60 protein-coding genes and 1 pseudogene (1 of these 61 only partly in view) are annotated in these 57,671 nt (G+C 44.0%); 20 read left to right on the top strand and 41 right to left on the bottom strand.

What is annotated here, in order from left to right; translation table 11 throughout:
• A protein-coding gene (locus FFM64_RS03430) for an NAD(P)/FAD-dependent oxidoreductase (RefSeq protein ID WP_137606600.1) crosses the window boundary here: on the bottom strand, positions 1 to 130 show its start. The gene continues 872 nt to the left of window position 1, outside the view; 130 of the gene's 1,002 nt are visible here — the first part of the coding sequence; the start codon lies at positions 128 to 130; its stop codon lies beyond the left edge, outside the window.
• Positions 131 to 261: 131 nt separating this feature from the next.
• Between FFM64_RS03430 and FFM64_RS03435 the strand changes: the two genes are divergently transcribed.
• Entirely contained in the window at positions 262 to 1,023 is a 762-nt protein-coding gene (locus FFM64_RS03435; RefSeq protein ID WP_137606601.1) for an alpha/beta hydrolase, read from the top strand.
• Here FFM64_RS03435 and FFM64_RS03440 read toward each other — a convergent pair.
• From FFM64_RS03440 to FFM64_RS03455, 4 genes are all read right to left on the bottom strand, one after another.
• Positions 1,020 to 1,697, bottom strand: coding sequence for an ATP-binding cassette domain-containing protein (locus tag FFM64_RS03440; RefSeq protein WP_137606602.1), 678 nt, complete (start codon positions 1,695 to 1,697; stop codon positions 1,020 to 1,022). The two genes, FFM64_RS03435 and FFM64_RS03440, sit on opposite strands and share 4 nt — an antisense overlap.
• Positions 1,698 to 2,450 carry a hypothetical protein gene (locus tag FFM64_RS03445; RefSeq protein ID WP_137606603.1) on the bottom strand — a complete coding sequence of 251 codons (753 nt, stop codon included), beginning with the start codon at positions 2,448 to 2,450 and terminating at the stop codon, positions 1,698 to 1,700.
• 269 nt (positions 2,451 to 2,719) lie between these two features.
• Positions 2,720 to 3,604 (bottom strand): polyphosphate kinase 2 family protein, encoded by an 885-nt coding sequence (locus FFM64_RS03450; protein ID WP_137606604.1) that lies wholly within the window; start codon positions 3,602 to 3,604, stop codon positions 2,720 to 2,722.
• Positions 3,605 to 3,622: 18 nt separating this feature from the next.
• A complete protein-coding gene (locus tag FFM64_RS03455) occupies positions 3,623 to 4,180 on the bottom strand; it encodes a nitroreductase family protein (protein WP_137606605.1) in 558 nt (185 codons plus the stop codon).
• 199 nt (positions 4,181 to 4,379) lie between these two features.
• On the opposite strand from FFM64_RS03455, the gene FFM64_RS03460 reads away from it, so the two are divergent.
• Positions 4,380 to 5,339, top strand: a complete 960-nt coding sequence (locus FFM64_RS03460) for a nucleoside hydrolase (protein ID WP_137606606.1) — start codon at positions 4,380 to 4,382, stop codon at positions 5,337 to 5,339.
• 537 nt (positions 5,340 to 5,876) lie between these two features.
• On the opposite strand, the gene FFM64_RS03465 is transcribed toward FFM64_RS03460, so the two are convergent.
• On the bottom strand, positions 5,877 to 6,341 hold the full coding sequence (locus tag FFM64_RS03465; protein ID WP_137606607.1) for a hypothetical protein: 465 nt from the start codon (positions 6,339 to 6,341) through the stop codon (positions 5,877 to 5,879).
• A 103-nt stretch (positions 6,342 to 6,444) separates the two neighbouring features.
• Here FFM64_RS03465 and FFM64_RS03470 point away from each other — a divergent pair, with 103 nt between their 5' ends.
• Positions 6,445 to 6,870 (top strand): MarR family winged helix-turn-helix transcriptional regulator, encoded by a 426-nt coding sequence (locus FFM64_RS03470; protein ID WP_137606608.1) that lies wholly within the window; start codon positions 6,445 to 6,447, stop codon positions 6,868 to 6,870.
• A 90-nt stretch (positions 6,871 to 6,960) separates the two neighbouring features.
• On the opposite strand, the gene FFM64_RS03475 is transcribed toward FFM64_RS03470, so the two are convergent.
• The gene (locus FFM64_RS03475; protein WP_137606609.1) at positions 6,961 to 7,731 is read right to left on the bottom strand and encodes an HAD family hydrolase; all 771 of its coding nucleotides are present in this window, start codon (positions 7,729 to 7,731) and stop codon (positions 6,961 to 6,963) included.
• Positions 7,732 to 7,746: 15 nt separating this feature from the next.
• Complete coding sequence (locus FFM64_RS03480) at positions 7,747 to 8,685, bottom strand: LacI family DNA-binding transcriptional regulator (RefSeq protein ID WP_137606610.1); 939 nt, start codon at positions 8,683 to 8,685, stop codon at positions 7,747 to 7,749.
• A 193-nt stretch (positions 8,686 to 8,878) separates the two neighbouring features.
• Between FFM64_RS03480 and FFM64_RS03485 the strand changes: the two genes are divergently transcribed.
• Positions 8,879 to 9,742, top strand: a complete 864-nt coding sequence (locus tag FFM64_RS03485) for a MurR/RpiR family transcriptional regulator (protein ID WP_137606611.1) — start codon at positions 8,879 to 8,881, stop codon at positions 9,740 to 9,742.
• A 407-nt stretch (positions 9,743 to 10,149) separates the two neighbouring features.
• Here FFM64_RS03485 and FFM64_RS03490 read toward each other — a convergent pair whose 3' ends face one another.
• Positions 10,150 to 11,127: a Gfo/Idh/MocA family protein gene (locus FFM64_RS03490; RefSeq protein ID WP_137606612.1), complete on the bottom strand. Its 978-nt coding sequence runs from the start codon at positions 11,125 to 11,127 to the stop codon at positions 10,150 to 10,152.
• Positions 11,128 to 11,137: 10 nt separating this feature from the next.
• Entirely contained in the window at positions 11,138 to 12,157 is a 1,020-nt protein-coding gene (locus FFM64_RS03495) for a Gfo/Idh/MocA family oxidoreductase (protein ID WP_137606613.1), read from the bottom strand.
• Positions 12,158 to 12,365: 208 nt separating this feature from the next.
• Between FFM64_RS03495 and FFM64_RS03500 the strand changes: the two genes are divergently transcribed.
• From FFM64_RS03500 to FFM64_RS03525, 6 genes are all read left to right on the top strand, one after another.
• Positions 12,366 to 14,366, top strand: a complete 2,001-nt coding sequence (locus tag FFM64_RS03500) for a Na+/H+ antiporter (protein ID WP_137606614.1) — start codon at positions 12,366 to 12,368, stop codon at positions 14,364 to 14,366.
• A 134-nt stretch (positions 14,367 to 14,500) separates the two neighbouring features.
• Positions 14,501 to 15,415, top strand: a complete 915-nt coding sequence (gene pyrB / locus FFM64_RS03505) for an aspartate carbamoyltransferase (RefSeq protein ID WP_137606615.1) — start codon at positions 14,501 to 14,503, stop codon at positions 15,413 to 15,415.
• A 93-nt stretch (positions 15,416 to 15,508) separates the two neighbouring features.
• Positions 15,509 to 16,114, top strand: a complete 606-nt coding sequence (locus FFM64_RS03510; protein WP_171000264.1) for a TMEM175 family protein — start codon at positions 15,509 to 15,511, stop codon at positions 16,112 to 16,114.
• A 148-nt stretch (positions 16,115 to 16,262) separates the two neighbouring features.
• A complete protein-coding gene (locus tag FFM64_RS03515) occupies positions 16,263 to 18,008 on the top strand; it encodes a 1-deoxy-D-xylulose-5-phosphate synthase (protein ID WP_137606617.1) in 1,746 nt (581 codons plus the stop codon).
• Between the two features lie 132 nt (positions 18,009 to 18,140).
• On the top strand, positions 18,141 to 18,695 hold the full coding sequence (locus FFM64_RS03520) for a cysteine hydrolase family protein (protein ID WP_137606618.1): 555 nt from the start codon (positions 18,141 to 18,143) through the stop codon (positions 18,693 to 18,695).
• Between the two features lie 67 nt (positions 18,696 to 18,762).
• Positions 18,763 to 19,056, top strand: coding sequence for a bacteriocin immunity protein (locus FFM64_RS03525; RefSeq protein WP_137606619.1), 294 nt, complete (start codon positions 18,763 to 18,765; stop codon positions 19,054 to 19,056).
• A gap of 83 nt (positions 19,057 to 19,139) precedes the next feature.
• On the opposite strand, the gene FFM64_RS03530 is transcribed toward FFM64_RS03525, so the two are convergent.
• From FFM64_RS03530 to FFM64_RS03550, 5 genes are all read right to left on the bottom strand, one after another.
• Positions 19,140 to 19,916 (bottom strand): ABC transporter permease, encoded by a 777-nt coding sequence (locus FFM64_RS03530; RefSeq protein ID WP_137606620.1) that lies wholly within the window; start codon positions 19,914 to 19,916, stop codon positions 19,140 to 19,142.
• The gene (locus FFM64_RS03535) at positions 19,903 to 20,619 is read right to left on the bottom strand and encodes an ATP-binding cassette domain-containing protein (protein WP_137606621.1); all 717 of its coding nucleotides are present in this window, start codon (positions 20,617 to 20,619) and stop codon (positions 19,903 to 19,905) included. Before FFM64_RS03535 ends, FFM64_RS03530 begins: the two co-directional genes overlap by 14 nt.
• A complete protein-coding gene (locus tag FFM64_RS03540; RefSeq protein WP_137606622.1) occupies positions 20,597 to 20,989 on the bottom strand; it encodes a GntR family transcriptional regulator in 393 nt (130 codons plus the stop codon). Before FFM64_RS03540 ends, FFM64_RS03535 begins: the two co-directional genes overlap by 23 nt.
• 87 nt (positions 20,990 to 21,076) lie before the next feature.
• The gene (locus FFM64_RS03545; protein WP_137606623.1) at positions 21,077 to 21,988 is read right to left on the bottom strand and encodes a DMT family transporter; all 912 of its coding nucleotides are present in this window, start codon (positions 21,986 to 21,988) and stop codon (positions 21,077 to 21,079) included.
• A gap of 607 nt (positions 21,989 to 22,595) precedes the next feature.
• On the bottom strand, positions 22,596 to 23,519 hold the full coding sequence (locus tag FFM64_RS03550) for an alpha/beta hydrolase (RefSeq protein ID WP_137606624.1): 924 nt from the start codon (positions 23,517 to 23,519) through the stop codon (positions 22,596 to 22,598).
• A gap of 97 nt (positions 23,520 to 23,616) precedes the next feature.
• Between FFM64_RS03550 and FFM64_RS03555 the strand changes: the two genes are divergently transcribed.
• The 3 genes from FFM64_RS03555 to FFM64_RS03565 are packed head-to-tail and all read left to right on the top strand — an operon-like array spanning position 23,617 to position 26,717.
• Entirely contained in the window at positions 23,617 to 25,419 is a 1,803-nt protein-coding gene (locus FFM64_RS03555) for a M3 family oligoendopeptidase (protein ID WP_137606625.1), read from the top strand.
• A 17-nt stretch (positions 25,420 to 25,436) separates the two neighbouring features.
• Positions 25,437 to 25,850 carry a helix-turn-helix domain-containing protein gene (locus tag FFM64_RS03560; protein WP_137606783.1) on the top strand — a complete coding sequence of 138 codons (414 nt, stop codon included), beginning with the start codon at positions 25,437 to 25,439 and terminating at the stop codon, positions 25,848 to 25,850.
• A gap of 9 nt (positions 25,851 to 25,859) precedes the next feature.
• The gene (locus FFM64_RS03565) at positions 25,860 to 26,717 is read left to right on the top strand and encodes an SAM-dependent methyltransferase (RefSeq protein WP_137606626.1); all 858 of its coding nucleotides are present in this window, start codon (positions 25,860 to 25,862) and stop codon (positions 26,715 to 26,717) included.
• 661 nt (positions 26,718 to 27,378) lie between these two features.
• Here FFM64_RS03565 and FFM64_RS03570 read toward each other — a convergent pair.
• The gene (locus FFM64_RS03570) at positions 27,379 to 27,870 is read right to left on the bottom strand and encodes a hypothetical protein (RefSeq protein ID WP_137606627.1); all 492 of its coding nucleotides are present in this window, start codon (positions 27,868 to 27,870) and stop codon (positions 27,379 to 27,381) included.
• Positions 27,871 to 27,990: 120 nt separating this feature from the next.
• Positions 27,991 to 28,269, bottom strand: coding sequence for a LasU family protein (locus FFM64_RS03575; RefSeq protein ID WP_137606628.1), 279 nt, complete (start codon positions 28,267 to 28,269; stop codon positions 27,991 to 27,993).
• A 197-nt stretch (positions 28,270 to 28,466) separates the two neighbouring features.
• On the opposite strand from FFM64_RS03575, the gene FFM64_RS03580 reads away from it, so the two are divergent.
• Positions 28,467 to 28,892, top strand: a complete 426-nt coding sequence (locus FFM64_RS03580; protein ID WP_137606629.1) for a hypothetical protein — start codon at positions 28,467 to 28,469, stop codon at positions 28,890 to 28,892.
• Positions 28,893 to 28,936: 44 nt separating this feature from the next.
• On the opposite strand, the gene FFM64_RS03585 is transcribed toward FFM64_RS03580, so the two are convergent.
• The 3 genes from FFM64_RS03585 to FFM64_RS03595 all read right to left on the bottom strand — a co-directional run bounded on the left by FFM64_RS03585 (position 28,937) and on the right by FFM64_RS03595 (position 31,100).
• Complete coding sequence (locus FFM64_RS03585) at positions 28,937 to 29,722, bottom strand: alpha/beta fold hydrolase (protein ID WP_137606784.1); 786 nt, start codon at positions 29,720 to 29,722, stop codon at positions 28,937 to 28,939.
• A gap of 65 nt (positions 29,723 to 29,787) precedes the next feature.
• Positions 29,788 to 30,129, bottom strand: a complete 342-nt coding sequence (locus tag FFM64_RS03590; RefSeq protein WP_171000265.1) for an MmcQ/YjbR family DNA-binding protein — start codon at positions 30,127 to 30,129, stop codon at positions 29,788 to 29,790.
• 26 nt (positions 30,130 to 30,155) lie between these two features.
• Positions 30,156 to 31,100: a zinc-binding dehydrogenase gene (locus tag FFM64_RS03595; RefSeq protein ID WP_137606631.1), complete on the bottom strand. Its 945-nt coding sequence runs from the start codon at positions 31,098 to 31,100 to the stop codon at positions 30,156 to 30,158.
• Between the two features lie 98 nt (positions 31,101 to 31,198).
• Between FFM64_RS03595 and FFM64_RS03600 the strand changes: the two genes are divergently transcribed.
• The 3 genes from FFM64_RS03600 to FFM64_RS03610 all read left to right on the top strand — a co-directional run bounded on the left by FFM64_RS03600 (position 31,199) and on the right by FFM64_RS03610 (position 33,737).
• A complete protein-coding gene (locus FFM64_RS03600) occupies positions 31,199 to 32,005 on the top strand; it encodes a MerR family transcriptional regulator (protein ID WP_137606632.1) in 807 nt (268 codons plus the stop codon).
• Positions 32,006 to 32,157: 152 nt separating this feature from the next.
• Positions 32,158 to 32,583 carry a MarR family winged helix-turn-helix transcriptional regulator gene (locus FFM64_RS03605; RefSeq protein ID WP_137606633.1) on the top strand — a complete coding sequence of 142 codons (426 nt, stop codon included), beginning with the start codon at positions 32,158 to 32,160 and terminating at the stop codon, positions 32,581 to 32,583.
• Positions 32,584 to 32,588: 5 nt separating this feature from the next.
• A complete protein-coding gene (locus tag FFM64_RS03610) occupies positions 32,589 to 33,737 on the top strand; it encodes an MFS transporter (protein ID WP_137606634.1) in 1,149 nt (382 codons plus the stop codon).
• 419 nt (positions 33,738 to 34,156) lie between these two features.
• Here FFM64_RS03610 and FFM64_RS03615 read toward each other — a convergent pair whose 3' ends face one another.
• The 5 genes from FFM64_RS03615 to FFM64_RS03635 form a co-directional block, all read right to left on the bottom strand.
• Complete coding sequence (locus FFM64_RS03615; protein ID WP_137606635.1) at positions 34,157 to 34,477, bottom strand: thioredoxin family protein; 321 nt, start codon at positions 34,475 to 34,477, stop codon at positions 34,157 to 34,159.
• Positions 34,478 to 34,558: 81 nt separating this feature from the next.
• Positions 34,559 to 35,680 carry an aminotransferase class I/II-fold pyridoxal phosphate-dependent enzyme gene (locus FFM64_RS03620; protein ID WP_137606636.1) on the bottom strand — a complete coding sequence of 374 codons (1,122 nt, stop codon included), beginning with the start codon at positions 35,678 to 35,680 and terminating at the stop codon, positions 34,559 to 34,561.
• A 1,014-nt stretch (positions 35,681 to 36,694) separates the two neighbouring features.
• Positions 36,695 to 36,925, bottom strand: a complete 231-nt coding sequence (locus FFM64_RS03625) for a hypothetical protein (protein WP_137606637.1) — start codon at positions 36,923 to 36,925, stop codon at positions 36,695 to 36,697.
• A 76-nt stretch (positions 36,926 to 37,001) separates the two neighbouring features.
• Positions 37,002 to 38,258 carry an APC family permease gene (locus FFM64_RS03630; RefSeq protein ID WP_137606785.1) on the bottom strand — a complete coding sequence of 419 codons (1,257 nt, stop codon included), beginning with the start codon at positions 38,256 to 38,258 and terminating at the stop codon, positions 37,002 to 37,004.
• A gap of 60 nt (positions 38,259 to 38,318) precedes the next feature.
• Complete coding sequence (locus FFM64_RS03635) at positions 38,319 to 39,020, bottom strand: hypothetical protein (RefSeq protein ID WP_137606638.1); 702 nt, start codon at positions 39,018 to 39,020, stop codon at positions 38,319 to 38,321.
• 208 nt (positions 39,021 to 39,228) lie between these two features.
• Here FFM64_RS03635 and FFM64_RS03640 point away from each other — a divergent pair, with 208 nt between their 5' ends.
• Positions 39,229 to 39,663, top strand: a complete 435-nt coding sequence (locus tag FFM64_RS03640) for a MerR family transcriptional regulator (protein ID WP_137606639.1) — start codon at positions 39,229 to 39,231, stop codon at positions 39,661 to 39,663.
• A 50-nt stretch (positions 39,664 to 39,713) separates the two neighbouring features.
• On the opposite strand, the gene FFM64_RS03645 is transcribed toward FFM64_RS03640, so the two are convergent.
• From FFM64_RS03645 to FFM64_RS12310, 13 genes and pseudogenes are all read right to left on the bottom strand, one after another.
• Positions 39,714 to 41,291: a cation:proton antiporter gene (locus FFM64_RS03645; protein WP_137606640.1), complete on the bottom strand. Its 1,578-nt coding sequence runs from the start codon at positions 41,289 to 41,291 to the stop codon at positions 39,714 to 39,716.
• A gap of 119 nt (positions 41,292 to 41,410) precedes the next feature.
• Positions 41,411 to 42,010, bottom strand: coding sequence for an NAD(P)H-binding protein (locus tag FFM64_RS03650; RefSeq protein WP_137606641.1), 600 nt, complete (start codon positions 42,008 to 42,010; stop codon positions 41,411 to 41,413).
• Positions 42,011 to 42,081: 71 nt separating this feature from the next.
• A complete protein-coding gene (locus FFM64_RS03655; protein WP_137606642.1) occupies positions 42,082 to 42,444 on the bottom strand; it encodes a nuclear transport factor 2 family protein in 363 nt (120 codons plus the stop codon).
• A gap of 76 nt (positions 42,445 to 42,520) precedes the next feature.
• Complete coding sequence (locus FFM64_RS03660; RefSeq protein WP_137606643.1) at positions 42,521 to 43,858, bottom strand: MFS transporter; 1,338 nt, start codon at positions 43,856 to 43,858, stop codon at positions 42,521 to 42,523.
• Positions 43,859 to 44,210: 352 nt separating this feature from the next.
• Complete coding sequence (locus FFM64_RS03665; protein WP_137606644.1) at positions 44,211 to 44,885, bottom strand: putative quinol monooxygenase; 675 nt, start codon at positions 44,883 to 44,885, stop codon at positions 44,211 to 44,213.
• A 33-nt stretch (positions 44,886 to 44,918) separates the two neighbouring features.
• Positions 44,919 to 45,503, bottom strand: a complete 585-nt coding sequence (locus FFM64_RS03670) for a DapH/DapD/GlmU-related protein (RefSeq protein WP_137606645.1) — start codon at positions 45,501 to 45,503, stop codon at positions 44,919 to 44,921.
• Between the two features lie 24 nt (positions 45,504 to 45,527).
• Positions 45,528 to 46,436, bottom strand: a complete 909-nt coding sequence (locus FFM64_RS03675; protein ID WP_137606646.1) for an amidohydrolase family protein — start codon at positions 46,434 to 46,436, stop codon at positions 45,528 to 45,530.
• A gap of 338 nt (positions 46,437 to 46,774) precedes the next feature.
• The gene (locus FFM64_RS03680) at positions 46,775 to 47,122 is read right to left on the bottom strand and encodes a hypothetical protein (protein WP_137606647.1); all 348 of its coding nucleotides are present in this window, start codon (positions 47,120 to 47,122) and stop codon (positions 46,775 to 46,777) included.
• Positions 47,123 to 47,134: 12 nt separating this feature from the next.
• A complete protein-coding gene (locus FFM64_RS03685) occupies positions 47,135 to 48,427 on the bottom strand; it encodes a Y-family DNA polymerase (RefSeq protein WP_137606786.1) in 1,293 nt (430 codons plus the stop codon).
• 194 nt (positions 48,428 to 48,621) lie between these two features.
• Positions 48,622 to 49,476 carry an alpha/beta hydrolase gene (locus FFM64_RS03690; protein WP_137606648.1) on the bottom strand — a complete coding sequence of 285 codons (855 nt, stop codon included), beginning with the start codon at positions 49,474 to 49,476 and terminating at the stop codon, positions 48,622 to 48,624.
• Between the two features lie 29 nt (positions 49,477 to 49,505).
• Positions 49,506 to 49,904: a DNA-directed RNA polymerase subunit beta gene (locus FFM64_RS03695; protein WP_137606649.1), complete on the bottom strand. Its 399-nt coding sequence runs from the start codon at positions 49,902 to 49,904 to the stop codon at positions 49,506 to 49,508.
• 208 nt (positions 49,905 to 50,112) lie between these two features.
• Positions 50,113 to 50,436: an LPXTG cell wall anchor domain-containing protein gene (locus FFM64_RS03700; RefSeq protein WP_137606650.1), complete on the bottom strand. Its 324-nt coding sequence runs from the start codon at positions 50,434 to 50,436 to the stop codon at positions 50,113 to 50,115.
• A gap of 39 nt (positions 50,437 to 50,475) precedes the next feature.
• Positions 50,476 to 52,733 (bottom strand): annotated as a pseudogene (locus FFM64_RS12310) (mucin-binding protein); the annotation flags it as partial.
• A gap of 415 nt (positions 52,734 to 53,148) precedes the next feature.
• Between FFM64_RS12310 and FFM64_RS03710 the strand changes: the two are divergent.
• On the top strand, positions 53,149 to 54,324 hold the full coding sequence (locus FFM64_RS03710) for an MFS transporter (protein ID WP_137606651.1): 1,176 nt from the start codon (positions 53,149 to 53,151) through the stop codon (positions 54,322 to 54,324).
• A 354-nt stretch (positions 54,325 to 54,678) separates the two neighbouring features.
• Here FFM64_RS03710 and FFM64_RS03715 read toward each other — a convergent pair whose 3' ends face one another.
• From FFM64_RS03715 to FFM64_RS03725, 3 genes are all read right to left on the bottom strand, one after another.
• On the bottom strand, positions 54,679 to 55,317 hold the full coding sequence (locus FFM64_RS03715) for an NAD(P)H-binding protein (protein ID WP_137606652.1): 639 nt from the start codon (positions 55,315 to 55,317) through the stop codon (positions 54,679 to 54,681).
• Positions 55,318 to 55,422: 105 nt separating this feature from the next.
• Positions 55,423 to 56,424: an alpha/beta hydrolase gene (locus FFM64_RS03720; RefSeq protein WP_137606653.1), complete on the bottom strand. Its 1,002-nt coding sequence runs from the start codon at positions 56,422 to 56,424 to the stop codon at positions 55,423 to 55,425.
• A 19-nt stretch (positions 56,425 to 56,443) separates the two neighbouring features.
• Complete coding sequence (locus FFM64_RS03725; RefSeq protein WP_137606654.1) at positions 56,444 to 56,665, bottom strand: hypothetical protein; 222 nt, start codon at positions 56,663 to 56,665, stop codon at positions 56,444 to 56,446.
• Positions 56,666 to 56,785: 120 nt separating this feature from the next.
• On the opposite strand from FFM64_RS03725, the gene FFM64_RS03730 reads away from it, so the two are divergent.
• Positions 56,786 to 57,664, top strand: a complete 879-nt coding sequence (locus FFM64_RS03730) for a LysR family transcriptional regulator (RefSeq protein WP_137606655.1) — start codon at positions 56,786 to 56,788, stop codon at positions 57,662 to 57,664.
• The last annotated feature ends 7 nt before the right edge of the window (positions 57,665 to 57,671 follow it).

The raw sequence follows: 57,671 nt of genomic DNA on the forward strand, positions 1-57,671 counted from the left end.
GAACTTGCCCGCCTAATTCTGGCAAGCTCTCTAACAGTTGAACTTTGGCATTCCGCATGCCAGCATAAAAGGCCGCGAACATCCCAACGGGGCCACCGCCGACAATCGTTAAATCGTATTCTGAAGTCATTCGTCAACCAACTTTCTCAATTAAGCTTTTGCTATCACTAATTTTAGTGGATAACTTTGCGATTTGCAAAAACATTTCTGCCATTTTCATCTATAATGATCAAAAGTCATTCAAACTTGGGAGTTGGTCGTATGCAACGTCGAAATATCATCCGCTTAATGGCGGCTATTAGCACCACTGTGGTTATCGGTAGTGCCGCTTACTGGCAATATCGTATGCAACCATTGACAACCGTTAAAGTTCATGAAACCACCGTACCAACAATTTTCATCGGTGGCGATTATGCTAAAGCCTTCTCGACCAATGGCTTTGTGCATCGTTTAAGCGAAACCAACTTGATGACGAAAGCCCTAGTGGTTCACGTCGGTAAACGAGGGCAAGTTAACATCCAACAAGTCGCGCCCCTGCGGTATAACCCAACCATCCAAGTCATCTATGCCGACAATCATCACCCTACTTTACAGGCTCACCAGCTCGTCAAAGTCATGTCAATTTTAAAACAGCGTTACCACGTCACACGCTATGATGCTGTTGGGCATTCGTCCGGCGGCAATATCATTTTCGATTATCTCACGCAGACCCCGCAAGCTCAGCAACCAAAGATTCATAAGTTTGTCACACTCGGGTCAAACTACCCAGACGCAACGGCGGCCATCAAAAAGTTGCCACCCAAACTCCCCGTGCTAAATATTGCCGGCCAGTTGTGGGACACAAGTGGTGACGGCACCGTGACACTCAAGTCAGTGCTGGCATTTAGTCAGCAATTGCGACATGATGCCTTTCAGCCCCAAACACACGTCATTCATGGTGGCTTGCTCACGGCAACTCATTCCATGCTACACATTAACCCACTCGTTGATCGCGAAATCGTCAGCTTCTTATACGGCCGCTAAATCGCTTGAAAAGCCCGCATGAACGGCGAATCCGGCGACGCTGCTTCGAACGCTGTGCGATCCACACTTGCTTTGATCTGATGGTCAGCTAACCACAAAACTTGATAGGTCGGAAATGCGGCCAAGTCACGAACATCATGCGTAATCATTAAATAAGTCCGCTCTGGATGTGACCGCATCACCGCAAACAAGATAGCGGCATGCTCACGTTCAATCATGGCAGTCGGCTCATCTAAAACCACTAACTCGCGATCCACTTGCAAGAATAACAATAATTGCACTAGTTTACGCTGACCACCAGATAGCTCACGATAATGTTTAGACCAAAGTGGCGTTAGAAAGGCTAAGGTTGGACCATCGACAACTGTTGCCAACGTTTCTAAGGTCAGGTGGCGTTGGCCAGTTTCAATTCCAAGGATGAGCATCGCGACGTCACTCACCCGAATAGACGTCAGCATCGGCAACTGCTGATTGAGATACAGACTCGTCAACGACGGTGTTAGTGCTCCCTTAAATGGACGTAGGCCTAGCAAAATATCTGCCAGGGCTGTTTTTCCAGCGCCGTTCTGACCAATCAAAAAGTTGACTTGATGTTCCGGTAGGTCAAATGATAGATCCGTAAAAAACGGTTGCTTGGCGCGCGGAAAAGTATAATTGAGATGTCTAATTTTCATTTATAAGCCCTCCGCTGGTAATAGTTGCAACCGTCGATAACTGAACCACCCAATCGCGCTTAGACCGACTAGCGCGACCAGATACCCCGGTAAAAAGGTCTCCCACGCGCCAGTCACAAGCACATCAAAACAATTCAAGACTAAATACACTGGACTGAGCACATTGGCGAACACATTCGTCGTCGCAACATTCAACCAGTTGCCGACTGCCACTGAACCTAGCATCACAGCCAAAGTCACGACATTAATGACGCCGTTGACGGTTTGATAACGCATTCGAAAGCTTAAGATCGGTAAACAATAACCCCAGATTGGCACGCTCACGAGTAATAGCACAATCAACAGACGCCACAATACCGTCCAAAACGCTAACTGAAACAAAACCACACTCAATCCCGCCACTAATCCTAAAATGACAACTAAAATCCCCAGATTGACAAGCGCTTTGCTCACAATGAAAACACTTGGGTTAACAACCAATGAAGCGTATTGTTTTAAATAGCCCTGCTCCCGCAACAAAACCACTTCTCCCACCTGAACAACCGTATTCGACATGATAATCCAAGCCACAAATGGCATGACGTGTCCGGTGAACTGCGTTAAGCTTAGTGATTTAAATAGGTCATCTTTTAGATTTAACACTAAAAAGAAAAGCGGTAACCCAACCGTATAGATCATGACACTAATATTGTCTAACATGACTTTGAAAAAATAACGTGTATATAGCTCAACTTGAACCCAGTATTTTTGCATCACATTTGCCTTCCAAAATTAATCAAGTTATCATTTTGCAATCTTTTTTTAATAATAATAGTTTTCAAGACGTGCTGCAACGGGTTTTGAATGGTGATTATCAATCTATTTCAGCGCCAACTAACGCACAGGTATGGTCACTTTTCAAATGAACTGATGGTGAGCGATTACCTTGACAATAAAAATAGTGTTCTAATGACGATCCGCTAGGATCATCATTAGAACACTATTGTATTAAAACTGTAAAAACTACTTTGAAACAATACCAGTTAGTCAGTTTCCCGATCTAATTGATCTAAAGCCGTTTTTAATTGGGCCTGATTAGCCGCATCCAGTGATGGATAAGCTAATGGTAACTCGCTCAAGCGATGGTTAATAATTTCAGAAACACATAGACGTGAATACCATTTACTATCAGACGGAATAACATACCAAGGTGTCGTCTTCGTGGCGGTGTGGGTGATGGCATCATCATAGACGCGTTGATAGTCGTCCCAATACTTGCGTTCCCGAATGTCAGCCGCGGAAAACTTCCAATTGTGGTTCGGTAATTCGATTCGGCGAATAAAGCGTTGCTTCTGTTCCGCTTTCGACATGTGCAAGAAGAATTTCAAAACTAAATAACCATTATTTTGTAAATAGTCTTCAAAATATCGCATATCCTTAAAGCGTCGGTTAAAGAAGGCATCATTCACTTGATCGGCTGTCTCAATATGACCCACGTGTTCATTGACAATAATATCTGGATGAACCCGGCTGACTAACACATCTTCATAATAAGAACGGTTAAAAATACCAATCATGCCACGTTTCGGCACTTGATCGTGAATTCGCCACAAATAATCATGCGCAAGCTCCTTGCTTGTAGGTTGTTTGAATGACGTGACTTCACAGCCTTGTGGATTTACCCCACTCATAATATGCGCAATCATACTATCTTTTCCAGCCGCGTCCATCGCTTGAAAAACAATCAAGACGCCATAACGGTCCTGAGCATACAATTTTCCTTGCAGCTCAGTTAATTGTTTAATATTTTTGGCAATCTGGGCTTTAATCACTTTCTCGTCATTATATTTTTCATCTGGTCCCGTTACCAATTCGGTTAATCCTAATTTTTGTTTACCGGTATAGCGATACTGTTTTTCAAAATTCACACTCAACACGTCCCTCTCTTAACGAAAATCAACCAATGCTTTGATTGCCTTATGCTTAGCCATTTTGCCTGCAGTTGCGGCTTTTCCAATTGAAACTAGCAGTAACGGCTCATAGCGTTCGGCATCCAGATCCAAAATTCGACTGAACGCAGCATGGTCAAATCCCGTCATCGGATTCGTCTCATAACCATGATCCTTGGCAGCCAGCATAAACTGCATGGCAACCATGCCACAATCCAACGCCGCAATCGCCAAATGGGCTTTATCTGCAGTTTGTTTAGCGGGCATGAATGGTTTAGGTTCAGCCAAATTTTCACGATCGTTGACAAATAATACGACCGCACTTGCCGTTGTCAACTGACTCGTATTTCCAGTAGCTGTCGCTAAATGCTGGCGCACGATTTGCGACTCAATGACCAAGGCTCGAATTGGTTGTAGGTTCAGCGCGCTCGGTGCCAAAAAAGCGGCCTTCAACAAAGCCTGCATTTCCGCATGCTTAATCGTCGTTACACCATCATAAGCTCGCACTGAATGACGCGCGTTCATCACATCATTAATTGGTTGATTAGTTGTCATCCGTTTCACTTCCTCATTTTCAAGTATAAGTCAGCGGTTACATTTTGACCAGTCTCGATTAGCACCGAACAATTCTCAATTATAAATCGGTGTAATTCGTTATTCAGCGTTGTCACTCCCGCTTGAAACGTTTACAATTAACTTAACCATTCAAGGCGATTTAGACCAGCGCGCCTGAAAATTAGGGAGGAATTTGCACATGGCAAAACGTAAAATGATTTTAGATTTGGATACGGGGATCGACGATGCAATGGCCATCGCTTATGCAGTTGGCGCACCCGATGTAGATTTGATTGGGATTATGAGTTCATACGGCAACGTTGTCGTTGAACAAGCGGCCCATAATAGTTTACAAATTCTAGCACTATTAGGTGCTACCGATGTGCCCGTCTTTGTCGGCGAACCACATTCAAGTACCACTGAACACTTTGATGTCATGGCAATTTCTCAACAGATTCACGGCAAAAATGGGATTGGCGAAGTCGACTTACCAGCACCAAAACGCCAACCAGAAGCCCAATCGGCCGTTGACTTCTTAATCGACGCGGCTCATCAATACGGGGCAGATCTCACCTTAGTTCCAACTGGTCCACTGACTAATTTAGCGGCTGCTTTGAAGAAAGCACCCGAAATCGCCAACGAAATTGGTAATGTCACCATCATGGGGGGTGCCTTAACGGTTCCCGGAAATGTCAGCCATTATGCCGAAGCCAATATCAATCAAGATGCCGAAGCCGCCAACGCCGTTTTCACTAGCGCCCTCAACTTAACCATGGTCGGCTTGGATGTTACCTTGCGGACGCTCTTAACGAAACACGAGACTGGTCAATGGCGTGATTTGAAGACAACCGCCGGTGAAAAATTCGCCGACATCGTAGATTACTACATTGCGGCCTATGACGTCACTAGTCCTGACCTACATGGTTGTGCCTTACATGACCCATTAGCAGTCGGGGTTGCCCTTGATCCAAGCTTCGTAACCACGCTTGGGCTAAATATGTACGTGCAAGATAGTGGTGAAGATTACGGCCGAACGATTGGTGATCCTGCCCGATTAGCTGATCCTGAAACCAATGTCACCGTTGCGCTGACTGTTGACAAGGATCGTTACCTCAAGACCTTCATGAGTTACCTGACCACCTTATTCAAACAAAACTAACAGCTACTTTCAAAGGACAAAAAACATGAGCTAATCACCTAATCAGGGATTAGCTCATGTTTTTGTTTTTTTACTTAAAGGCTGAAAGTTAAAAATCGCCGGTCTACGCCACCATGTCAATAATCAGACGGTGAAAACTAGTCGATTACTGCCGCTTCCGGTTGTTGCTGATAGCATGCGGACGAGGGACCGGTTCAAGCCTGAGAAACGTCTTGAGCCTCGCCCGGAAACTTTGCCAAAACCACAAATCTCCCGGACCGTCCGTGGTGTAAGGCCGGCAAAAAGGCGCCGGTCAAACACCACCTGCACGTCCGACGCCATCAGCAACAACCTCCAGCTAATCAGTGGTTTTGAGAAGATAAAATCAGTTATTTATGCTTAGCGGAGTCAGTCAGAATCGGTGTGCAGTGTCGGCTTGGAATTGAGGCGACAGACCGCACTTCAGCTGACGCCGTCCTCCACAGCACACCAATTTTGACTGACAAAGCGTTCATTATACGATTGATTTCAAAACAACGATATTTTCAATAATCTTTGTCATTTCAAACGCGGCATGGCATGAAACAATAAATGCCTGACAAGGGGCATAATCAAGATGTCACGGACAAAGTAAGCCATTGTGAAGGTGCCAAAAAAGCTTAAGATGAACTGACTGACCGTCAAATGAAAGAACGTGCCATTGATCAAAAGTGCCCGAGTACTCATTGTAAAACTCATCATCAGCAACATGATCCAACCACGAATGGCACCGGACTTGAACCCAATCGCTTTGGTATCCGTCATCCCCTTTGTCCACCACTTAACCAACCAATTAGTCAGAGTGGCCACCACCAAAAAATTAAAGACGAACGCAAATGCAATGGTTGGTGCGAGCGCCAGCAAAAAAACTCGCCACATTGCGCCATTAATCCCCATACTTTTAGCCATTCCTAGCCAACTCATACTGGTAGCCATACCAATTGACATTAATAATGTAAAACCTAACCGCTGTTTAAAATTCATGTTAATTTCTCCTCATAGTTGATAAAGCAACTATTATAGTTTAGTCGCATATAGTTTATTTGTCAACTATATGCTATACTAAATCAAAAAGGAGGCCGTTGCTTTGGATATTGTCAGACTTGGAAAATATATTGGTGCGCTCCACCGACGCTTTCAGACGGCCATGAATCATGAACTGGCTTTACCTGAAATTAACGCCAGCAACGCTAACTTTCTGTTATTTATCAGTGAACAGGACCAGGTCACTGCCAAACAGATTACGACCGAGCTTGCCATTAATAAAGGGCTCGTCAGTCGCGAGCTAACGCGCTTAGAAACTGGTGGTTACATCACCAGAACACCCGACGACAAGGATCACCGAACAACTTGGGTCAGTATCACGCCGCAGGGACTAGTGGCGTGCAAGACCATTCGAAACATCAAACAATCACTCTGGGACCAGATTCTCGGGGACACAACCAACGCGGACTTAGAAACGATTTTCACTCATTTGGCAGACTGGAGTGAACAAGCTAAGCAGTTCAAATAAGCCTAATCAACCGAATCACTTCACCCTAAAAACACCAAGCAACTAACTTTTATGTTAATTACTTGGTGTTTTATAGTTTGTACACTAGCCTTAAATCCAGCCAATTGCTTTCAACCCATTGGCAATGCCATCATGATTACAATTAGTAGTAACACGATCAGCGTGGGTCTTCACTTCATCCGATGCGTTCCCCATCGCAATCCCAATGCCGGCACTTGCTAACATTTCACGGTCATTTCGACCATCGCCAAAAGCGACCACATCTGCCGGTGCTACCTTCAGTGCTTTAGCCAATTTAGCAATTCCTTGGGCTTTAGAGCCAACCTTCGGAATCACATCGACCCCACGTTCATGGAAGCGCACAAAGGAAAACTCATCTGGATGTGGTAGCAACTTGTCTTGCGATGCATCATAAAACATCATCGCTTGATAGACGTCGTGCGTTAAATGGTATTTAGGATCATAGTCCATGTCTGGTGCCTGAAATGTATCCAAAACGGCCTGGGTTTGCACCGAAGGATGACTATGTGTATGTAACCCTTCAATGGATTCCACCACAATGTCAATGTTAACCTGGTCGGCCGCATCAATTAACTTAATCATATTTTCACGTGACAATGTATGTTGATGCACTTGTTCATGATTAGCAAAAGCCGCGGAACCATTACATAAGACAAAGTCTCGCAAATCTAACTCTTGAATGACCTCTTTCGCCATCGCGTAATTACGACCTGTGGCAATCGCCACGTTAATATCTTGTTGCTTTAATTTTTCAATACTTGTAATTGTACTTGGTAATAATTTTTTATTGGTATCCAATAATGTATCATCAATATCAAAAACCGCTAATTTCGCACCCATAACCTATTCCTCCGCTTACCGTTTGATAAATTCTGATTTGATCAACTCATGCGTAGTTGATTGGCCCGTCGCCAATCGAAACGCCGCCTGTCCTAAAGCTTCTAAGTGATGATCAATGGTTGAAAATTTTAATAACCGACTGGATAACAGATTTTCCTGTCCAATCACCGGGATTGGTGCCAGTCCGTGGTCCAAATAATATTGTTGAACCCCCGCCGCAATGTCATCACCATTAGCGAAAATTGCGTCTTCAGCCAGTTGCAACTGAGAAAAATAACCACCTGCGCGGTAACCATCTTCATACTTGACTGCCCCAGTGAAGAGATCCCGGTCATCTAAATGACCAAAGACTTGCTCATAAGCTTGGCGCGTCATCCGCGTACTAGCGCTAATAACATTATTACGACTCAACACCACACCCATTTTTCGATAACCATGCTGTTTGGCCCAAGTTAAAGCGCTGACAAATGATGCCAACCGATCCGTATAAGCGGCGGCTAGTGGCCGTCCCTCACCCGGATCCTCGCAACAGACGATTTGGCCATACTTACGATAACGTTCCAACGTCTCCAATTGACTGCTCCGAGACGTAAAAATCAAGCCATCATAAGCTTTACTGCGCAGTTGATCCAAATACTGACGCTCAATCGTCATATCGTAATTCGTCGGTAATAAGGTAATCTTGTAACCGGCTTCAAATGCCGCCGTCACAATACCATCAATGACACGTGCAAAATAAGGATGGTTCGCATATGGCAGCACGACCCCGATAGTTTTCGTTTGCCCCTTACTCAAATCACGTGCGACTCGATTGGGCACATAATCCAAATCGTGCATAATTTTTTCAACTTTCGCCCGCTTGTCATCCGCCACATATTTCTGATGATTAATCACTCGTGACACGGTTGAAACCGAATAACCGGATAAACGTGCAATATCATGAATATTTGTCATTGACTTTCAACCCCTATCCCTCTTATTCTACCGTTAGCCAGACCCAGTTGCACGAAAAATTAGGCCCTTGCAATTCACAGAAGTCGAATGGCTCAAGTACAACTACCATAATTTATGAAACCGGTCCCAGGTCAACCCCTTTTAACTTGCACATGACACGTAATTCCGTAAAATAGCCTAAAGAGGTGTTCACATGCTAATTTTAGATGCTTTAAACCAACAGACGGATTTCACCACCACGGAAAAACGAATCGCTGACTATATTTTTGCAAACTTGCCAACCTTATCCAATCTATATATCAAAAACCTAGCGGCCGCAACTTACACGTCACATTCCGCAATTATTAGACTTGCACAGAAACTGGGTTATCAAGGCTTTCGTGACTTTCAGCGCGCTTTGACAATTGCCGCAACTGCGCAAGCGCAAGCCTTAACTGCTGTCGACGCCAACTTTCCATTCCAAGCAGATGACACTGCCACGACCATTGCTAAAAAGTTAGCTGGCTTGAGTGTTAACGCCATTCAAACCACCTATACCCAGATCGACGAACAACAACTGACGGCCGCGGCCAAGTTGTTGGCTAAAACCGAACGACTCTTTTTATTTGCGCAGGGTGATTCACAACTACGGGCACGAAGCTTCCAGAACCGGCTTGTCAAAATTAATAAGTTTGCCATGATTGCTGAAGAATATGGCGACGCGGCCTGGCAAGCAGCTAATTTGTCACCTAGCGATTGTGCCGTCTTCATTTCGTATGCTGGGACGACCAACACCCACCGGCAGTTTGCGACTTATTTCCAGCAACAACACATCCCGAGCATTCTCATCAGTGGTAATGCGCAATCCCCGCTGATACCATTAACAACGCAGCAATTGATTGCGGTTTTACCAGAAACGACCTTCGCTAAGGTCGGCACCTTCGCGTCACAGGTGGCTTTCGAATATCTCTTGGATACACTGTTTTCTTTATTATACGTGCAAGATTATCGGCACAACTTGCTAAAACTGCAACAAAATCAAGGCCTAATGCAAGACGGTCCTTTACAGACCAAATAAAAAATTCTGTGATGATTGATCACAGAATTTTTTGTTAGCACTAAAGATCAATAGCCAAAGATTGCCAGCTAATAATTCCTAGCCTGATCCACCCCGTCAATAATCAGCGAATGGAAAATTGGACGTTACTGCCGCTTCCAGTTGTTATATTTTGGATAGATTCGTTACTTACGTATAGCGGAGTCAGTTAAAATCGGTGTGCAGTGTCGGCAAGAAACTAATCGGCGTTTTTGGCTGACTAATCTTGCCGGGCAATTCAAAGACGTGTTTTATCGGCTTGGAATTGAGGTGCCAGACCGTGCTTTGGCTGGCGCCGTCCCCCACAGCACACCGATTTTGACTGACGGAGCGCTAAACTTGGTCATGGACGTGATGACTACTGGCAACTGAGGATCCAAATCTAAAAATTAACCTAATTCAATTCCTGCATCCGCTAGCGCCGCATCAACCACAGCCATAACTGTTTTAGAATGTTGCAACTGTTGCTTCACAAACGTCATATCATGCGTGGTGATCACTTGCTCAAATTTTGCAAACTCCGCGAACATCCGGTGAGGGTGTCGATTCAGCGCAACCTTTTCGGCAGTCCCACCATTCATGGTCTCAGTAAAGCTTTCGACCGTATTTGTCGGGCCCGCTACCACTATCGACCCTTCATTACCCTGTAAAGTCGATTTAATGGGCGCGTCACAATCTTTGGCGCCAATGCAAACAACCTTGGTTTCAGGATAATCTAATGTCAAGACGCCGGAAGTATCAATATTCTGATCAACATTGGCGGCATAATGCACGGCCGTTGGAGCACCTAATAGGCCGACAACAAAGTGAATATTATAAATGTTCAAATCCATCAAGGCGCCACCACCCAGTTTTGGATTAAATGCTGGCAAGATAATCCCTTGCTTGAACCGATCATAGCGCGATGAATATTGTGAGTAATTACAATCCACAATCTTCAAATCGCCTAACTTCGCCAGGTCCGACTGAATCCGTTGATAATTTGGCAGATATTGATTGGTAATGGCTTCAATCAACACCAAGTCTTTTTTGAGGGCTAATGCTGCAAGTTCAGCAAATTGGGCTGAATTCAACGTGAAGGGCTTTTCACAGATAACATTTTTTCCAGCCACCAGCGCCTGTTTGCTAAAATTATAATGTAATGAATTGGGTAAGGCGACGTAAACCGTGTCGACTTGTGGATCGGCCAGCAAGGCGGCGTAATCCGTGTAAACCTGGTCGATATCATAATTTGTTTGTAAATCGTTCGCGCGTTCAACACTGTGAGGCGTGCTCAAAATCGCTGTGAGCTTAATTGCCGGTAAATCCCCTACCATCGTCAAAAAGTCTTGCACAATTTTACCGGTACCTAAAATTCCTAACTGCATCGAATCCCTCCTAATGTTTCATCTGCTGAATGCCCTTTTCAAGCATTTCAAGTTGCAAAATGGTTTCTTCATCTTTAACCGTCTTCGGTTTGCCATTGATAATGGCGTCATACAAACCGGCATAAACACGACTATAGTCGCCGACTTCCGAAACCACTTTTTCCTCATGATACTGATTATCTGCGGACATATAGGTTAAGATCCCATAATCTTCTGGTCGATCAATCCCAAAGTCGGCATGATCTGGCAAATAGAAATGTTTCAAATCTGTTTCTTGGCGATCCTTGGCTGCTTTTTCAAACATGCCTTTTTTGCCATAGACGACAAAACTTGGACGGGGCTTGATGCGGAAGTAGCTCGACTTCACGGAGACTTTCAATGCGCCGTAATATAAATCTAAATCAAAGTAATCATTCATCCGGTCAGCTCCTAACAATTGACGAACATCGTAATGCACATCGTCCGGGCGACCAAAATAAGAGATGACTTGATCAAGCGTATGACAAGCATGACCGTATAAATAACTTGAGTTCAACGAAAAATGATCGACGCTGGCTGGGACTTCTGGCCGGAAATAGTCAAAAGACATCTCAACCTCCAACAAATCACCGAGTTTACCGCTTTCAATGACTTTTTGAACCGTTAAAAAGTCCGAATCGTAACGCCGATTTTGATAACACTGAATCAACAGTCCTTTTTCCTTAGCGAGGGCGAACAACTCCTTAGCTTCCGCTGAAGTTTCGGTGAATGGCTTTTCAATCAACGCATTTTTACCATGTTGTAAAACATCTTTCGCTAATTGATAGTGCGTACTGCTTGGTGTGGAAACCACGACCAATTGAATCTCAGGGTCAGCATAAATATCATTAATGTCGGTCGTATAATGGACCCCTGCAATTGGCGTCCAATCTTGACGACCCGAACGTGAATAAATTGTCTTAACCTTGATCTTATCTTTTAACTTCAGCGCAAATGGTAAATGGTACCGATTCGCACTCTTCCCATTACCGATATAAGCAATTGTTAGCATCTTAATGCCCTCCAAATTGAATTGATACCCTTATTATACCTAGCGATTTAGTTAAGCCAAGCGCTTTCACATAAATTGGTCACAGTGTTCAGAAAAAGTAGCCACCAGCAATTATTTCTAAACCTTTTGTTCAACACGTGAATAATAGGCGATTATTATGAATTGCGGTACAATTAGACAAATTAACTAATGTAAGGGGGATAACGGTTTGCAAACCGTCTTCTTAGTACTACTCTTGATTGCAGCGGTCGTCGCTGCTAACGCAGTCTATTCCCGATTCACATTACTCCCAGTCGCCTTTCTCCAAATTGCGGCTGGTTTAGTGCTTTCGCTAATTCCGCTCTATCAAAATTTTGAACTTGAACCAGAAGTTTTCTTATTTGTCATTATTTCAGTATTAATGTTTAACGATGGACAAAATACCAACATGCGTAAGTTATCACATCAATTACGCACGACCCTTTCCTTGGCCATCGTCTTAGCAATCGTCACGATCTTGATTGTGGGGGTTGTGACTCATTGGCTGGTGCCAGCCTTTTCGCTGGCCTTAGCCTTAGCTTTAGGTGCAATTATTACGCCAACGGATGCCGTGGCCGTTTCCTCCATCACCTCGAAAATTTCCGTTCCCAAAGATGTCATGGACACTTTGGAAAATGAATCGCTATTTAATGACGCTTCCGGCATCGTGGCTTTTAACCTAGCCATCGCCGCACTCGTTACTGGAAAATTTTCTGTTTGGAGTGGCATCGGCAACTTTCTGTATGTCTTCGTGGGTGGCATCATTGTTGGCGCTATTTTGGGCTACTTGATCGTGGGTTTACGAATCATGCTGATTAACATGGGAGTCGACACGCCGTCCGTGGTTGTGCCTTATACCTTGTTAACACCATTTGTCGTCTACTTTTTAGCCGAGGGACTTGGTGTTTCCGGAATCTTGGCTGTGGTTGCAACTGGGCTCATTCACGGTGTCCAACAGAAGCGATTGCGATTAACGACATCCCGCCTTCAAATCGTCATGTCAACGACTTGGTCGATCATTGCCAGCATTCTAAACGGGATCGTCTTCGTGCTACTCGGCGTCTCGCTGCCAAGCGTCATCAGTCATTTGCAACAGCGTGATACGGGTTCAGTTGCGATTCTCATCGGACTCGGGTTACTCTTATACGTCGTCATGACCGTCGTGCGCTTCGCCTGGATTCAACTCGGCTTTGCCCAAATTCGTGCCTGGACTCACCGTGAAAAAGCCTTGAATAGTTTAGTCGCCGCGTTAAGTGGCGTTCACGGTACGATTACCTTAGCAATGGCCTTTTCATTACCACTTACGCTGGGCCACCAGGCATTCACCTACCGTAACGATATTATTTTCGTCGCTGCGGTCGTCATCCTGACTAGTTTATTGGTTCCAACAATTGTCTTGCCATTATTGCTGCCAAAACAAGTCGAAAAAGTTAGCGATGAAGATCTTACTCAAGCAAAAGGTGAAATGGTCACTAGTGCAATCAAATTGATTGCTGCACGCTATGGCGACACGCCGACTGCTAGTGAAGTCATTGCCGTCCTTGAAGGCCAACGCGCCGTTGATGCTCGCCCTGACCGAGCCCAACTGAACAAACTTTTTAATGACACTTATGAGATTGAACAGCAAACCATTGATCAACTCATTACTGCTGGGAAAATTGATTCCGGCATTGGTGAACAATACTTGCGTGTCAGTCGAACGCGTCTTCAAAATCAACAGTCTTTCTGGCAACGACTATGGCTCTTCTTCAAATTTTTGATTCTTGGTCGTTTCTCATTTTCTAAAAAAGCTCGGGAACAGCGAAGAGCAATTCATCAGTTCAAACGTAACGGCATGACCAGGGAACAACTGATTGAACAGAATCGTAAGATGTGGCAACAAATGCGCGCAGTTGAAGAAAAGCCTTACCACGCTGTCGTTGACTACTTAAATGAACAGTACAATGATCACAATCACCAAGCGATTAGTATTGTTCGTCGCTCGTATGATCAACGGCATCGACGTTTGTCTGGCAACCGTGACTTGCAAGAAGCCCAAAATGAGCTTTTAATTGAAGCCTTCCAGCTTGAATATAACTTTATTCAAACCCAAATGGCAACAAAAAAAATCAGTCACGACTTGGGAAACCAACTCTATGAACAAATTTCAACCGATCAATTAGTCTATCTTCAATCAGTTAACGATGACTAAAAAGACGCCCAATAACTCGGATTTAACAATTCGGTTACTGGGTGTTTTTTCATACACTTTCTTTACAAAGTCTCTATCAAATCTCGACATTGCACGCGTAAGCTAGGCACTAAACTTATTCACGGAGGCGTCTCATGCAACACTTTCTCACGACCGACGATCTTTCATTAGCGACCACCAAAACACTCATTCAACGCGCACAGGATATGGCAGCCACCCCCGCTAATTTTGAAACCCTAGCGCGTCATCAGCAGCTCGCAACGCTCTTCTTTGAACCGAGTACCCGGACCCGTTTGAGTTTCACTTCCGCCATGCACGGTCTTGGTGGTACCGTTCTAGGGTTTGAATCTAGTGCCTCAACTTCTACCACTAAAGGTGAGTCTTTGATTGATACAATTCGCGTCGTCTCACAATACGTCGATATCATTGCTTTACGTCATCCACAAGCTGGTGCTGCCGCCCTCGCTGCTAAGTACGCCAGTGTGCCAGTGATTAATGCCGGTGACGGCAGTCATTTGCACCCAACCCAAACACTAGCCGACTTAACCACCATCGACCAGTTCAAGCATCGTCTCAACCACCTCACGATTGCTTTCGCCGGCGACCTCAAATATGGACGCACCGTGCATTCACTCGTCCAAGCACTAATGCGTTATGGTCAAAATCGTTTTATTTTTGTTTCCCATTCCGCTTTAAAGATTCCAGTCACCTTGCGCGCACAGCTTGCCGCCCAACATATCGATTTTGAAGAAGTCGCCGACTTCAGCGCCATCAACGAACCACTAGACGTCCTTTATATGACCCGGGTTCAAGCCGAACGCTTTGATACGACCGCTGATTATGAGGCAGTCAAAAATTCCGTTCAACTCACCCCGGCACAGAGTCACTTGCTAGCGCCAACGACGCTCTTACTCCACCCACTACCCCGAGGACACGAATTACCCACCAGTTTTGATGCTTGGCCACAAGCCCATTATTTTGACCAAGTCAAGGCTGGGCGTTTTGTCCGAATGGCATTAATCGACTACTTACTTACTCAAAATCATTAGTAACGTCACTAACACTACCAACCGTAGTCACAGGCCTTCTGACAAAAAATCAGGTAAACTGAAAATAATCAGTTAAATGGTGGGGTGAAAGTGGTGTTGTTTCAAAACTCAAAAACGCGCTTGGTTGGGATTTCAGACGGTGTTTTTGCCGTCGTGTTGACAATTATGGTCCTCAATATCAAAGTCCCAACGGGGCACTTGTCAATTACTCAAGTGCAGTCGCTCTTACAAGCCATCTTCACCTACCTCATCAGCTTTGCTGTGGTTGCCCAATACTGGCAATATCACCAGGAATGCTTTGGCCACAACGCCAACTTACCAACTGGGATTTATATTCTCAACAATTGTTATCTCTCGTTGATTTGCTTAATACCTTTCGTAACGGCATGGCTAAAAGAAAGCCAATCGTCCAGTTACAGTGCGATTGTGTTTGCCGTCGTCATTGCTGCGGTTGATATTCTCCAATTAATCATGTTTCAACGCGTTATCCGGGCGAACTTACAGCCATCACAGCAATTGTCGCCCCACGACCGTGAAGAATACCGTTCGGTTAAAATGATGGTCGTTATTAGCGGACTATACCTCCTCGTCAGTCTGACAGTCCCCCATCTGATTCTCCTAATAATTGCCGCTGGCTTAACTTTTCGGGTCATCACGACACGGTTCATGCGGCGATTCAAGCAACCACCATTTAATTGAAGGCGCCATTTCTAATTAAATCAGGACTAGCTGTCGCCACTGACAATTAGTTCTGATTTTTTTGAACAATTCCTTGTGTTAGTCCTACTCGAAGGTGCTAAGCTATGGTCATGGTATTAATGATTATTCGAAAGTGAGCGATGTCCTAATGGAAACACCAATTTTAAACACGATTAATTCACCGGCAGATTTGAAACAATTAGCCCTGCTTGAATTAACCCAACTTGCGACCGAAATTCGGTCTGTTCTACTTAATAAGGTTAGCCAAACTGGTGGCCACGTTGGTCCCAATCTAGGGGTGGTTGAATTAACCATCGCCTTCCACACTATTTTTGACTCACCAACTGACAAGGTCGTTTGGGATGTCTCCCATCAATCTTATACGCACAAAATTTTAACTGGTCGTAAGCAGGCTTGGCTTGATCCAGCACATTACGACGACGTTAGTGGCTACACGGCCCCTGAAGAAAGTCCCCATGACTACTTCAATATTGGTCATACCTCTACTTCAATTGCACTTGCAACCGGGATGGCGGTCGCCCGTGACTCACAGCATCGGTCGGGTAATGTGATGGCCGTCATTGGCGATGGCTCATTATCCGGTGGTTTAGCGCTTGAAGGGCTAAACACTGCCGCGACCTTACAGTCTAACTTGATCATTTTAGTAAACGATAATGGCATGTCCATTGCCGAAGACCATGGTGGCCTCTACACTAATTTGAAAGAGCTACGTGAAACTAACGGTCAAGCTGACAATAACTTATTTAAAGCAATGGGCTTGGATTATCGTTATGTCGCAGACGGTAATGATCTGGCGGCTATGCTTGATGCTTTCAAAGCTATTAAAGATATTGATCACCCAACTGTTCTCCACGTTCATACTGAAAAAGGACGCGGCTATGCGCCAGCCATTGCGAATAAGGAAGCCTTCCATTGGCATGTTCCATTTGACCTTGCCACCGGCGAAACCTTGCACCCAAGCACCGGCGAAAGTTACAACGACACGATCCATGCAACGATGGAAGCCGAATTGACTCAACAACACACCCCGATTACGGCGATCACAGCAGCAATTCCTGGGATGTATGATTTGAAACGATTTGGTCGGAACCATCCAGAACGTTACTTTGACGTGGGGATTGCTGAACAAGAATCAATCAGCTTCGCAGCCGGGCAAGCACAACAAGGTTTGCGACCAATTGTCTTCCATTCAGGGACTTTCTTGCAACGGGCTTACGATCAGCTTTCACATGATCTTGGCATCAATAAGTTACCCGTAACGGTTATGGTCGGCGGTGGCAACATCAGCGCCGGTGATCCAACCCATCAAGGTACTTTTGACGTGGCGATGCTGTCAAATATTCCCGGCTTGACTTACTTAGCCCCAACGACTAAAGAAGAACTGGCCGCAATGATGCATTGGGCACTTCACCAAAATCAAGGCCCAGTAGCGATCCGGGTTCCTGGAAACGGGGTTCATTCCGCACCACTCTCTGACTTTGATCCTGCCCGGATGCGAACCGTTCATGCTGGTCAAAAAGTGGCCTTATTAGGTGTTGGTAGTTTACTCCCCTTGGCTGAACAAGTTCAGACAGCACTCTTAACTCATGATGTTGATGCGACTGTGCTTGATCCACGCAATCTATCAACGTTGGATACCAAGACGCTCACTAACCTGACCGCTAACCATCAGCTCGTTGTCACTTTGGAAGAAGCTAGTTTGAGCGGCGGTTTCGGTGAGAAAGTCGCTAGTTTCTACGGCAATACCGATATGCACGTGCTCAATTTTGGCGCTGCAAAACGCTTCAATGACCGTGAAACTTCAGCTGAACTTTGGCATGAGTTCAAATTAACGCCAGCACAAGTTGTGAGTGAGATCACGAAAGCACTATAATCAAAATACGTCGCAACCTTAACTTGTTGCGACGTATTTTTGTGTCTCAAAGCGGCAAAAAATTGCAATCCATTGACAACGCTATCCGGCTTCCACATACTTAGCCTATGCAAAATTGAGGAGGTTTTTTGAATGCCCAGCAAACAAGCCCTACTAATTATTGATTATACAAATGATTTTGTTGCCGACGACGGCGCCTTAACTTGTGGTGAACCCGGTCAGGCACTAGCACCAGCAATTGTTAAATTGGCAGAATCGATGTTCGACAATGAGGACTGGATTTTATTACCAACTGATGTGCACACACCGCACGATCCTTATCATCCTGAAAGTCAGCTATTTCCGCCACACAATGTCCGTGGCACTTGGGGACGGGAATTATTCGGTGCCTTGAAGCCCTGGTACGATGCGCATCAACATGAAACGACGGTTTGGCAATTTGATAAAACTCGTTACAGTTCTTTTGCTGGTACTGACCTAGACTTACGTTTACGAGAACGTGGCATCGACACGTTACACTTAGTCGGCGTTTGCACAGACATCTGTGTCTTACACACGGCCATCGACGCCTATAATCTCGGCTACAAACTCGTCATCCATCAAGCTGGCGTGGCAAGTTTTAATCCAACCGGCCACGCTTGGGCCCTTGACCACTTCAAAAACAGTCTCGGTGCAACGGTTATTTAACGTTTCATAGTGTCCATTGTATTTCAGCTTAAACTTTCCTATACTCTTGAGTAGGGGGGATTTTTACATGACAACTAAACCAACAGCAGCCAGTTTGATGCAAGCTATCAGTGCCGCGGACAACGATCCAGAGATCAGGGGAAACGCGGAGCTGAATCAAATTTTGCTCACACATGCGACACAATTAGAACAAGGTAAAGATTTCCATCAAGTCGCTGGTGACTTAAACCAAGCGCTACGTCTCTGGGGTATGGCACACTTACATGGGCCAAAATCCTTAGACCCACTCTACCAAGCAACCGTGGCCGCCGCACCTGGCATTTCAGCACAAAAGCCTTATGCCGCACCATCAAATCATTAACTAAAGTCAAAATCCAGACAACTCAACAATGAGTTATCTGGATTTTTTAGTTAATCAGTAAAGGTTTAAATTTGAATTTTTAGTTAATTAGCGGTTGTTTCAACCCACTTATTTAGTAAGAAAATGTTGGCAGCTGTTTCGACTACAATAATTAATAACATCACTAGTACGCCGACCCACCAAGAACTGGTCGTGTTACCGCCCATAAGTGACGTTGAGATCCAAGCAACTTGGCCCATTAAGTAGGTGACCACCCGGAATGTCAACACAATCATAATGACATAGACAATCCCATTAACGACTCGCTGACGAGCCCGTGGCAAATAGTTGCTAGCGGCACTCGTAATCAAATGGACTAATGACACGGTACTCCAGGCTAACAGATAGATGACTAACATGATGGTTAGCATCCCCAGACACACACCAACTGGATTCGTGCCAAAGACACTAAATTGCAAATTGGTCTGCATGTCATCGTACATCGGTGAGAGGGTCGACCAACCGATTAATCCAGTCACAACCATCAAGACTGCCTGCAATACGAGCAAGTATAGAAAACTGACGACCGTGGACAATATATTGGCCGCGTAAAACAAACTATCCGTAATCGGGGCTAACCGAAAAGTATCTCGAGTAAACGCCTGCTCGTTGCGAACCGCTAACAACACAAATGAGACCACGTACGGAATAATTGACCAGCCCATCACCGAGTAGAACAGTGTGGCTGAGCTAAAATCACCACGAACGAGCGACCATACTGACGATACGGCCACGGCTGCTAGTTCTAGCAACATTAATTGATGAATGCTCCGAAATTTGGACCCACTCATCGCTTTGAATAAACTGCTAAATTTCGTCATGACTTTCACCCCCGGTATAGAAACTCTCATAGTAATCTTCAATTTCCAGCCCTTTTTCATCGCGAATCGTATCTGCACCAACATGTACCGCAATGCCTTGGTCTTTAACGATGACAATCTCATCTAAAATTGGCGCAATTTCAGTCACATAGTGATCACTGATCAGAATCGTTGCGTTCTCTGGTTTCCATTGCAAGATACTACTGATGATACGTTTGCGACTCATGCTATCAATGCCGCTAAACGGTTCATCCAATAAATACAAATCCGTTTGACGAGCCAAAGCTAAGGCAATGACAACCTTTTCTTTCATCCCTTTGGACAATGCTGCTAACTTCTTAGTCCCATCGATTTGAAGGAAATCGGCCATGGCTTGATATCGAGTTAGATCAAAATCCGGATAAATGGTTTGATAGAAATGAACCACTTGTTCAATTTTATAACCACCACTGAATCCGTGTAATTGCTCTGAGAAACTGACATGACTTTTACGTTTCGCATTATCAGTTTCACCACTAACAACAATCTCGCCTTTACCCTTGGCACCGCTCGTAATTAAGCGCATCAGCGTCGTTTTACCGGCCCCATTTTCACCTAACAAGCCAACAATTTTACCAGAATCGAGTTCCAAATCAACCTGGTTCAAAATCATTTTACGATTCTGTTTATAAGTTAAATCCTTAATCGTTAATACTTTTGACATCTGGTTGGGCCTCCCTTTTTTCAATATAACGTTGTAAACTTGCGATAATTTCAGTATCAGTTAAATTTAAACCATGTAACTGCTCGTAAACTTGTGCCAATTGGGCCATCACTAATTGCTCTTTTAATTTAGCAAGTTGGGCCTGGTCTGCGGTGACAAAATTGCCCTTGCCACGTTGTGAAATAATGGCTTTCTCGGTCATCATTTCAGTCAAAGCCCGCTGGACCGTATTCACATTCACTGTTAAATCCACGGCAAGTTGGCGTACAGCTGGTAACTTTTCGCCCGGTTTTAACTTCCCAGTCAGCATTTCGTGATACAAATGCGTTTTAATTTGATAATAAATCGGGATCTTGTCGTCAAATTTCACCTCGTTATACCTCCCTAGTGTTCTATTTAACTATTACACTATAACATCACGTTTTAATAAATACAAGCCAAAAGAAAAACGTCCCAGTTAAGGACGCCGAAAATTACCTGTTTTAATAAAATAACGACTAATTACCCCACGGAAATTAAATTGCACAATTAGCGTGGCAACAATGATTAAGCTGCCACCAATCACCAAATTTCGAGTTAATGGCTCAATGTGGAATAGAATTGACACCAGACTTGCAAATAAAGATTCGCTCATTAAGACCAACCCAGCGGTCACCGTGTCGGTATAACGCTGACTGGAAACCTGCAAGACTTGGGCCGCAAAATTCGCAATCACACCCAGATACAGAATGGGGCCAATTGCCGCTGGCCAATTAATTTGAGCTAACTGATGATAGTTAAAAGTAAATGCGTACATCGTCCCCAGAATTGCTTGAATGAACCCGAGTTGAAACGCCAGCACTTGGGGGCGAGCTTGTTTGGTCGCGTAACCATAATAAGTCATCTGAAACGCATAGAAAATTGCCGTCAAGATCATCAGCGTATCACCTAAATGCAACTGCAGTCCGGTCGTCATGATTCCCGTTAAGAACAACATTCCTGCCACACATAAAGCAATGGCGAGATAAATTTTGACGGGTGGCACCCGTTTGAAAAAGAGCCAAGCGATTAAGGGTAACAAAATCACATAAGCGGAAGTAATGAAGGAACAGTTGCTCGGTGTCGTTGACTCCAGCCCCGTCGATTGTAACTGTACCACGATAAAGTTGAACAAGGCACAGACCGCTCCAATTTTAAATTCTTTACGCGTCATTGTATTGACAATTTTATGGAAGAAAATATACGCCAAAATAGCCGAAATTAACCCGCGCAAGGTATTGATCACTGCGGGTGGCATCCGGGCAGCAATGACCATTTTAATAAAGGTATAGCTCGTCCCCCACATCAAAGCGACTAAGATTAAATTTCGGTTGGCGCGTGCTTGAGTCATATTTTCACCTGTTTTTTCAATTTATCGTCACTAAGTTTAGGCTTTCAAAGCAGTGGCTGCAAGCTAGTAAAACGTTTTCAATCCCAAATGGTACAAAAAAATCGTCATTCCTGACGACTTTAGGTAATTTAATATTAAGCTGAAGCGTTTTTTGCCGATTATTGTTGACATCCTTTGGAGGAGCAGCCAAGCCAACCTTCAGCTTATTTACTAAAGGTTGAAAGACTCAAAAACATCACAAATGTCGCAGTACCAGTAACCGTCACATCTAAAGTAGACTTGCCCAATTTCGACTGACTCTGCTAAGTATCAATAAATTTATCAAAAAAGAACTACTGACTTAGCTGGAGGTTGTTACTGATAGCATCGGACGTGCAGGTGGCGTTTGGCCGGCGTTCTTTGCCGGACTTACACCACGGACGGTCTGGGAGATTTGCGCTTTTGGCAAAGCTTCCAGACGAGGTTCAAGACGTTCCTAAGGCTTGAACCGGTCCCTCGTCCGCATGTTATCTGCAACAACCAGAAGCGGCAGTAATCGACTAGTTTTCATGACCTGATTGTTGACGTAGTCATGCAGACCGGCAATTTTTAACTCTCAGCCTTCAACTTATTTAATATATTGTGCTAAAAAGTCGGCGACTGATCGTTTATAAGCTGGGTAGTTTTGCGTAATTGCTGTGGTATGACCAGCCCCTTTGACTAACCACAACGCTTTAGGTTCGTGTGCTTGTCGAAATAGGTCTTTACTCATCCGCGTCGGCACAAAGTCATCTTTTGTCCCGGCAATCATCATAATTGGCAGTTTGTTTTTGCGCACCTGCTTGACCGCATCCGCCTCACCAAACGTATAACCAGCGCGTAACTTTGTAATTGCACTCGTCACGTCAACCAACGGAAACGCTGGCAGATGATACAACTGTCCCGCCTGATAACTAATAATTGCCTTAGCACTAGTAAACGGACTATCCACCACATACGCCTTGATCTGTGGAATTTGCCGTTCGCCACTCGCCATCGTCATGCCAGCTGCACCCATACTGATACCACTCATCACAATCTGAGTCGTAGCCGTCTTTTTGACCACCGTCTTGGCCCACTGCAAATCATCTTTGCGCTCCAACCAGCCATACCCGATGGCCGTTCCTTGACTCGCACCACTCGCTCGCGAATCTGGAACTAACACATTGTAACCGAGTTCGTGATACATGCCAGCCCATGCGCCCATCAGCGACTTGTTGCCAGCAAAGCCATGCGCGAGGACGACCGTTTTCTTAGATCCCGTTTTGGGTAAATACCAAGCGATGAGCTTCAAGCCATCCGAAGATTTGATCGTCCAAGTCTGTTTCTTAGCATGTAAATACCAATACTTTTCCGCATAGACCTGACTCTTCTTCGATAGCGTCGTACTCTGTGTGACGAAAGACTTGTCCCCACGAGCAATGGCCACATGATAAAAATAACTTCCCGCCCCAATCAGCCCACCAATCAGGATAACGAACACCACACCAATTGCAATCAACCATTTTTTCATTACCACTTCAACCTCAGATTCTGATAGAAATATTGCCACTACCAACATAATAACGTTTATAATTAAAGATAACTAGAAAACATTTGGAGGAGTTGCCATGCACTATTCAGAAACGTGGGACTTGGACAGCATTTTCCCAGGCGGCATTGACTCGCCAGCACTGAAAAAAAAGTTGACCACCATTAAACAACAGCTACACGAAACGGAGACCACGTTAGCTAACTGGCGGGCTGACGCTGATACACCCGACTATGACTGGTTCCAACAAATCGTCACTGATTTGCAGGCCATTGAGGCAGGACTCGCCCAGTGCGAAGTTTTCGTCGTTGCCATTCAATCTGCCAATGCCAGCGATACTAAGGCTGGGATCGTGTTGAATCAGCTCTATCAGCTGGATAACGACCACGAACAGTTGATGACCCAGTTTAAAAAGCAACTTGTGCAACTCTCACAGGAAACCTTTGCAAAATTGATTGCTCATCCAGAACTTCAATCGATAGCCTTCAACCTGACTGAAATGCGTAAACAGGGCTTAGCCCTACTCGACAGTCAGACCGAGGCGTTAATCAACAATTTGGCCGTCGATGGCTTTCAGGGTTGGAGCGATCACTACGATACCTTAGTCAGTCAAATGAAGATCAAGTACACCGATGAAACTGGTCATACTCAGACTTTGTCGGCCGGTCAGGCACAAAACCGACTTGCGGCCGCCATGCCAAACCAGCAACGCGCCGATTTGATGGCAAATTGGGAACAAGCTTGGCAACTAAATGCCGCCCCTTTTGCCGACACCTTAAATCATTTGGCTGGGTTCCGGTTGCAAGACTATCAAGCACACGGCACTACTAACTTTTTGCGCAAGCCGCTGGAACTCAATCGCATGAGCCAAGCAACCTTAGATACGATGTATGCCGTGGTTGACCGCAACAAGGGAATGCTGCTACATTACCTGCAACGTAAAGCTGCCTTGATGGGCAAAAAACAAGTGGACTGGCAAGATTTGGAAGCGCCCCTCACACTTGGTACGGCCACCAATACCCAGACATACGATGAAGCCGCCGATTTTGTCATCAGTAACTTTCAGAAATTCAGTCCCAAAATGGCGAAACTCGCTACCTATGCGTTTGAACATCGCTGGATTGAGGCCGAAGACCGGCCTAACAAACGGCCAGGTGGTTACATGGATAATTTGCCAGAAACCAAAGAATCTCGGATTTTCATGACCTTCACGGGATCACCAAATGATACAGCGACCTTGGCGCATGAACTGGGCCATGCTTTTCACGCAGATGTGATCAAAGACCTACCATTCTGGCGACAAGATTATGCCATGAATGTGGCGGAAACTGCATCGACCTTTGCCGAGCTGATTGTCGCAGACGCTAACGTTAAGGCCGCGACTGATCCCAAAACCAAGTTGAACTTGTTAGATGCCAAAATGCAAAATCCATTAGCAATGTTCTTGGATATCCATGCTCGTTACTTATTCGAAACGCGATTCTATCAGGCACGGTTGCAACATGTCGTTACCCCAACTGAGCTTTCAGCACTCATGGAACAAGCGCAAAAAGACGCTTACGACAATGCCCTAAGCACCTATCATCCAATGTTTTGGGCTAGCAAATTACATTTTTACATCTCAGATGTGCCGTTCTACAACTTTCCATATACCTTTGGCTATTTATTCAGTCTTGGAATCTACGCTCAAGCAAAACACGACGACCATTTTGAAGACCGCTACATTGCTTTGTTACGGGATACCGCTAATATGTCGACCGAAGCACTCGCGAAAAAACATCTCGGCGTAGATCTAACTAAACCTGATTTTTGGCAAGCCGGGGTTGCCTTAATCAAGCGTGATATTGATGAATTCATGGCGTTATCCGCGCCACTATTATAATGAATGGAAGTGAGCACATGTTTCCAGAACGTTTACGCGCCTTACGCCGAGGTCAAAAAATGACGCTCGGTGAGCTGGCAACTGCGTTAAATCATTTACCTGATGCAGACTTGACTCGAAATAATACCGCCGCACAAATTGGTAACTGGGAGCGCAACTTACGGACGCCATCCTATTTGGAAGTCCGTAAGTTAGCTGAATACTTCCACGTGACGACTGATTATTTATCTGGCCAGGCCGACCAAGAAGAATACGATTTGGGTCGAATTTTTCTCTCAGGCAAACCGTTGACCTTCAATCAGGAACACCTCTCTGGTGAAGACCGCTATGAACTGTTCCAGTTGATGAACGGCTACTTACATGGTCGTCAACAACGCGCTGTTCCTGACGATAACGGTCAAGAAGAACTTGACTTACACTTTGACAACTAGGAGTTTTACATGAATCCCAAGAAATTAAAACAATTGAAAAAGCGCACTAAAAAACAGTCAACTAAGGCCGCCCCATACATTGAACAGCTCAATCATTACCGCGAGTTATTCAAAGATGACCCCCAGATTCTTGTGTTGTTAAATAATGCGATTGAAGCTGATCGCTTACTAGCAGCTGGCTTAGCGCCACAACAATTACCCCTGCTAGAAGTTCCTGACAACTTTCAGGAGCAACTGATCAAACGGATCAATGCCAACTATCCATTACACGATCCTGCCGGTGATGCGGAATGGAATCAACTTTCAGCGGCCTTACCAAAGGTTGATCAACTTCTGCGTAATTTCCGCGACTACCTTGAAGATCAATACGGGATGTGGGCTTACATCAGTGCGCCTTTCCTCAAAGACTTAGCGGACTTTATTGGCAACGGTCCCGTTTTAGAAGTGATGGCCGGCAACGGATATATTTCTAAAGGCTTGAGCCGATTGCATCCGAGCCAAGAAATCATCACGACTGACTCGAAGGCTTGGACAAAAGAAGCCAACAACGAAACTGGGAAACACCCCGTGACCACGATTGAAGGCTTAGACGCAGTCACCGCCTTTGAAAAGTACGCGGATCAAATCACTTATGTCATTATGGCTTGGTCCCCCGATAAGCTCACGCTAGATTGGGAGTTACTGCAAGCGATGCGGGCTAGTGACCGCCAGATTCCGCTGATTTGTATTGGTGAAAAGTACGGTGCCACCGGTTCCAAGCAATTTTGGGATAATGCCCATTATCGTGACGATACCGCAGTTGAAAAACTAAACAGTCACTATCGCCCGTTTGACTTGATTCATGATCAAGTCTACGTCGTCGATTAACCAAAAGAAGCTGAAACAGCCTGGACTAACCAAACTGTTTCAGCTTCTTTTAAATATAAATCTAAATACATATGGTGATATGTCAAGTAACCGTTACCCCTAAAGTGGACTTATCCAGATTCAGCGCTCCGCCAGTCAGAATCGGTGTGCTGTGGGGGACGGTGCCAGCCAAAGTACGGTCTGCCGCCTCAATTCAAAGCCGATAAAACACGTCTTTGAATTGCCCCACAAGATTAGTCAGCCAATAGCGCCGACTAATTTTGCCGACACTGCACACCGATTCTGACTGACTCCGCTAAAATAACTGTTTTATCCAAAAAAGAACTACGAACTTAGCTGGAGGTTATTGCTGATAGCATCGGACGTGCAGGTGGTGTAAGACTGGCGTTCTTTGCCGGTCTTACACCACGGACTGTCCGGGAGATTTGCGGTTTGTGCAAAACTTTCGGGCGAGGTTCAAGACGTTTCTAAGGCTTGAACCGGTCCCTCGTCCGCATGTTATCAGCAATAACCGGAAGCGGCAGTAATCGCCTAGTTTTCACCGTCTAATTATTGACACAGTGGCGCAGAACGACAATTTTCAACTTTCAACCTTCAGTATAAATACAAATCATTATTTTAAGATTTAAAAACTAGCAGTCTTTTAAGAACACTCATCACGCTAACTTTGTATGAACAAGCTAATCAAAGTCACAACACTAACTAACACGAGCACAACTAAGTAACTGAAAAACCAGCGCGTTGCAACATCATCCGGTGCAATCCGCCGCTGTGCAGTTGTCCGCGCACCGGCTCCTAATAAAATCAATGAATAAGTACACAGTCCCAAAGCACCCACGTAGGTCGTCAGCACCCAATGTGGATTTTGCTGGAGACGGCCAATCTGTCCCAGCACTAAGAATAGTAACCCAACGGCAGTCGGTAGCAGACAAGTCGCACGCTGAATCGCTTCCGTTGCTCGGATATTGATAAGTGGGAAAATTAAAAAAGACCGTAAAATACAAAAAATACCCAGGATTAAAACTGGAATTGAAAGACCAACTAAATACAAGTTATGATAATTCACTGGTCGTATCAGCGCTTGATAAATAATCAACAGACCTAGATAAAAGTAAAAGCGACGATAAAATGAAACTGGTCGATTTAAGTGCATCATCCTCAGCTCACTTTCAAGACTTTTCCAGATTATAGCACCGATGGCTCACCAGAACATCCCGAAAGCCACGGTCAAGATCCGTCACTAGTCCAATGAGCATACGGCAACTTTCAAATCTTAATTATGTGCCATCAAATAAATACTGATCAAAACAATCAGTGCCCACACCCCACCTAAGTAACCATAAATGAGCTTTTCCGAACCACTAAAATGCTTCTCACCGCGCATGGCTTTACCAATCCCCCCGACAAAAAACAGAATAATTGAATATAGCCCCAAGCCCACCATGCTAAAAGCAACCCAGTTCTCCCAGCCAGTTTGACTCGACCCCCGTAAATACAGGCCATAGCCCAACGTAAAAAACATGATCAAAGTTGGATTGATTAACCATTTCATTGCCCTACGCATCCGTCATCCCTACTCTCTTAATGTTTAGACTAAGTTTACTCTTGTTGAGGATATTAACCAATTGTTTACAGGATTACACTTTCTCAAAATGTTTGCTTAATTACCAATTTAATAATCTTCGTTGTCTTCTGCAAACGAGTGGTCTAAACTAGCTTCACATTCAAACTAAAGGGAGTTGGGGACCGATGCGATTATTGGGACATCTCATTGCAGACTACTTATGGGGATTAGTTGGTTTCATCATTATTTTTTATTTTATCACGGCGCGACCGGACGGCAGTTTCCACTTAATCTGGAATCTACCCAATTTATATTTAACCACCTCCTATATATTCGCCTATCCGGCCTTGATGGCTTGGGTCCCAGGCTTACGAACTGGCAAACTCAAAACTCAATCAATGGCCAGCCACTCCTCGGCAGCGGATTTAAAATACTCACAAGGCAATGTCACTAATCCCATTGCCAACAAATATGATTTGAATTTTCGAAACAATTTACGTGATGACAGGATGAATTTCAGCTTTCTATTGCTTGAACGCACCGTTTTAATGGCACTAGCGACGCCAATTTTAATTTTAGTCGCCGGTATCAAAGGGGCACAAAATTTCTAAATTAAAACGCTCAGTTCCGACTAAGTCAGAACTGGGCGCTAATTTCAACCAATAATATGTTGTTGTAAAAAAGCAACGGCAGCTTGATGCATCTTGTGTGGCACATGATGTGCGCCACCAGTGGCGTGCTTGAATACGGTTTGCTGCAAAGCATCAGTCCCCGCAAAACGTTGTTCAAAATCAGCAACGTATTTATAAGGTACCATCGTATCAGCAGTGCCATTAAAGAAGAACATTGGCCGTCCAGCCAAGCGTTCAACCTGTTGTGACAAATCAAATTGACCAATTTGAGCATAGGTCTTGGTCAATAAGTCCGCCGGTAATTGGGCTAACAGCTCGGCTGGAATCTGCGCAACTTGATCTTTCGCAAAGGCGACTGGTTCTGGGGACCCAATCAGTGACACACCGGCAACGATCTGTGCTTGCGTTGCCATAATTCCCGCCGCGGTAATCCCACCCATGGAGGTCCCCATGACGCCAATCTTCTCGGGATCTGACATACCGCTCGTCACGAGTGCCTCCACGAGCCGCGGAAACTCAGTAACTGAGTGACCGACAATTTCCCAGAAACGTTCTGGATGCCGGTCTAAATCAGTGCCGTCACTGCGGCTACCGTGCAAGTATGCGGTTGGCAAAATAACGCGGAAGCCTGCCTGAACCAACTGATAGCTGGCTACTAATTCGGACGACGTTGGCGTCGTCCAGCCATGATAATCAATAATCGTTGGGAGTTTCGTTTGTGCTTGACTCGCTGCAAACACGTGTAACACTGGTAGATCGTCCAACTTAATCGCACGGACAATCACATCTTCAAAGACAATCGTTGTCATTTTCATCACCATTTTCAGAATTAATAGTTAACAGTCTAACAGAGAATCACTGTTAAACCAATCAATTAACTCGTTAAGCTGGCACTCGCTGCAATCACATTGCTTAATTCCTCTTGGGATAACACCGTGTCATTGACTTTAATGGTTGTCCAATAGTCGCGATTAAAATGATGTCCTGGGTCCACACCACTTAGCCCTCGTAATTCTTCACGTTGCCGTGGCGTGAGTTTTACATCAACAAAGACTTGCTCGGCTTGTTCATAAACCATCGCGATAATTTTATGATTATGCTGATGCTTAATGACTGCAAATCGCACACCGGCTTGCTGATTCGGCCGATTAAATGGATAGTCCAAAAAACCATCAGTCTGATCAATAATTAATTTTATCAAATCTGCAGCCGCCATTTTGATGCCCATCCTCACAAAGAAAACTAATCGTTGTCTACAATCACTTGACCCAGTTCACGACTCGCCATCACATACTCATGAGCCGCCTTAATTTCATCCAATTTAAAAACTTTGGCAATCGGAATTGAGAGATGATCTTTTTCAATCAACTTAAACATTTCAGTCACTAAGTCTTGCTTTACTTCAGTCGAATCAAAGACTGTCAGGGACTTACCGGCAAGAATGAAAGGATTGAAATTCTTCATAATCCATTCGCCGGATAGTAAGCCAATTAAGCAAACTTGACCACCCTGATTCAAGTGAGCAATCGAATTGGTCAACGTGACTGTCCCCACCATATCGATAATCCCATCAAAATTATTTTCAGTCTGTAACTCATTTTTGACATCCAAGACAGCTTCATCAGCGCCATTGGCTATCAGTGCAGTTTTCATAGCTTCCCGGCGTGTCGTTGCGGTCACTTTGAGACCGTATGCCTTGGCTAGTTGGACTGCGGCTAAACCGACCGCGGTCGTCCCACCACGTACTAGCAGCGTTTGACCAGCCTTCAAGCCTAATGATTTAAGTGCCCCAATGGCCGTATAAAAGTTTTCAGGATATTGGGCTAAGCTCACCCAATCGCCAGTGTAAGTCACAGGAAATAGATTTTTATCATTAACTAAAGCATATTCTTGATAACTGCCATCAACTTCTCGGCCAAAGCCACCCATCATAGTGATCACCTTTTGACCAACCTTCAATGAGCTATTTTCAGATACCGCGGCAATCTCACCGACGGCTTCGACACCAATGACCCGTGGAAACTTAACGGATGGTGACCCACCTGCCCGAGTTAACACTTCGTAACGATGCACTCCGAAAGCATGAATGCGCATCACGGATTCATCTTTCGTCGGTGCTGGGATTGGCCGGTCAACAAGTTTCATCACATCTACGTCGCCGGGTTGATCAATCACAATTGCTCGCATAATTATTTGCTCCATTCTATATTTAAGTTGCTTCATCAATAACTTAAGTATAAGGTATATCGTAACGTTACAGTCAAGTTGACACCTGGAGGATTTTAATGCTAACCATTCAAAAATTTGCTGAACTCGCTGGGACCACCCGGCGCACTTTGATTTTCTATGACGAAAAGGGCCTTTTTCAACCAAAGCATGTGGGTGAAAATGGCTACCGTTACTATTCTTATGACCAACTTTATCCGGTCACCTTTATTCTCGGACTGCGCCGCTTAGGACTCTCCATTGCCGAAATCAAGCAATTGACCCAAGCCACTGATACGACTGATTTAAATACTGCACTCAAAAAAGTCCTGTCACAACTTAACACCCAACTAGATAACCTGTCGCTGTTGCGTGAAACCTTGAGTACCCGCTTTAATCAACCAATCGCAACTGAGTCGGTGGTGAAAAACCGACCATTCATTGACACCGTCACACCAAAACTATTTTGCCGTTCCCGACAGTCAGTCGCGTGTACGGAAGCGGAAATCGCCGAAATCTATGCGGAATTCTACGCACAACTCGGCCAACTTAAACTGATGGATCAACAAGATTCTGGCTTTTTGACACAGTTACCAAACAGTGATGCTAACGGTTATCCAACTGCCTCATTCTGTATTTTAAAAGCCGTTTCGCCGCGAACCAACACCGGAGAACTTCCCTTGATTCAAAAACCAGCTGGCAGTTATGTCTCGATTGATACCACTAATGACATGAAAAACATCTGTATTTCATTACAATTATTGTCAGAATACATCACGAACAACCAGCTCAAGATTACTGATCAACTTTGGCAAATGAATTTAGATGAACAATTTACGACTAAAGGCGCTTCCCCAATCGTGCGCCTGCAATATCAGCTCCAATAAAAAACAAAAACGCTTGTTGTGGTTATCCACAGCAGGCACCAAAATAATTATTAAACGTTCTTGCCACCTGACAAGAACTTTTTTTATGAAAATAAAATTTTCACTTACAAAACTATACAGTGTGCTGTATAGTTTATTGGTGAGGTGATTAGATGAATGAAGATGAAATGATTTCACGGCAACTGTTACAGTTAGCCCGCAGAATCAAGCAACGTCGGAATCTCCATATTCAAGATTTGAATTTAACGACGGTCCAGGGTGATGCTTTGAAGTACTTTTTTGAGCATCCTAATCAGACAATTGCAATGTTTAAGGATTATCAAGGAATCACCCATCAAACTGCCCGGGTAATCGTTCAACATTTGGTGCACTTAGGAATCGTCACCTTAGTGCCCAACCCTGACGATGGTCGGTCAAAACTAGTGGTGTTGACGCCACTAGGATTTTCTAAATATGATCAGTTAGACAAACACGGGTGGCAAACCAGTGAAGAACTCTTTGCTGGATTTACACCTGAAGAACAACGGCAATTTCTAACATTAGTGCGACGCGCTAATACTAACTTGGAAAGGAAATGACCTGCGTGAAAACACGCTTATATACCAAAGATGTCACATTAGTTTTAGTAGCAAGTTTCTTTTATTTAATGAGTCCAATGTTAATTAATCCGGTTATCGCTGGTTTTGCGACCAATGCCGGCGCCAGCAGTATTTTAGCCGGCGTAATTGCCGGGGCAATGAACCTAACAGCACTGGTATTACGGCCGTTAGCCGGTAATTTAACCGATCGCGTTTCCAAATATAAATTAACCCTAGCTGGTGGGCTGTTAATCTTATTAGCCAGTTTAGGCTATACCTTCACAACTAGCGTCGCGTTAATCATGGTATTCCGCGTGATTAATGGGCTCGGCTACACGCTGTGCTCAGTATGCATGGCGACTTGGATGGCAGCATTATTGCCAGCAAATCGGATTGGTTCCGGAATGGGAATTTACGGCTTAGCCAGTGCCTTAGGAATGGCAGTTGGTCCAGCAATTAGTGTCTATTTGTACCAACACTATAGTTATCAAAGTGTTTTTTGGGTCGCGTCAGCGTTTAGTGTTTTATTGTTGATCGTGATTCAATTTGTCGGTAATCATGGTGTTCCTACCCCCACGCATCAAACAACTGCGAAAAAGTTTCAGTTCGTCCAGCCTAAAGTCGTCCCACTGACAGCAATTTTACTGTTATTCTCGTTACCCTATTTCGCTACGGAAACTTATATTGTGAGTTATATTGCACATCGCCACTTTGCAGTGCCAGCAGGTGCTTTCTTTCCAGCGTATGCCATTATTTTACTATTTATGCGGCTGGTGCTACGGGATGCGTTCGACAAGGTTCCATTTAAAAAATTCTTCTGGTTAGGATTAGGGTTTAACTTGTTAGGACTGATTGGCCTGACTGATTTGAACAATTGGTTCATGTTATTATTGGGCGCATTTGGCTTTGCCGCGGGCTATGGATTGATGTTTTCAATTTGCCAGGCTAAAGCATTAACCCTAGTTCCGGAATCAGATCATGGCTTAGCGAATAGTACATTCTACATCGGTGTGGATCTAGGCATGTCAGGCGGACCAATGTTAGCGGGATTAATCACCGCCTTTTTACCGTGGGCATGGCTCTATCCAGTCATGGCACTGACATTACCGTTAACGATTGTCGTTTACCTTGCCAATCGTCAGTTATTAGCCTAATTAGGATACGATCATGTTTCTCATCTAAAGGTTGAAAGACTCAGAAGCATCACAAATGTCGCAGTAACAGTAGCTCGTCTAAAGTAGACACACCTAAACTTAGCGCTCCGTCAGTCAAAATCGGTGTGCTGTGGGGGGGGACGGCGTTTCGTGCCGGCCTTACACCACGGACGGTCCGAGAGATTTGCGGTTTTTGCAAAGCTTCCGGGCGAGGCTCAAGACGTTTTTTCAGGCTTGAACCGGTCCCTCGTCCGCATGTTATCGGCAACGACCGGAAGCGGCAGTAGTCGACCAGTTTTCATTACCGGATTGTTGACGTAGTGGTGCAGACCGGCAATTTTTAACTTTCAAACTTTAGTTTCTCATATAAAAAATAAAGGTTCCCTATCAATCATCCTTGATAAGGAACCCGTTTTTGATTATTTTTCTAATGAATCTAAGAAATCTTCAACTTGTTTTTGGGTCTTACGGAACTTATCCACATAGCGACCAGTTTCTTCACCGTCTTCAATGCCGACGAAACTAGGAATACCCATAACACCCATGTCTTGCGCGATGTCAATATTGGCGTCACGATCAACCGTGATCCAATCATATTGATCATATTTAGCTTCGATCTGAGGCATCACTGGTTTAATGAAAGCGCAATCTGGGCACCAATCCGCCGTAAAGAATAACATGTGCTTACCCGTTTTAATGCGTTCGCGAATCTCTTCGTTACTTAAAGTTGCTGTTGCCATTTAAAATGCCTCCAATGTTTATCATGATCGTTTCAATAACCTAAGTTTACCACGTACAAAAAGTAAGTAAAGCGTTTTGTACTATTTTGCCGCAACCGCCAGTGCTTGTTCTAAATCAGCTTGCAAATCGAGTGCATTTTCAATCCCTGTGGATAATCGTAATAAATTCGCCGTGATTCCCTTAGCTTGCCGATCTTCCTCGGACAAGTCCGCATGCGTCTGAACCGCTGGCACCGTCACTAAACTCTCGACACCGCCCAGACTTTCCGCAAAGGACACAATTTTCAAAGCGCGGAGAAACTTATCCACACTGACCCCCGCCGCCAAGTAAAAACTAATCATCCCACCCCGACCTGGATACAACACTTTTTCCACATGTGGATTACTCGTCAACACGCGGACTAATGCTTGTGCATTCGCCTCATGTTGATGCATCCGTAGTGGTAACGTCTTCAAGCTCCGTAGCAACAACCAGGCATCAATCGGATCCAATACTGCGCCGGTCGTGACGAGGTTAAATTCAAGTTGATCGGCATCACTTTGAGCTTTAGCAACCACAACTCCTGCCAGGATGTCATTGTGTCCAGCTAAATATTTTGTGGCTGAATGAATCACAATGTCCGCGCCTAAATCTAGCGGCTTCTGGATCAACGGCGTATAAAATGTGTTATCCACAATCAATTTAATGCCATGCGCCTGCGTTATTTTAGCGGTTGCGGCAATATCAATTACTTTCATCGTTGGGTTCGATGGCGTTTCAAGCCACAGTGCGACCGTCTTATCATCGATTTCATTGATCAATTGCTGCTGATCCTGCCCATCCCAAACAGAAAAGTTTAAATGATAATGATCATGTAATAAATCGAAGAAACGATATGAGCCACCGTACAAATCATCTGAAATGATAATCCGATCCCCACTGTTAAAAAGTGTAAAGACCAATTGAATGGCAGACATCCCAGAAGTCAACGCAAAAGCCGCGACCCCATGTTCCATTTCTGCTAACGTTTTTTCTAAAATACATCGGGTTGGTTGGGCCTCACGTGGATAGTCAAAACCAGTTGATTGTCCCAGGCCAGCGTGACGATAGGCGGTCGAGAGGTAAATCGGCGCGGAAATTGCTCCAGTCTTGGCATCATCCGTCCGGTTACCAGCTTGTGCTAAAAGTGTTTCAATATGTAGGTCATTTTTATTCGTTGTCATTAGTCAACGCTTCTTTCTTTGATTACTATTTTTAGTGAAGGTTTGTGTCAGTTGATGCTTGTGATTAAGTTGTTGATAAGCGTGTGCTATTTGTCATGAATCGGTGGGTATGAGTTACCGGCCTTTAATCAATTAACTCAACTGAAATGTGTTCGACCTGAGTACATCTGGCAGTTAGGTTTTGCTCGAAAAAATATCGGAATTCACAGGTTGAGCACAAAAAAGTCCCCCATCCAGTTACGGACGAGGGACGCATTGGCGCGGTACCACCCAAGTTTATTAGCCGGTCACCCAGCTAAACTTATCGAGTTATGTCTAACTCACTGGGATATCGGCCAGTCCCGCCAGTAGAGCCTCACAACCACTACTAGGCATTCCGAGTTCATCTTCATCACTGCACAGATCACCGCTTTTCAGTTGGCACGGTTTCCTGTTGATCTGGTTCATGATTACTCTTCTCATCAACATGTGCTTTAATTGTATTTTAATCTTACTCTAATCACAGTTAATTCGTCAAGCCGTTGCCCATGGCATTATTGAAAACATCACAACTAAAGTTGGCTCACCTAAATTTAGCGCTCCGTCAGTCAAAATCGGTGTGCTGTGAGGGACGGCGCCAGCCACAGTACGGTCTGACCCCTCAATTCCGAGCCGATAAACCCGTCTTTGAATTGCCCCGCGAGATTAGTCAGCCAAGAACGCCGACTAATTTCGCCGACACTGCACACCGATTTTGACTGACTCCGCTAAGCGCAAATAACTACTGACATAGCGGGAGGTTGTTGCTGATATCATCGGACGTGCAGGTGGCGTTTGACCGGCATTTTTGCCGGTCTTACACCACGGACGGTCCGGGAAATTTGCGGTTTTGGCAAAGTTTCTGGGCAAGGTTCAAGACGTTTCTCAGGCTTGAACCGGTCCCTCGTCCGCATGTTTTCAGCAACAACCGGAAGCAACACAACTAAAAATAGCCACCAATCAAGACCTGAACCAGCCTGATTAGTGACTATTTAATTAACTAACTAACCTAAGCTGATCCGCCAGTCGGGCTAATTCAACTTGTATTTCTTGCACGGCAATTGCTTGTCTAGTGACTGACAAGGTTGCTAACCGCTCTGTGAGTAACCGTTGTTGAGCCAACAAGTAGGCTTGCCGACCAACGCCACTAACAGCGGCGACCACCATTGCTTCGCGGTCACACCCTGACATTAATTTAATCCGACCACAGACTGTTCGACAACTCATTGACTCACCCTTTCTGATTCGATAAGGTTAGTTTACCCCTTTCGACCAACACTAAGGCAAGTCCTTTTTGAAAATTTTAAGCTTGTTGTCGATGAGTCGTCAAAAAGTAGAACGGTACCGCAATGACTAAACACCCCAGTCCCATAATCAACTGAAAACCAGTGGCTTTAGATAAGAGCCACAAGCTGACAATGACCGCAATCACAGGTAAAACGGGACCAAACGGCACGCGGAAATTAGCGCCAGTTTGGGTCTTTCGCCGCCGGAAAACCAAGACGGCCAAAATCGTTGGAATATATTGTGCAAAACGTGACACGACCGAAATGGCTGCCAACGTTTGAAAGGTCCCTGAAATCGCTAATGGATAGGCAATTAAGAACGAAATTACCATGGCCACTGCTGGCACGTTGTGGCGATTCCGATAACCAACTACCTTGGGCATGACACCATTGTCCGCCATCGACGAACCAATCCGCGGCAAGTAGAAGGATTGAGCAGTTGCGACACCTAGAATTGAAATAATAGTCCCTACTGCCACAATCGTTTTACCAACTGGCCCAAGAATCTTTTCAAAACCATCCTGAATTGGTGCGGTACTGCCGGCTAAGCTGCCACCCAGAACCCCGATTGAAACCACTTGAATAGCAATATATAACACAGCTACCACTGCCAAAACAACCATAATTGCCATTGGAATCGTTCGTTGTGGATTGTGGAATTCCTGCGCCGCAATTGCAATCGCCTCAAACCCCGTAAACGCATAAAAGATCAAAATTGCAGCGGAACCAAACGAATTAGCAAAATTGGCGTTAGTCACTACAAACGGCGTGAAATGCGCACCATTAATGAAAAATACGCCAATTACAACGAATAAGACCAGCGGCAATAATTTAGCAACGGTCACAATATTATTGACTACTTTAGTCAAGGTCACACCAGCCACATTGATCAGCGTCAAGCCACCTAGCAACACTAGGATGGTGAGATCTTTCCAAATAGCTTGTTGTAAAACGGGAAAAATCGCACTCAACGCGGTCGTAAAGGCGTTAGCCATCGTTGCCCATGCAATAATACTGATTGCCCAAACACTAAACCCGACCTCATAACCGATAAAATCACCAAAGGCTTCTTTCGCGTACAAATACGGGCCACCATTACTTTTGAAATACGTTGCGTCTTCTGCATAACACAAGGCAATTGAAACAATTAGCAACATATCAAAGATAAAAACTAGAATACTAGCTGGCCCCATCAAGGCTTCCGCCTGACCAGGTAACAGAAAAATACCAGAACCAATAATTGAATTAATCCCTAACAAAATCACACTTAACATGCCAAACTTCGACTTCAAACCAAGTTCACACCTTTCTCTCACACTTTTATTACTTTACCCTTAATCAATCACACGTTCAAGATACGCGGCCCGAATCAATCGATAGGCAACTGGACTCTCAAGTCTGGTCAACTTAAAATTGGGCTGTTCAACTTGACTCAACCAGTGAGCATCGTTAGCTAACTGCCAGCCATAAGATTGTCCACTGACACAACAATAATCTAGTTCATCGGCTTGCGTCAGTAAATGTTGCAACAACGTTTTCAATGGTTTGCTGGTCACGACCAATTGTAAATCGGTCACTTGCGCTGCCATTAGCCAACAGCGTGCTTGGTCGGTCACGCCCCGTAGTTGTTGAGCCATTGCCTGCGCCAGGTTCATCGGCGGCGTCTTTAACGTCAGCACCGTTAGACTTAGCAAAGCGGCGGCTGTGTTGATTAACGCTTGATGACTCAGGCTCGCCAAGTAACCGACCAAATACCATTGCCGTTGTAGCTTAGGCGGCATCGACTGGTTGGATTCGGCCATCACCTGGGGCATCTTTTCAAGTAATTTGGCATACGGCGTGTGATCAATCCGCATCATCAACTCGTCTAACGAAAGTTGTGAATAGATCTCACTCTCATCAGTTGCTGAATTCCAACTTAATAAATCCACATGGTCTGTTGTTTTAAGTTGTGCCACGACCATTTGATCGTCTGTTGACCAAGCGATAGTTGGTTCAAAGTCGTGCCCTGCTAGTTGAATTGAATATTGCCACACGCCGATTCCTCCTTCACTTGATTGATAGCTGTAGCTTACCACCTTAGGACTACTAGAAGGCAAGCCATAGCCCTAACTTTTTTCAACCTTATCTTCGACTCACTGTAACGAAATGGAAATGTTGTCCTTTTACATAACACTTGCGAACTGTGTCAAATCGGGGTAAGATAAGCTTTAATCATAGTCACTATTTCAGGAGGGGTTACAGTTGTCCTATACCATTCAAGAAGTCGCCAAAAAGATGGCCATTTCAACCTACAGCATTCGCTATTACCATGACCACGGCATGCTACCTTTTGTAAAGCGTGATGCCAATAACAATCGAGTCTTCGAAGACACTGATTTAGAATGGCTTCACCTCATCGTCTGCCTTCGTCAAACAGGAATGCCCGTTGAACGCATTCAACATTATTTGGAACTCGTTCAAGAGGGCGAAAGTACCGTTCCTGAACGCTACGAAATGATGAAAGCACAACAGTCACGAACACTTGACGAAATCAACGATCTACAAAATCATTTGAAAACAATCAACATTAAAGTCGACCACTACGCTGATGTCCTGATTCACCATAAGCCTGATAGCTTTGTACCGTCCAACATTCCTGAAGCTGAAGAACACGATGTTTATCAAGAAAATCAATAATTTTCAGTAAAAATCCGTTAACCATGTAATCATAGGTTAACGGACTTTTTTTACACTTCTGTTTGATTAGCCGGATCTAAAACTAGTGATTCTGCAAGTAAGATTTCGCTATATAGCTCATAAATACATTTAGATGCAATTTGATGTGTCAATGCCAACTCATATAAATATTGTCGTTCCGCATCAAAAGCCTGCATTAAGGCACGCCGTTCCTGTAGCGCTTCATCACCAGTAAAAATTTCCGGTTGCCAACTGCTTTGACGCCATTGTCGCAAAAAGCTTCGTAAGCGTGTTTGACGTAATTGATCCCGCAAATCATAAGTCACGCTGGCTTCAACTGCCGGTGTTAATGTCAACTGTGTCAATTGGTGCAGTCCTGCCGCCACCATTTCCGCTCGCATCTTGGTTAACTTTGCTCGCGGTACCGCTTGATTGGCCGGAAGCATGTGCGGTAGTAAAACTGTCGGAACCAACATGCTTAAAATGATGACAACCGTTTCGACCAATAAGACCAGTTGATTATCAGCTGCCGTTAAGACCGATATTGACAATGCTAAGGCTAAAGTGACGGTGCCATGTACACCGCCAAGCGCAAAAATCAACGCATCGCGTGACATAAATTTAACCGCCAGTCCATGAATGTAGCGACCGACTAGTCCTAAGCTATAAACTAACAGCCCTATCCAGAGCCAATGACCAGTCGTCGGGGCTGCGTGATAACCCGTCACAATTCGAGCTAATAAAATACCCAGAATCACAAAAACAAAGCTGTTTAAAATTTCCGAACCAAGGTTAATTAACTGAACGGATAAATGAAATTGTCTTGGCTCCGAGAAACGACTCCGCTGTGCTTCCCCGTTATAAACTAATCCTGCGCTGACTACCGCAATAATTCCAGACATTGCCATGGCTTCGGCCAATAAGTAAATCACGATTGGCGTCATCAGATAAATAATAATCTGTGACGATGCCAAGTTCCAGCGAGAGCGCAATAGCGCCTGGCGACAAATCATCAGAACAAAGGCAATTGCGGCACCAAAGACCAAACCGCCCCCGGCTGACCACAAGAAAGCGACTAGATTTTTCCCCAAAGCCAACTGACCACTGGTATACCACAACACGCCGGCCTGCAAAATGATCAGACCAGTGGCATCATTGAATAACGCCTCCAAGCGCAATAACGAACCAACCTGCGCTGGGAGCTTACGACCACCAGTTACCGAATCCAGTGCGGTTGCATCCGTTGGCACACTAATTGCTGCCATAATTAACGCTAATGGCCACACAATCCCGCCAATCACATGGACGGCTAATCCAACTACGATTGCAAGTGCCACCGCCATTGAACCCGCTGTTTCTAAAATCAATAGACGTTTCTTCCGAACCATTAACACTCGCGTATTTTGGCCCTCAAAAAATAATAAGGGCGCAATAATTGCTGTCATAAAAATTTCATTATTAAAGGACAAGATGGTGGCATTCGTTATCGGTACTAACCCAACCAAGAGCCCCATTAATAAGTTGATATATGTTGGTGCAATTTTTTTGAATCCTTGTGCTAATAAATTACTAACTGCTACCGCAATTAAAATCATCAACGTCGACGAATAAATCGTAGTTGTCAACATGTCCACCCCACCTAATCAGAATACTAATTTGATTATACCCGCTTAATTGATAAAGTACCCAGCAATTTGCCTCATAGAAAAAGCACGCTAGTCAATTACACGCGTGCTTAAAACAACCTTTATTCTGGCCGATTAATGCCAACACTAGCTTTAATATACGCATCACTATCAATTGCTTGCATCACCAGATCTGCAATTGCGCGCCGCGAAACATTGTGTCCGCCAAACGGTTCACCTTTTTGTGTAACTTCATAATCAGCCGAGCCATTGTCAAACCAGCCTGGGCGAACAATTGTATAATCCAGATCTGAGGCCTCAATCACATCCGCTGCAGCCCGGTAGCCACGTAACATTGGATTACTTTCAAGATTGCCATCAGCGCCCAAACTTGCTGGAATTTCATTGTAAATTCCCATTGATGTGATAAAAATCAGCCGTTTAACTTGTGCTTGCGCCATAGCGGCCATAATACTTTCAGCCATTACTTTTAAATTACCACTCAACGCAGCAAATACGGCATCTTGGCCGGCCATCGCCGCAGCCAGCTCGCCCACATTCGTCACATCACCTTGGATAACTGTTTCACGTGCACTATTTGCATCAATACGATTGGCATGTCGGGCAAATAACGTTAGTTGATCATTACTATTCGCTAACAAACATTTCCGCGTTGTTGACCCAACTGAGCCAGTAGCGCCAATAATCAAAACTTTTTTCATTTTTAATAACCTCTTTTATTTAATTGACAGTGTTACTATAACGCCTTGCCATTAGTGCAAAGCCAATTTTTTTAATACGTGGTCACCACCGCGGCCATAATTTGTAATTGACCAGATGTTCGCTGAATTGGCAAAACTGTTTTTAATGGCCAAACATGGCGGGCACTCCCATGAATCGAGGCAGTCACTCGACTTTTCCCAGTCACTTGCCAACCAGTTGACGTTTCTTCAACAGTAATTTGATCCGCTTGTGAGTCGAAGTAAGCCATTTGTCCTTGTTTGATTTCAGTGAGCCATTCTGCTCGTGGTTGAACATAACCCGTCATATGTGTCAGCGTAAATTGCGGCGCTAATAGTTGGTCAAGTCGCTCAACATCTGCTGCAACCATCGCACGATTATAATTTCGATACAACTCAATTAGATCATTTTTCATAATTATCACCTGAATTATTCTTTAAGTTAAACTCAGTCTACACGGTTGCAGTAACTGCAAGGCAAGACTTTAATCATTATTTTCTTTCACCTGGTAAAATCAGGAAAACTGCTGCTAATAAAGCCAGCAACAATAATCCGGAACCTGTCAGAATGGCCTGTTGAAATCCAGCTACCTGACTGTGTGCCATATTTTGAACTGCGACCAAGATGGCTAATCCGACCGAGCCACCGATTTGATGCATCACATTGACCACCCCGGAAGCTGCCCCGGCATCACGCCCCTGCGTATGAGCTACCCCGGCTGCAGTAAATGGACTTAGCGATAAGCCTTGTCCAACACCAATCACAGCCATTGGTAAGGCAATTCCCAACCAATAGCCAAGTTCTGGCGTAAAGAAACTCAGCCAAAACATTCCAATCAACGTTAACCCAATACCGACAATCAGTAACCAACCGTTACCCCATTTAGCAGTCAAACGCGCCACCTGCAAGGCGACAATAAAATTAACAATCGTTAGCGGGAAAAAGGCAATTCCCGCCATCAGGGCACTAAAGCCTAGTTGATTCTGCATTAACTGTGGTGTAATAAACCAAAAACCGAGCATTGATCCGAGGTATAAAAACCGACCAAGATACGCACCCAAACGTTCACGATCCGCAAATAATCGTAAAGGCATGATCGGTTGTGTCGTTTGCCGTTCTTGAAAAATAAATCCGGTCAACATCACGATGGCTAAAATTACAGCTGGTAATTTTGCCCAAGTTCCGACAATACTGTAAACTAAAGCACTCATCCCAATCAATGATGTAATCGTCCCGACCCAGTCGAGTTTACCGCCATTCTGACCACGATCAGCCTTTAAATGCCGCATCGCTAAGTAGAACATCCAAATACTAATTGGCACATTAATGAAGAAGCCAACGCGCCAAGTTAATAAACTAGCAAAGACACCGCCAATGACCAGGCTAACACTTGCCCCAATACCAGCCATCGCACCATAATAAGCAATGGCCCGAACGCGGGCAGGACCTTCATAAGTATCCATCAAAATAGCTAGCGTTGTAGGGGCTAAGATTGCTGACCCAATGCCTTGAAATGCGCGTGCCACAATAATCATCGGTGCGTTAACCGCTAACCCAACAATTAGGGAACCGAGGCCAAAAATGGTCAACCCAATTTCAAAAATCCGACGCCGGCCAAATAAGTCTCCGGCACGGCCACCAAGCAGCAAAAAGCCCCCAAAGGTTAACGAATAGGCACTGCTGACCCAAGAAAGTGTCTGCTGATTCAATTGCAACTCTTGGGCAATTTTCACGGTTCCCGTAAAGATAATCGAATTATCCAGTAAAATCATAAAATAACTGAATAGAATAATTAATAGAATCCAGTCAAAGCGTTTATTTTTTGTCATGTTGTGCTCCTTGTCTTTTAGTGAATAAATGCAGTTTAGACCCTTGAAGCTACTGCAAGGCAAGCAAAAAATTAAACTTTTTTCTGAAAATATGTCGATACCAAGCTGATGCCAATTCTGACAAGATACCAGCCTTGTTTAACTTATTTTCCTAAAAGTTCTTTAACGACTAAAAAAATCACTTTAAATGAGTGGTTAGCACTCATTTAAAGTGACTTTTAGTCATAACACTTGTTGTTTTCTATAAAAACGAATCTCAACAACTCCCACAAACACGACGACCAATCCCATGATTCGCACTAACGAAGCTTTGTTAACTGTCGACTGGAATCACCCCAGATGATCAATTAAACTATTCACGCTCATAAGTCAGTGGTCCCTGATTAACCAAAACATCCGGTCTAACTTCAACTGTTGCTTGTTGCACAATTAAAGATCGACTGGCTTGATGAAAAGCTCCGAAATGATCGGTGTGATAGTGCTGACGATAAGCAGTTTCATTTTCGTACAGGTCAAACACGATTAATTGTTGTGGATCTGCGGTTGATTGACCTAAATAACCCGTCACTAGACCTGGTTCAGTGGTCATTGCTGTCTGCATTTCAGCGGTTAATAACGACTGGAATGCTCGTAACTGATCGGCCTTAACCGTGAATTCAGTTAGAACTACCAAATACTTGGTAGGTGCCATGATCCGTAAAGCTGGTCCTGACGTCAACAGTAAGATTGGCGTTAACACTGTCACCGACTGTTCCACCACGGCCTGTCCCGCAACCGTCTTAAAAACTTGAAATTGCGGTGACTTGGCATGAATTTCATAACTCGCTTGGTCTCGATATAATTCAAGGACCCGATTTTCAACACCATTGAGATCTAGATGTCCCGTATACATTGCTAAAGTCCCTGGTTCTCGGGTAATTGACTTCAACAAATTTTGTTCACCAACTCGTGCAAAAGCGGCCCGCTCACTGGCCTTAATACGTAATTTGAACAATCTGAATAATGGCGCCTGCTGCAACACTACCATCGATTTCACTCCTTTATGCACCGAAACCACAACTTAATTTAAGGCTGGTAATGGTCTGATTGTTTTCGCAGGAACACCACCCACGATCGTGTTGTCAGGGACGTCCTTGGTCACAACGGCACCCGCCGCGACCACGACGTTATTCCCAATATGCACACCACCAATGATGGTCACATTGCCACCAATCCACACATCGTTGCCGATTGAGATCGGCTTCGTGTAAGTAATCAAATACTTACTACCATCTGGGCGCGTGCCAAACCGCTTGCTGGCATCCAGCGCATGGGCACCACAATACAACTTAGTATCGGGGGCAATGATGACTCGGTCACCCAAGGTAATCCGATTAGAATCTTGGAATGTGCAATTGCCGTTAATGAAGACGTCATCGCCCACATTAATATGACTACCGTAAATCGCACTAAAACTACCGTTAATGACTAACCCCGTGCCAACTTTGCCAAATAATCCTTTGATTGCCTTGGCCCGCTCAGCCATATCCTGCGTCGTATTAATTAAACTGACTAACTTTCTGCCCTTTGCCAACAGGCTTTGTAGCTCAGGATCACGATAGTCATAATCTTGTCCTGCTAATAGCTTTTCATGTTCAGTCATCATCTTAACCAACCTCCTAGAAAATCGCTACGCCGTCAACTGTTGCCAATTATCGCTAAAAATCTGTCGTTTTTGACTTGCGGTAATCCGCATTGCATTGACCGCCTGCTCGATAATTGCCGTCGGACCTACGGGTGGAATTCCAAATGGTGAATCAGTTCCAAATAAGACATGGTCATTGCCAAAGAAATCCATCGCTAACTCAAGGGCTTTCGGGTTACCCAAAATTGCCGTATCTACATAAAAAGCTTTAAAATCTGCATAGTTTTCAGCAGACTGAATGTATTTGATTCGTTCACTAAAGAATGGCACCATCGCACCTGCGTGATGCACGATGACCTTTAATGTTGGATACTTACGGAAATATTTGGCAGCAACAATCCCATTCATCGCTTGTGTTAATTCATATTCCCAACTAAACGTGATATTGTTATCCGTCTTAGCAGTATCAAAGACTGGATGTAACCAAATTGGTGCCCCGATAGCCGCCAATTTTGCAAAAATCGGTTCATAAGCTGCGTCGGTAATCGGCTTACCTAGTGCTTGCGTAAAGAGCTGCACACCGACTAATTCATGACTACCCACAATTTGCTCATCAATCAGTCGCAAGGCGGCCGGAATATTGTTCATCGGTAACATGGCAACCCCTGCTGGGAAAATTGCGCGATTATTTTGGACCATTGCGGCAATCTCCTCATTCGCCGAACGACATAAGTCCGCAGCCTGCTCAGAATCAACAAAATCTTCTGGATTTAAATTGACCGCCGAGATCACTTGCTGATGTCCAGCCGGTAAGCTGACCAAATGCTTGGCCATATCAGTCAACAGCGGATTCTTCATATACGGAAATTGATCTAAAATCTTCGGGTTAATGGCGACCATCTTCGCTAAAAATTTTGGTGGTAACACGTGTGCAAAAACGTCAATCATTGGCATAATTAAAAAATCCCCTATTTTAAATTTCTACTTAGCAACAGCAACTGACCAGATTCAAGTCGGCATCACCTAAAATGATGGCACCCATCTATCTTCCATCGACCCATTTCATAATTTCTCCCAGTTTAACTCATTGACAACATCATACGGTCATATGATGACAATGTAAAATGCCTAATTTTAATGCCTTTCTATACTCTTTACGTATAACCTGGTGACTACTTAGCCAGATACCTTTTCAATTTCTCAGTTATCGTTAGTCTTCAAGCTCTAGTCTCGAATTGACAAAATAAAAAAATACTAAGCAAACCGGTTATTTTGAGATTGCTTAGCGTTTTTTAATCTGTCTCGGGACGGTATCTTGTTGATCGACCGTGTCCATGTTCTAAATCATGCACAATATTAGTCCCAGGATGCACCAAATGATGGGTATTTCGAAATTCAATCGACAACTTTGTATGGGCCTGCAAGTCTGCTAAAACTTGTTGGTATAACGCTTCGTCGCGCGGAATTTCTAAGAGATCATAACTATGTAACAGTTTCTCATTGGCGCGCTGTGCCTGCAAAAAGAACGTATAACAATCGAATAAATGATTATCCACAATCATTAAATGATAACGCCATTGATAACGCCGTAAAAAATACTTATCAAAATTAGCCAGTAACGTTTTAGACTCTTTCAACATGACCCTAGCCTCCTATGCTTGATGACCACCAACCAGTTTTGACCGGTCAATCGCTGTGCCAGCAGCCGTTTTACTGTAACCACGGACAATCGCACGATAACCATACCGACTACGAATCTGATCAATAGTATGTTCCAACTTTAAATTAGCTTCTGCCTGGCGTTGATTGCTGAATAAGGATAGCTGTAAACTATTAGGCTTACTGATGCGGTTGACACGCACACCCAAGTTACGTAAGGCATTCCCCTGCCAGCGCTTTTCAAATAAATATTGAACTGCTCTAATAAGATCATTTGTCTGATTGGTCGGATCAATTTTAGTCTGAGCACTCCAACCGTGTTGCGCCGCATCATCCGCGGTTGAAAAACCAACCTGAACACTGACGACTTCACCCAAAACATCATGTTCGCGCAAACGCGTCGCCACTTGATCACAGATTTCAAATAGCACCGTTTCGATTTCCTGCCGGGTTGTATAATCCCGCATTAACACTTGGCTGTTCCCATAACCTTTATTTTCAGCCCGCGGAACATAACGTTTGGCTAAATCGGAATAATCAATGCCCCAACTATGAAAATAAAGTGCATCGCCTAAAACACCAAACTTTTTGCGCAACGCTTTCCGATCGGCATGGGCCAAGTCGCCAATCGTATGAATGTTCATCCGTTCCAACTTATCAGCAGTCTTATTACCAATTGACCAGAAATGTGTTAAGGGCGCAATTTGCCAAAGCTTAGTGGGCACGTCTTCATAATGCCATTCCGCTTGCCAAGGGGCTTGTTCCTTGGCTTCGTTATCTAATGCGAGCTTTGCCATCAGTGGATTCGGACCAATCCCCACGGTCGTGACAATCCCCGTCTCGTTGAAAACTTTTTTCTGAATCTGAGTCGCAATATCACGATTCGACCCAAACAACCGATGACTATGGGTCACATCAATAAACGCTTCATCGATACTGTAAACATACCAATGGGCGTCATCCGTAAATTGACGAAAGATCTGATTGATCCGGTAATTTAAGGTAATATAATCACGCATATGCGGTGCCACTAATTCAATATCCATATTTGATTTGATTTCATATTTTCGAGTTCCCAACCGAACATTATAGTCCCGTTTAGTATCTGGAGAAGCAGCTAGGATTAAGCCGCCTTGCGATTCTGAACGTGACAAAACTGCAATTTTTGCAGCTAATGGATATTCACCGCGCCGGATTGCTTCCGTACTTGCGAAAAATGACTTGCAATCAATACACATAATGTCACGTTCTGGTAACCGACTTTTATCATCAAGGGGTGTCGGCATAAAACCACCACTTTTCATCAGATTTACTGACACGAGTTGTTGACAATCAGGCTGAATCATCAATCACAATTCCGACTTCTTTAGTCTATATTATACGAACATACGTTCTAAATGGCAAGCCTCTATTTGAAAAAAATTGAAAATTAAAAAGTAGCACCTGACTGGACTACTCCCTAATCTGACCGCCTGATCACTTAATTTCGCAAAAAATTAATGAGCAGTTTATCAACTTGCTTATTCTCATGTAACTTACTATGCTGAGCATTTGGTCCCGTAATCTGCTGTTCTTGATAAGACTTTGCCCTGGTCGCAACCAGATAACGTAATGATTTGGAAGACGCATTGCTAACTGAGCCATCCGAATGTGATCCATCTTGCTTGTTACCATAAACATTTAGGACAGCGATTTGATTTTTAGGATATGTCTGACGTAACTTTAACAATGAGCGATAGTCAGTTTGCATCTTATTAGGTTTACCAGCACGATTTAGCATCATTTGATTAGGCTTGTCGCCCATACCTAAGATTCCATTAAAGTGGCCGGCAATATCAACCTGCTTTTGCAATTTAGGTAAACTTTTCGTATTACCAAGCAAATAAAACATGATGGCCATATTTCCCATCGAATGACCAACCATATTAAACTTTTTGATGTGATAAGTCTGTTGTAGCTTAATCACCGTCGCTTTGGCCCACCGCCCCCATTGCTGGGAATTTCCATTGCGATTGTCCTGGAAATTAACTTCTACAATTGGCTGATAATCATGCTTGTGAAAACGTCCAGTCAAGGTTACTTTCCCAGTTTTTGAGACTGTCGCCCGCATGATTGTTTTCGTCAGACCGGCCTTGACTAGTGACTGCGCCATCTGATCTTCAGCACGATAACTACTTCCCCAGCCATGGAAAAATAATGTTGGTTCATACTTGCTAGCATTGGCTAACTCAGAAACGTTTCGGTTAGTACTGCCTGACTTTTCAGTCTTACCACAAGCAACGAGCCCAACACATAGTAAAACAAGCCCCACAAACAACATCAATCTTTTCTTCATACAATTTCCCCTAAACCCTAATAGTTATTTTATCGACCTGAACTGATATCATAGGCCCACCATTTGTCAGCCGCAACTAATTCCACATAGCGAATTTCATCAAGATGAAAAAATTTAACGCTGTCATTAGCGAGCTGTAAATAAATCTGGTCTCCTTGATAACCGGCCACAACGCCTTGATATTCAGCAGTAAAACAATTGTTTTCCAACGTATCACTTTGAATTAAAACCGTTTGACCACTTTTCCAAGCTGCTTCTAGATTAGCAGCGATTTCGTCCGCTGGCATTTCAGGTTTAACCTCACGCGGTTGTGCTTGCTGACTCTCACTTTCCATATAAGCACTATGGTCACTCAAAATCCATCCCATCCACTTAATCATACCACGGTCATCATAAAGCCACTTTTCACGCGGAACAACTTGTGCCATTAAAATCACCAACCTTTTAATGGCCATTATACGAACATACGTTCCCGATTGCAAGTGACTTATTTTCAATCTAGGGCTAATCGGTTCTTTGGTAATGACAAGCCACCACTTATAAACCGCAAAATGTACTAGTTGAATTTGCCATCAAAAAAGTTGTTATTTACTCAGCCTATTCCAAGTAAGTAACAACTCTTTTTAATTTAATTGCCTAATGTTTACGTTCAATGCCAACTGCACTTAACAAGGTCATCAAACCAACACCAGCCAATGCTAACCAGTTTGTCGACTTTTCATTGGTTTGCGGCAACTGATTTTGATGCTCTTGTGACTTGCTTGATTTTTGCGCAGCTGTTTGAGTCGGGCGAGTCATGGTTACTGCCAATTGATCTGGCTGACCAGCTATTTTTCTTGTGGGGATTGACTGCTCAATTCCTTTTTCGCCATTCGGTTGTTGTGGCTTTATCCCAGGATTAATAACATCATCCGTAGACGTTGAAGGACTCCCAGCTTCAAGATAAGTAACAGTTGTCACAATATTATCACTTGTTGGCGTAATGCCATCTACCGCTGCAACAACGGCTGGCGTAGCAGCATAGTTAGCAATGATCGGCGCATTTTTAGCATCAAACTGAGTCGTTGTGGCTGTCCAATTATGCCAGTGACTTGGTCTTTAACACCACTTCGATTAAACACAATTGTGGTCTCCTGATCTGGTGCCGCTTGCGTGCCATCCGCATAGACGTAATGGATCGTTTGCGTGACCATTTTCTGGTCACTAACGCTGGTACCGGCATGCTTTAAGTGCACAGTAAAGGTTCCTGGTGTTGCTTCAAAAATAGCCCCATCACTAGGATAATCATCGCTCACTAATGAATAGCCTTGTTCAAGATAAGTTTGAACTGTCGGCGCTGTTGCATAGTCACTATGTGTCCCCTGAGTCCCGGTCACCGTCTGCACCGTTAAAGCCTGTCCGGTCGTGTCATCTACGTAATTAATCTGCACAGTGCCCTCTGCTTTAGCGGGAGTAAAATACAAATTAACGGTCTGTGGAGCCGCGGTATAAATTAATTGTAAATTTTCAACGCTAGCACCAACATACTGATAACCGTCAATACTAGTCAAACTAGTTAAATCGGCCTTATCTCCCACGGCCTTATCTGTGCCTAAAACCGTTTGGGCTTGAATGATTTGATTCGTTTGCTGATCCAAATAGTTTATCGTGATTGATGGCGCCGTTTGCCAGTTAGTTGGCCGGAAGATCATAGCATCCGTCATTAATTGGACACTGTTGCTAATTGCACCATAATACTTGTTTATATAGTAATCAGTATCACCCGTATGTCCCAAATAACCCCACTGGCCGTGATAAAAAGTGACAGCATTTTTCGCTGGCGCCGCAATATAAAATTGATTATCACCTAAATATTGTGCTGAATTCCAAGTCACTGATGTAATATTTCCATTTTCATCATAGGTATACACGGGTGTAATCACATTAGATTGGTCATAAGCCGTATGCAAAACTTCGCCATTAATACCAATCTGTTCATCTGCCGTATAAGTCAGCGGTTGACCTGCCACGATATTAATTGGTTGATAATTAATTGCGGCCTGTCCCACCGCAAAAATCCGCATATCGGTCGTTAAATTCATGCCATTTAAGACAGAAAAGTCAGTCAAGGCGTTGTCTGCCAACTGAATCATTTTCCAGCTTGTCACCTGATTATTACTCATCGCAATCATAGTTGGTGCTAATTGTTTTAACTGGGAATTGGTTAACCCATAATTTGCATTTTGGGCAGCATGGTAGTTGGCCACAATATTGGAATCAGGTTGCAAGTTAAAGTACCTTAAATTATCAACATTTAATTTAGTCAGTGGTGTCACATCAACTTTTGCAAAAAAGGCGGTGTACAGACCAAGTTCACTAAAGCGTAAATTTTCTAGCGGTGTTAAATCGAATCCACTAGCACGCAGATCTGCCTGTCCTTGAGGATTTGCTAAATAAACGTACAGATTTAACTTTTTAGTTACAGGCAAGTTTTGAAATGCTTCCATCCCCGTTAAACTAGTTACCACGATTGGCGCGGATTCCGTCCCAATCGCCACGGTTTGCCCCGTATAATTGCGAATATCACCAACTGTAATATCGGCATCAGCCGCCAACTTCAAACTGGTTCGAACTTGATTAGCGAGATTACGATCCGTAAAGTTGACCACCTGAGCATCATCATCTGGGTCAGCCGCCAACTTTGCTTGGATTGCCGCACGATTGCTCAGTTTGCTAACCGACACTTGTTTTGCAACTGATGTCGCCTTCGCTTCAGTTTCGGTCGGTTGTACCTGATTATTGCTACCAGCTGATTGTGAATTTTTAGCCGTTTCAGACGTTGTTGTCTGAGTAGTTACACCATTAGTCTCAGTCGGCGCTTTTTCACTTACTTGCGTTTGGCTAGGTTGACCTGAAGCCGAACTCGGCGTCTCATTGAGTGTCTTATCTTTCTGAGGAGTCGTTGTAGCTCCTGTGACACTTTTATTAGTGTCCTCAATTTTTGTGTCCTGTTTTTCCGTATCACCAGTCGTTGTTGCAGCACTGTCACTAGTTTGTGAAGTTGGTGCTGAATACCCTTTTATAACCACTGTTTTAGTCGCTGCTGACCGCTCAGTTTGGGTCATATCCGTTGTATTACTAGACTCGGCCGCCTCTGTGTTAGCGCTTGCAACCCGTCCCAGTACAAATGGGCTCACTAAAGTTAATACTAACGTACTGAAATATAACCAACTATACCGGCGTATTTGAATCGCTTTTTTTTGTTCATTTTTAGTCATTTTTCTGTCCCCTTAGCTGAATAAAAATTGCAACAAATTACCATCGCATTTGATTAACCCCATTAACATTATACGTCATTAGTTAAGGTGAAACACTATTAAGCAGGAACATTGTCACAACATTTCAGTTATTTTGTCGAACAGAGGTCACTAATTTTTTTACGAAAGCTAGTTGTTAAAATTGCCTTGTTTGAATATTAGATTACTGTTACAATTATCATCAAATTCCAAGAAAGTGGTGAAACAGTGTGTCTTTTGACTTATTAGGTTGGATCAACCTGCTGACTAATATTATTTTTACAACTGTCCTTCAAGGGGCTTAGTCTGCACTTTTTTCAACCCGTCAAAGTCACCTTTATCACTGTCACAGCAACCTAACCATTAGCGTTTTGCACAACCCTTGAAGGAGTTAATTATGACCAAAATCATGCACCGCAACCTCCATCTAGGCTACGGCTACACCGCCTTAGCTTTTTTCGGCATCACCAGTTTATGGGTGATTTTCTTGCAACAACGAGGCCTTTCGTTAGTCCAAATTGGCTTATGTGAAAGTCTCTTTCACTTCACTAGTCTCCTCTCCGAAGTCCCCTCTGGTATTTTGGCTGACCGTTTCGGTGACAAGCCCGTTTTAATTGCCGGTCGGGTTGCCGCCATTTGCCACGCACTCATTATGCTGACGGCCCACAGCTTCTGGTGGTTCGCCCTCGGTTTTGTCTTGCAAGCTTGGGCCTATAATCTCCAATCTGGCACGATTGAAGCCTTGCTCTATGACACCTTAGCAGATCATCAGGCCACCGATAAATTTGCCGTTGTGACTAAAAATATGAATTTAACCATTGAATTAGTCGATACCATTGGCGTGTTGCTGGCGGGTTGGTTTATTCATGGTTATCTGGCACTGACTTATTGGCTCTATGCCGCAGCCGCCGTCCTCGCAATTATCGTCATCTTAGCGTTGCGCGAACCACAACATGCGAAAGCAACCGTCGCTACGACCAATTCGATTTGGCAAATTACGCGGGCAGCTGCGCATTGGTTACATCAGTTACCGCAACTGCGACGATTAATGCTATTTCATGCCGCTTTTAGCGCAATTGGCACGACCTATTACTACTATTTTCAAAGTGTGATGACCAGCCATGGGTTTAGTGGTCCCCTCATTTCCGGAATTTTAGTCATGACCGCCATTTTAAACGTTGGAGGCGTCCAACTAACCCCTTGGTTGCAAAAACAGGTTTCACAATTAAAACTCCTGATTACTTTAACCTTGCTATTAACAATTAGTTTAACCAGCGCGTTCTGGGTCAATATCGGCTGGTTAGTTGCTAGTTATTTAGCCGTCAACGTTTTACAGGCGGTTATCGAGCCGTTACTTTCAAACTATTACAATCAGCTGATTCCAAGCGGTCAACGTGCAACTTTACTGAGTGTTGCCAGCATGTTGTTCAGCGTCGTCATGATTCTGATGTTTCCAATCATCGGCTGGCTGATTGAACGCAGTAATTTTACGACTGTCTTCGGAGTCTTGGGATGCGGATTAGGCCTACCATTACTCATCGGCTTCATCTTCAAGAAACACTATCAGCATTAACAAAACAGTCTGGGACAGACATATTTTGAAACCTTCTGATGATTGAAAGAATCAAGATGTGCTGAGCATAATGTGATTGTTTTAACGGTTTAACAGTCGTTTGACCATCCAATCAGCCACAAAAGTACTGGCTGTATCGTTTTAGTCATTGACACAATGCGTATTGCCAGAAAATTCAGCGTCATATTTATCCGTTGATGAGTAGTTAAAAAGTGATCCTAGAAGTCATTTTATGATTTCCAGGACCACTTTTGTTAACTTGAAAGCGCCATATCGTAATTGAACATCAAGTTAGACATACGTGCCTTATAGGTTCGGTTCGTTAACTCGCACAATATATCCTCAGGACTAATCCTAGTAACCAACTGGTTTGTCACCATCGGTACCTGGTTGATCAATTCCCAAACTTGATTTTTGATGAATTGTTGGCTCTTTAATGATTTTAACAATCAAATCAGCAATGCTTTTACGTGAGACAATCGTGCCTTTATATTCTTCGCCTTTTTCTGTCAATTCGTAATCGATTTTATCTTCATTAGTCATGTATGCACAGCGCAGAATCGTAAAATTAACATCCGAATCTTCAATTACCTTAGCCGCGCGTCGGGTATCCTCCATCACTTCATGCCCAATAACGTTCTCATTCCAATCATCAAATTTTTTCGGAAGTTCATGATATAGTCCTAATCCACCCACATAAATGAGGCGATTTACATTGCTGGTATTCATCGCTTGTATCATGCTTTTTGCCATTGGCCCAAATTTACCACCTAAGTTTGCATAGACAATGTCTTGATTTTTCATGACCTCTATCAACTTCTTAGTATCATTAACATCTCCATCAATAATCTTTTCTCGACTAGGGTTCTTAACCGTTAATCTATTAGAATGACGTAAATATAATGTTAAATTGTCTCCAGTTTCCTTCAATAATCTATCGCGAACTAATTTCGCAATTTGACCGTTTGCGCCAAGAATCAATACATTTTTCATTTTATAACTCCAATATCTCACTATGACAGTGGCTTAACCCTTAACTCAGATATACTAGCCTCCGATAAGCCAATCGAAAGACTTTTTCGTTAACTTCAAATTTCGTTAGTTTAAATATTGTGCAAAGAAGGTAGCTAATTTTTTGAACGGAATCAAGTTATGGTTCACGCCACCATCATACAGGTCAGTGTGAACGGCTCCTGGAATTGTCAGGAATTCTTTATTCTCAGTATATTTAGAATTCGTCGTCATTTTCTTGAACTCATCTTTACTGAAGTAATAAGAGTGTGCTTGATCCCCATGGACCATCAAAACAGCACTCCGAATTTCATTAGAATACTGACAAATCGGTTGGTTAATAAAGGACATTGTGCCAATTGTATTCCAACCATCATTTGAGTTAACTGAGCGAGCGTGATAGCCCCGGCTGGTCTTGTAATAAGCGTGATAGTCTTTAACAAATTGTGGCGCATCGTCTGGTAATGGATCAACGACACCGCCAGCTCGTTGGTAACGCCCACTTTGATAATCGACAGTCCGTTGTTGATTGAGTGTCGCCTTCAGCTCATGACGAGCAACTTCACTATCATCATTGTCAAAGTAACCGTTAGCATTGACCCGACTCATATTATACATGGTCATGGTTGCAGTAGCCTTGACCCGAGTATCTAAAGCTGCAGCATTGAGTGCCATCCCACCCAAACCACAGATACCAATCATCCCAATCTTTTCAGGATCAACATTTGGCTGGATGGACAAAAAGTCAATGGCAGCTTGAAAGTCTTCGGTGTTAATGTCAGGCGAAGCCATGAATCGAGGTTGACCAGAACTTTCTCCGGTAAATGAAGGGTCAAAAGCAATTGTTAAGAATCCCTTTTCAGCCATCGTTTGGGCATAGATACCAGAAGACTGCTCTTTTACGGCTCCAAATGGTCCGCTAATAGCGATAGCAGCCAGTTTACTCGTGACGTTTTTAGGGGTATACATATCGGCGGCTAAAGTGATTCCGTAACGGTTATGGAAAGTGACCTTCTGATGATCAACTAAATCACTCTTCGGAAATGTCTTATCCCATTCTTTGGTAAGCGTTAATTTTTCGTTTTGCATGTGTTTATCTCCTTTTTGATTAATGATATTTGTTAGCAAGAAAATCTAGGCAATCGATTTGAAATTCCGTTTGGCGCAATGTTTGTAGCAATTGTTGACGCTGACACTGAAGAATTTGCTGCAGGCAAGTATAATCGCCACGGTTAAAGCTAGCTAAGATTTTTTGACTATCAGTTTGATTAAAGCCTGCATCCGCGAGATTCTGTTCGAGCAGTCCAAGTTTATTGTTTGCGTTAGTCATGCTTTGTCCTTCCCTTACTGTGATTACAGTTTACCTGCTGCGTTCAATTATGTATAATACTTTGTAATGATAACTAGTTATTCGATTTTAGAATAACTGGTTCACTTAGAAGGGATAGTTATGGAAATTCGAGTACTAAGATATTTTGTTGAAGCAGTAAGGCAGGCTAGTATTACACGAGCCGCTGAAGCCTTGCATGTGTCGCAACCGACTTTGTCTAAACAGTTGAAGGGTTTAGAAAATGAGATTGGTAAGCAATTATTCCAGCGTGATAACTATGGTATTAAATTGACGACTGCTGGAACATTAATGCGAAAACGGGCCGAAGATATTTTAGCGATGGTGGACAAAACTAGCGCAGAATTTTCTGCTATGACGACACTTACGGGAGGAAATCTCTATATTGGTTGTGCCGAATCACAATCGATTCGGTACTTGGCAGCATCCGTTAGCACTTTTCGTCAACACTACCCAGATTTGCGCTTTCATTTGGTTAGTGGAGATACCGAGCTGGTTACCGATAAACTTGATCAGGGATTGGCTGATTTAGCAATTATCGCTGAACCACCGCGTCTAGATCATTACACTTACTTAGAGATACCTGGTGCCGACACTTGGGGCGTTGTAATGCGGCAAGAAGACCCTCTATCCCAAAAAGAAGTCATTACACCGACTGATTTGAAACATCAAGCAATCATCTGTTCTGAACAAGCGATTAAAAATGATATCCCGCGCTGGGCAGGTGACGAAGTTTTTAATTTAAATTTGATTGGAACGACCAACTTGGTATTTAATGGATCGGTCTTTGTTCGAAGCGGGCTGGGAAAACTGTTGTCATTTAAGGGTCTTTGTGATACCAGCGCGACTAGTGGTTTGACGTTTCGCCCACTAAGTCCCCAATTAAAAACGAAGATGTATATTATTTGGAAAAAGTACCAAGTCTTTTCGCCAATAGCTGAGCGTTTCGTGGAACAGTTACAAGCGGATTTTGCCAATTGATTAAATC

The organism is Lactiplantibacillus daoliensis (genome assembly GCF_005405005.1).
GTDB lineage: Bacteria > Bacillota > Bacilli > Lactobacillales > Lactobacillaceae > Lactiplantibacillus > Lactiplantibacillus daoliensis.

Coding starts and splice junctions, on each gene's coding strand:
- FFM64_RS03435 (WP_137606601.1), top strand. CDS start 262: ATGCAACGTCGAAATATCATCCGCTTAATGGCGGCTATTAGCACCACT.
- FFM64_RS03440 (WP_137606602.1), bottom strand. CDS start 1,697: ATGAAAATTAGACATCTCAATTATACTTTTCCGCGCGCCAAGCAACCG.
- FFM64_RS03445 (WP_137606603.1), bottom strand. CDS start 2,450: ATGCAAAAATACTGGGTTCAAGTTGAGCTATATACACGTTATTTTTTC.
- FFM64_RS03455 (WP_137606605.1), bottom strand. CDS start 4,180: ATGACAACTAATCAACCAATTAATGATGTGATGAACGCGCGTCATTCA.
- FFM64_RS03460 (WP_137606606.1), top strand. CDS start 4,380: ATGGCAAAACGTAAAATGATTTTAGATTTGGATACGGGGATCGACGAT.
- FFM64_RS03465 (WP_137606607.1), bottom strand. CDS start 6,341: ATGAATTTTAAACAGCGGTTAGGTTTTACATTATTAATGTCAATTGGT.
- FFM64_RS03475 (WP_137606609.1), bottom strand. CDS start 7,731: ATGGGTGCGAAATTAGCGGTTTTTGATATTGATGATACATTATTGGAT.
- FFM64_RS03480 (WP_137606610.1), bottom strand. CDS start 8,685: ATGACAAATATTCATGATATTGCACGTTTATCCGGTTATTCGGTTTCA.
- FFM64_RS03485 (WP_137606611.1), top strand. CDS start 8,879: ATGCTAATTTTAGATGCTTTAAACCAACAGACGGATTTCACCACCACG.
- FFM64_RS03490 (WP_137606612.1), bottom strand. CDS start 11,127: ATGCAGTTAGGAATTTTAGGTACCGGTAAAATTGTGCAAGACTTTTTG.
- FFM64_RS03495 (WP_137606613.1), bottom strand. CDS start 12,157: ATGCTAACAATTGCTTATATCGGTAATGGGAAGAGTGCGAATCGGTAC.
- pyrB (WP_137606615.1), top strand. CDS start 14,501: ATGCAACACTTTCTCACGACCGACGATCTTTCATTAGCGACCACCAAA.
- FFM64_RS03515 (WP_137606617.1), top strand. CDS start 16,263: ATGGAAACACCAATTTTAAACACGATTAATTCACCGGCAGATTTGAAA.
- FFM64_RS03520 (WP_137606618.1), top strand. CDS start 18,141: ATGCCCAGCAAACAAGCCCTACTAATTATTGATTATACAAATGATTTT.
- FFM64_RS03525 (WP_137606619.1), top strand. CDS start 18,763: ATGACAACTAAACCAACAGCAGCCAGTTTGATGCAAGCTATCAGTGCC.
- FFM64_RS03530 (WP_137606620.1), bottom strand. CDS start 19,916: ATGACGAAATTTAGCAGTTTATTCAAAGCGATGAGTGGGTCCAAATTT.
- FFM64_RS03535 (WP_137606621.1), bottom strand. CDS start 20,619: ATGTCAAAAGTATTAACGATTAAGGATTTAACTTATAAACAGAATCGT.
- FFM64_RS03545 (WP_137606623.1), bottom strand. CDS start 21,988: ATGACTCAAGCACGCGCCAACCGAAATTTAATCTTAGTCGCTTTGATG.
- FFM64_RS03550 (WP_137606624.1), bottom strand. CDS start 23,519: ATGAAAAAATGGTTGATTGCAATTGGTGTGGTGTTCGTTATCCTGATT.
- FFM64_RS03555 (WP_137606625.1), top strand. CDS start 23,617: ATGCACTATTCAGAAACGTGGGACTTGGACAGCATTTTCCCAGGCGGC.
- FFM64_RS03560 (WP_137606783.1), top strand. CDS start 25,437: ATGTTTCCAGAACGTTTACGCGCCTTACGCCGAGGTCAAAAAATGACG.
- FFM64_RS03565 (WP_137606626.1), top strand. CDS start 25,860: ATGAATCCCAAGAAATTAAAACAATTGAAAAAGCGCACTAAAAAACAG.
- FFM64_RS03570 (WP_137606627.1), bottom strand. CDS start 27,870: ATGCACTTAAATCGACCAGTTTCATTTTATCGTCGCTTTTACTTTTAT.
- FFM64_RS03575 (WP_137606628.1), bottom strand. CDS start 28,269: ATGAAATGGTTAATCAATCCAACTTTGATCATGTTTTTTACGTTGGGC.
- FFM64_RS03580 (WP_137606629.1), top strand. CDS start 28,467: ATGCGATTATTGGGACATCTCATTGCAGACTACTTATGGGGATTAGTT.
- FFM64_RS03585 (WP_137606784.1), bottom strand. CDS start 29,722: ATGACAACGATTGTCTTTGAAGATGTGATTGTCCGTGCGATTAAGTTG.
- FFM64_RS03590 (WP_171000265.1), bottom strand. CDS start 30,129: ATGGCGGCTGCAGATTTGATAAAATTAATTATTGATCAGACTGATGGT.
- FFM64_RS03595 (WP_137606631.1), bottom strand. CDS start 31,100: ATGCGAGCAATTGTGATTGATCAACCCGGCGACGTAGATGTGATGAAA.
- FFM64_RS03600 (WP_137606632.1), top strand. CDS start 31,199: ATGCTAACCATTCAAAAATTTGCTGAACTCGCTGGGACCACCCGGCGC.
- FFM64_RS03605 (WP_137606633.1), top strand. CDS start 32,158: ATGAATGAAGATGAAATGATTTCACGGCAACTGTTACAGTTAGCCCGC.
- FFM64_RS03615 (WP_137606635.1), bottom strand. CDS start 34,477: ATGGCAACAGCAACTTTAAGTAACGAAGAGATTCGCGAACGCATTAAA.
- FFM64_RS03620 (WP_137606636.1), bottom strand. CDS start 35,680: ATGACAACGAATAAAAATGACCTACATATTGAAACACTTTTAGCACAA.
- FFM64_RS03625 (WP_137606637.1), bottom strand. CDS start 36,925: ATGAGTTGTCGAACAGTCTGTGGTCGGATTAAATTAATGTCAGGGTGT.
- FFM64_RS03630 (WP_137606785.1), bottom strand. CDS start 38,258: ATGTTAAGTGTGATTTTGTTAGGGATTAATTCAATTATTGGTTCTGGT.
- FFM64_RS03645 (WP_137606640.1), bottom strand. CDS start 41,291: ATGTTGACAACTACGATTTATTCGTCGACGTTGATGATTTTAATTGCG.
- FFM64_RS03650 (WP_137606641.1), bottom strand. CDS start 42,010: ATGAAAAAAGTTTTGATTATTGGCGCTACTGGCTCAGTTGGGTCAACA.
- FFM64_RS03655 (WP_137606642.1), bottom strand. CDS start 42,444: ATGAAAAATGATCTAATTGAGTTGTATCGAAATTATAATCGTGCGATG.
- FFM64_RS03660 (WP_137606643.1), bottom strand. CDS start 43,858: ATGACAAAAAATAAACGCTTTGACTGGATTCTATTAATTATTCTATTC.
- FFM64_RS03665 (WP_137606644.1), bottom strand. CDS start 44,885: ATGGTAGTGTTGCAGCAGGCGCCATTATTCAGATTGTTCAAATTACGT.
- FFM64_RS03670 (WP_137606645.1), bottom strand. CDS start 45,503: ATGATGACTGAACATGAAAAGCTATTAGCAGGACAAGATTATGACTAT.
- FFM64_RS03675 (WP_137606646.1), bottom strand. CDS start 46,436: ATGCCAATGATTGACGTTTTTGCACACGTGTTACCACCAAAATTTTTA.
- FFM64_RS03680 (WP_137606647.1), bottom strand. CDS start 47,122: ATGTTGAAAGAGTCTAAAACGTTACTGGCTAATTTTGATAAGTATTTT.
- FFM64_RS03685 (WP_137606786.1), bottom strand. CDS start 48,427: ATGCCGACACCCCTTGATGATAAAAGTCGGTTACCAGAACGTGACATT.
- FFM64_RS03690 (WP_137606648.1), bottom strand. CDS start 49,476: ATGAAGAAAAGATTGATGTTGTTTGTGGGGCTTGTTTTACTATGTGTT.
- FFM64_RS03695 (WP_137606649.1), bottom strand. CDS start 49,904: ATGGCACAAGTTGTTCCGCGTGAAAAGTGGCTTTATGATGACCGTGGT.
- FFM64_RS03710 (WP_137606651.1), top strand. CDS start 53,149: ATGACCAAAATCATGCACCGCAACCTCCATCTAGGCTACGGCTACACC.
- FFM64_RS03715 (WP_137606652.1), bottom strand. CDS start 55,317: ATGAAAAATGTATTGATTCTTGGCGCAAACGGTCAAATTGCGAAATTA.
- FFM64_RS03720 (WP_137606653.1), bottom strand. CDS start 56,424: ATGCAAAACGAAAAATTAACGCTTACCAAAGAATGGGATAAGACATTT.
- FFM64_RS03725 (WP_137606654.1), bottom strand. CDS start 56,665: ATGACTAACGCAAACAATAAACTTGGACTGCTCGAACAGAATCTCGCG.
- FFM64_RS03730 (WP_137606655.1), top strand. CDS start 56,786: ATGGAAATTCGAGTACTAAGATATTTTGTTGAAGCAGTAAGGCAGGCT.